Genomic DNA, 44,620 nt, shown 5'->3' on the forward strand with positions numbered 1-44,620 from the left:
GATTATAAATCGCCCCGCCGTCGTAGTCTGCCGAATTTCCTGAGAGAGAGCAGTTATTTAGTGTTGGTGAGGAGTAGTAGTAGTTATAAATCGCCCCTCCGTAGTCTGCCGAATTTCCCGAGAGAAAGCAGTTGTTAAGTGTGGGTGAGGAGGCTGAGTTATAAATCGCCCCGCCGTCGTAGTCTACCGAATTTCCCGAGAGAGAGCAGTTGTTGAGTGTTGGTGAGGAACTAGAGTTAAGAATCGCCCCACCTAAGCGTGCCGAATTATTACCCGAGAGAGAGCAGTTGTTGAGTGTTGGTGAGGAGTATAAGTTATAAATCGCCCCGCCGGAGTATGCCGAATTATCCGAGAGAGAGCAGTTGTTGAGCGTGGGTGAGGAGTAGTATTCGTTACTAATCGCCCCGCCGGAGCCGTCTGCCGAATTACCCGAGAGAGAGCAGTTGTTGAGTGTTGGTGAGGAAGAGTCGTTACTAATCGCCCCGCCGGAGCCGTCTGCCGAATTACCCGAGAGAGAACAGTTGTTGAGTGTTGGTGAGGAGCTAGAGTTAAAAATCGCCCCGCCTAAGCTTGCCGAATTATCCGAGAGAGAGCAGTTATTGAGTGTTGTTGATGAGGAGAAGTCGTTATAAATCGCCCCGCCGTCGTCGTCTGCCGAATTACCCGAGAGAGAGCAGTTGTTGAGTGTTGGTGAGGAGGAGTCGTTGTCGTTATAAATCGCCCCGCCGTAGTCTGCTGAATTACCCGAGAGAGAGCAGTTGTTGAGTGTGGGAGAGGAGGAGTCGTTATAAATCGCCCCGCCGTAGTCTGCTGAATTACCCGAGAGAGAGCAGTTGTTGAGTGTTGGTGAGGAAGAGTCGTTATAAATCGCCCCGCCGTCGTATGTCCAATTGTCCGAGAGAGAGCAGTCGTTGAGCGTGGGTGAGGAGGAGAGGTTATAAATCGCCCCGCCTAAGCTTGCCGAATTATCCGAGAGAGAGCAGTTGTTGAGTGTTGGTGAGGAAGAGTCGTTATAAATCGCCCCGCCTAAGCCTGTCGAATAATTTCCCGAGAGAGAGCAATTGTTGAGCGTGGGTGATCCTTCTTCATTGTAGAGTCCGGCACCGACAATATGAAGGAAACTGCCGTTTGCATTGCCCGCTGTGATGGTGAATCCATCTATCATCGCAGTGGCCGTGGTGCCTGATCCTGTGACGACGTGGTAGGCGTTTTCCGAATTATTTTCGAAGTATGTGCCATCATCTCCATCGAGATCTCCAGATAGTATGGTGGGGTGGGCGGCGGGATCACGTTCCGTGAGGTCGTTCTCTGTGCCTGTGAAACCGCCATAGAGTGCGACTTCATTTCTGAGTTGAAAGGTGGATGTGCGGTCGCCTGCCGTTTGCGCGGTCCCTTGATCTGGATAATAAGTGCCTTGGGCGACCCAGATTTGGCTGCCCGAGCTCGCGACGGCGAGGGCGTCTTGCAGGTCTGTATACGCATCTGTCCATGAGGCGCCGTCGCCGCTGCCATCGGCATCTACATCTACGTAGATGCGGATGGGTTCTGCAATAAAAGCGAAGCTGAAGGCATCTTCTTCCCCGGTGCCCTGTAGGTCGAGTCCGGTCAGGTCTCGGGACTGGATGACCCATTGATCATTCTCTGAGTCCCACTGGGAGGAGAGGATGTTATCGACATTAAAATCGTCTCCCCCCTCTGGGCTGAAGATGAGGGTGCCAGTGTTTGGGCTGTGGTCAGGGATGGCGAGTGTCCACGTGCCGCCGTCCTGTTCGATGGTGAAGTTTCCGACCGTATTGGCGGCACCTGTGCTCGCGGGGCCGTTAATACGCCCAAAGGCGATGATTTTGGAGGATGTGGTGTTGAATGGTAGATACACAAATGCGACGGAATCGCGTTCATAAACGGCGCCATTTACAAAGTTGTCATGGCTGTAAATGGTAAAGGAGCCGTCGTTGTTGGCTCGGGAGAGCGCGTAATTGTCTTCGTTTTCAGCTGAACAGACTAAGAGGATGCCTTCGGAGGATTGGGCCACAGTGTGATCGAGGGTGTAGCTGCCGTCGGCATGATCGATGAATTCGGTGCCGAGGTTAATGCCACTGCTGCCAGTGAAACTGTCGATCGCGCCACCATTGGAACTATTGTTGGCGACGCCACCGATCCAGTCAGAATAAGGGAACCATGCGAACGAAGCATTGATGTTAAATTCCTGACTTGCGGCATCCACGCTCTGATGGATTGGGATGAAATATTGTGTGCTGTCGTTGTTGATCGCGATGCCAGAAGTGGCGTATTTGATGCCGTCGCCAGGGTCGCGGCCATTTTCTGCGACTGAAGAGATGAGCACACCATCGGCTACATCATTGTTGGTGGTGGAGAAGTCTAGCTCGTAATCGCCACGGTTGCTGTTGGAGGTGTCAATGCTGACGCCAGAGCTGGAGCCTGTGCTGAGGCTGAGTGTGACCGACGTTGTCTCGTTGGCAGTATCATTCTCGATGACTTCGATGGTGCCGTGTTGAATGTCGTCGGCGCTTAGCGAGGTATGGAATCCTAAACTAAGAATGAGGAGAGATATGAAGTAGAATGATTTCATAGAGAAAGGGTGCGAGGTGCTTTTAACGTATGGAAAGTAAGGGGAACATACATAGTTACAGTAGTAATGGCAGGTTAAATTAGGAGTGCTAATTGATTTCATTTAAAAGCATTTAAAAGGACAGACAATATCCAAAGGTAAGCGCACATGCCCAGAGGCATGGTAGGCAGAGAAGAGGATTCGGAGAAAAGGAGTTAGAACATGAAGTCCAAAGAGATGGCCGACTCTCTACTGCTAACATTGCTCGATGTGAGTCTAGGTACTTTGTGGATGGAGCTGTGCTTGGGAGCCAAGCATGGGTAAATGGAGTGATCGATAATCTGAAAGGTTCCTATCTCAGCGAGCAGCGTAAAATGGGTGGGAGCAAACCCAGAGATAATCTGCGAACGAGCGGGCTCTGGTCGCTGCGTCAGCTGCAAGAGCGAGGGTAAAAGGCCCGCGACACAAGGATAGCCACTGTTTTAACTAACACAGGTCTGCCTAGTCATCGATCGATGCTTTCCCTCACTCTTCCACATGCAGCTTAGGCTCTATCCGCACAAACTTCTCAGCCCCCAGCCCCTTTTCCGCATAGAGCAAACACGGGAGCGTATCAGCGATCTCTACAGTACCAGAGGCCTCCGCTCGCAGAACTAGGCTCCCATCTGCACGCTTTTTGACCTCCTGCACGAAGGATGAGGTCAATTGCCCGTCCTCACTAAAGAGATACACCCCTTCGAGAGGTTTCACATTATCTCCAATTGGCAGGAGCACAATCTCGTACCAGTCCCCCTCTCTCACAGCGGAGACTTCCCACGAGCTCAGAGGAGCGACTTCCCACTCTTGTAATTGCGCAAAGTGTGCAGATCGCTTCGCTACCTCGCCAAGAGGCACCTCGAGATGAAATCGCTTATTCTGCGGAAAGCAATTGGTCGCACAGGCCATCCACGCTAGATCTACCTCAATCACAAAGGAATCACCCTCCACCTTTTCAGGAACCTGCAGCGAAAAGGAATGGACTACATCGCGCTTAAAGCCGTGCGCTGGATGCCCATTCATCGATACTCGCTCTGGTAAATCCCAGTCCACCTCTGGCGCAATTTCTAGCTTGGGCTGGAGAAATTTCATCTGCATGGGATAACCCACGATCCCCGGCTGTTTCCAATACGTGTGATAGCCCTCGCCATGCTTCACGAGAAAACCCACACGCACCAATTGCCCAGGCACCACGGCGGCATAATCACAGGCCAATTGAATACGGACACTCTCATTGGACAGCTCAGAAGCTGACGCACTCTCGCCACAACATGCCTCCCCAGCACACACAGCATCGCCGAGGCAGGTGAATGTAAGGATAAGCGTAATCAGTCGCGTAAAATGATGCATCATGTGGATACGGAACAGAAAACCCTCATCTATCTCTCTGTCAATAAGATGTAGTTTCTTCATGCGAGTCCAGAGCAGTAAACAAGTTGATCAGTGGCTGACCACCAATAAAAAAACCCGCACTCTGATTCCAGAGTAACGGGTCTTCCAAAAGATTGAGATCTTACTTAAGCTTTACCAATACCGAATGCATTGAAACCGATCTTCTCGAGCTCAGCGAGATCTAGGATGTTACGGCCATCAAAGATATGCGCTGGCTTCACCATGCTCTCGTAGAGCGCCGTGTAGTCGAGAGTCTTAAATTCATCCCACTCAGTGAGTACAAGCACAGCGTGCGCACCAGCAACTGCCTCAGCAGCTGACCCACAAACTTCCACTTTCTCACTTGTCAGACCTTTAATCTCCTCTGCGTCCACCTGTGGGTCGTAGACCGCGATGTCAGCACCTTCTTCGATAAAGTCGCGACAGATATAGATCGCAGCAGACTCGCGCGTATCGTTGGTATCCTTTTTAAAGGCAAAACCTAACACAGCAATACGCTTCCCTTTAAGCGTGTTATAGAGGCTGTGGATGATTTTCCGGGTGAAGCGTTTACGTTGGTATTCGTTGATCTTGATCACTTGGTGCCAGTACTCAGCCACGTCCGCGAGGCCAAAATGCTCACAAAGGTACACGAGATTGAGAATGTCTTTCTGGAAGCATGAACCACCAAAACCGACGGAAGATTTGAGAAACTTAGGGCCGATACGGCTATCCTTACCGATCGCATTCGCCACTTCATCCACATCTGCACCAGATGCTTCACAGACAGCTGAAATCGCATTGATCGAAGAAACGCGCTGAGCGAGGAAGGCATTGGCTACGAGCTTAGAAAGCTCTGAAGACCAAACATTGGTAGTAATGATGTTCTCGCGCGGAACCCAACGGTTATAAATATCCACCACAGTCTGCACCGCTTTTTTACCGGTCTCAGTAGAGTCTCCACCGATAAGAACACGGTCTGGATTATCGAGATCAGTAATGGCAGTACCTTCTGCGAGGAACTCAGGATTCGAAAGAATTTCAAAAAGGTGTCCCTTATCGTAGCCAGTGAAGACGCTCTTGATCACCTCAGCCGTACGCACAGGAACGGTGGACTTCTCGATCACGATCTTAGGACCTTCACAAACCTCTGCAATCATTCGTGCACAGCCTTCTACATAACCTAGTTCTGCAGCTTGACCTGCGCCAATTCCGTAGCTCTTAGTAGGTGTACCTACGGAAATGAAGATCACATCCGCGTCCTTGATATATTTCTTAACTTCAGAAGAAAAGAAGAGGTTTTTGCCGCGGCGTTCCTCAACAATCTCCTGTAGCCCTGGCTCATAGATCGGAAGACTTGGAGAATTCCATGCAGCTATACGTTCTTCGTTCAAATCAACGACAGCCACTTCGATATCGTGGCACTTATTGGCAATCATAGCCATAGTAGGCCCACCAACGTATCCAGCTCCAATACAACAAATTTTCATATTCTTCAGGTATCTAGGGAATTTAAGAGCCACCTTTATAGGCAGCAATGACTGTGGGGAATAACCCTTTATCCACAAGGTGTCGATACTTTCTATCTCCTTCTGCTAGACAACTGCTCAACAAATTGTCACAAATGCTACCACTATCATGACTCCGATTACCTTCACCCCCATCTACCAACAACGCGTATGGGGTGGCAGAAAGCTCGAAACCATCTATAATCGCCAGCTACCTGATACAGATACGCCTTACGGCGAGGCTTGGGAGATCTCTGATCGACCGGAGGCTCAATCGCTTGTCACCTCAAATAATTTTAAAGGCAAAAGCCTCCACGAGCTTTGGGAGAATCACCGGACTGAACTATTCGGCAATTACACCTCTGAACGCTTCCCCCTATTGGTGAAAATTCTCGATGCTCAAACCGACCTCTCCATTCAAGTTCACCCCCCTCAGCACCTTGCAGCAGTACTAAAAGGCAAACCAAAAACGGAAATGTGGTACATCGCCCACGCCGAACCGGGAGCTGCTATCTATTTTGGTTTTAAAAAAGGCACTACTAAAGAGGCATTCCAAACAGCCCTCAACAATGGAGACCCCGACAAGCTCATTCACACCATTTACCCAAAATCAGGTGACTCCATCCATATCCCCTCTGGCCGCCTGCACGCCATCGGGGCGGGAATCGTCATCTACGAGATTCAGCAAAACTCCGACACCACCTATCGCGTGTTCGACTGGAACCGTGTCGGTCTCGATGGAAATCCTCGCGACCTCCATATTGAGGAGTCAATGAAATGCATCGATTTCGACGACATTGAACCAGAAATGGACAAACCTGAGGGCTCCACACTAGCCGAATGCTCCTACTACAAAGTTGATTACTTTGAGCTGAATGCAGCCGAATCATTCTGCAACCCAGAACCCGACAAGTTTTCAATCATCACCGTGATCGAAGGCAGTCTAACGGATCACGAAAACACAATCTACTGCACTGGCGACTTCCTTATTCTCCCAGTCGGAGCTAAGCCACTCACAGTCAATTGCTCCACTAAAGTGCTGCAAACCACAGTGCCTAGCTAAAGGGGGACTCATTCAGTAATGCGAATCTAGACGCATCAGCTATCTGAATACAGCTAAGCCTTAAACAGCCCCCTTAGAACTACATTCCCAAAACAACAAAGGCCTCCAGAGTTACTGGAGGCCTTTTGATAAATGGTGCTCGAGGGGGGAATCGAACCCCCACGGCCTTAACGGCCACTAGATCCTTAGTCTAGCGCGTCTACCAATTCCGCCACCCGAGCAAGGTGTTATTTGGTGCGGCGCTTTTCTACGCCAAAAACTCTTCTTGGCAATGAAAAACTATAGTAAATTTTCGCACTCGATGCAGCCGCTCAAAAATCCACGTTGCAGTCCCCATGACTCAGCCTTATAATTGGTGGTTAGAATTATAATCAACAATTCAACCTAAACCTGATTTATTAGTAAGTAACAACCCACCCCAAATTATGACCGGAGAAAATCAAGACACCACAAAAGAAGAAAGCCACTTTCACTCATTTTCTGATGCTGTTCACCAAGCCAAAGATGATGCTAAAGAAAAAGCACGTGAAGCAGCGCCAAAGCTAAAAGAAGCCATCGCCAGCGCAGCTTTCGACACTGCATATAACGTCGCCTATGGCACAGTATTCGCAGGAGCTTTCGCTCACGAGCTACTTCCCCAGACACTCAAAAATGGTCTCCGTAAAGGAGCCAACGCGGGAAGAGCTGCTGCGCAGAAAGCCAAAGTAAAAGCGGAAGAAGCTTTCACTCACCCATCTGAGTCAGCAGCCATCACTCCGACGGTGATCGAGCTACCTCAAGCACCATCCCCCACATAACAGCCCATTGCTCGGCTCACCTAATAAACTTTATTAGCCAGAGGGAGCAACAATGCCGAAGGTATAAAACTCGTGTGTATCCCTTTAGGTACGAGGTAATGCTCTCTTGGAAACAAGAGGGCATTTTTCATGAGTCAGATCGCCCACTAGTTCTGTTCCGGAGCCAACAATGCCGAAACGGTAAGATCCACGAAACTGCTTAATACGCCATTGTACTGAATCTTCCCGTCACGATCGATGACGTAAGCCATAGGAGTTTCCGTTACTCGATAAACCTGAAAGAGCTTACCATAGGGATCGGCAAATGTGCTGCCGGTCACCTCACCCATTTTCTCCAAATCACGAACAGAGCTCAAAAGATCACCACTGACACCAATAATTTCTACCGGTTCACCAGCATAAGTAGTGGCTAGTTTTTTCATCACGCGTGCCACATCTTGATACTTTTCCCAACTTTTCCAAAATACTAAAACCGTAACTTTTCCTTTGCTATCACTGAGCTTCAGCGGCATCCCTTTAGTATCTGACCCAACCAAATTAGGAGCCATTGCACCTTTAGAAAGCTTGGTCATACGGTAAATTTCCTCTTTGGCTAAGTCAGCTAGCGTCACATCTCCTACTTTTGAATCAGCGGCATCAATAATCGCCTTACGTAACAGTTCAAAGCGTCGCTTATTCACTTCAGGGCTATCTCCTAACTGAGCGAGCATGCCTGATAGAGCAAACGCGGCCTGGCCCCGTGTCTCTGCCGTTTTGCCTCCACGTAAAACCTTATTAAGGAATTCTTCTTTTTTATTTTTTAAGCTGTGTGTAGCCGTTACTCCCATATGAGTCTGTTGGTCAGATGAACCTGCAGACACTAGGGTAATACAAAACTCACCTAGCTGCGGTGAAGTTGTGTGGTATTTTTCCACCACCTCAATTAACGTAATGACTGTCGCGCTATTCATAGGGCGATACCGAAGTTGCCACACCACATAGGGCATCACCCAAGGTTCCGCTAAACTAGACTCCAGCTCATTGAACATCTGGTTGGTGTATATTGCATTATTCGGACGCTTCGCGTATACTGCCTTTTTTTCAGAAATAGTTTGAGCCAGCAGTAGCTCCTGCTGCCACTCCAACTCCGCTAGGCGCTGTTCTTTGACAATCCGCTCCGCTCCCTGCGGAGATCCCGCCAAGCTGGCCACTACGCCTGCCATCATCACGCATAATCCTAGAGTAAATCGCTTCATGGCGGCGAAAATAACAGCCAATCTCTCAATGACAAGTTCTCGAATTTCTCAATCTATCCGATAAAAAAAGAGCATCCTAGTGAATGCCCTTTTTGAAATTAATAATTGAAGACCAATTGAAGCCAAGAATCGAGTTTAGATAATCTTCAGCGCCTTATCAGCGCGCGCTCGTTCGGAAGCGTAGCGATCTGCATCATTGGCAAGCACATCACCATAGGAGCTGACCATCTCTTTCACTGTTGAAGCTCCAGTTTTCATCTCATCGCCGAAACATCTTTCTAATACTTCTAGGATAATCGCGACAGAAGTAGAAGCCCCTGGAGAAGCGCCCAACAGCGCAGCTATAGACCCATCTTCTGCAGACACCACCTCAGTTCCGAACTGAAGCTTTCCACCCACTTCTGGGTCTTTCTTAATAATCTGTACCCGCTGACCCGCTGTCACGAGTTTCCAATCACCCTCTTCCGCATCTGGGAAGAACTCGCGCAGCACATCCACACGGTCGGTGTGTGTATTCACGACTTCTTGATAAAGATACTCAGTGAGGCTCATATTATCACGGCCTACCGCAAGCATGGGACCTAGGTTATCCGGCTTTACCGAAGCGATCAGGTCAAAGATAGAACCCCGCTTGAGGAACTTTGGTGAAAATCCTGCAAAAGGACCGAATAGTAAACTTTTCTTCCCGTCAATCACACGTGTGTCAAGGTGCGGTACGGACATTGGCGGAGCTCCTACAGCTGCTTTACCGTAGACTTTCGCAGCATGCTTCTCAATGATCTCTTCATCCTGACAAACAAGGAACTGACCGCTCACAGGAAAACCTCCAAAGCCCTTGCCCTCACGAATGCCAGATTTTTGGAGTAATTTCAGTGAACCACCACCTGCTCCAATGAAAACAAACTTCGCATGAATCTTTTCAGATCCCAGCTCGCCATCTCTACGCACACGCACTTTCCAGCCACCACTCGGCACACGATCTATGTCACGCACGGAAGTTTCTGTCGCCAAGCTAACGCCATCGAGCGATTTCAGATGAGTGATTAAAATTTGAGTGAGTGAGCCAAAATCGATGTCAGTACCACCCTCTACTCGAGTAGTCGCAATTTTTTCAGCAGCCTCGCGGCCTTGGGAGAGCAATGGAGCCCACTCGCCAATCTCATCGACATTCTCTGAATAGTCCATGTCAGCAAAGAAGTGATGCCCTTTCATCGCTTCAAAGCGACTACTGAGAAAATCAACACCATCTTCTCCACGGACAAAACTCATGTGCGGCACCTTACGAATAAAATCCTCTGGGGATTCGATCACTCCTTGCTCAACAAGATAGGCCCAGAACTGCTTCGACTGTTCGAAGTGTTCGTTGATTGCAACTGCTTTATCAATCGTTACAGAGCCATCTGCATGCTGTGGGGTGTAGTTCAGCTCGCAAAGGGCGGCATGCCCAGTACCAGCATTATTCCATGCATGGGAACTCTCGAGGGCAACACTAGGCAAGGACTCAATAATCTGAATCGTTAGCTCTGGCTTCAGCCGCTTGAGCATCACCCCCAATGTCGCGCTCATGATTCCGCCACCGATGAGTACTACATCGGGATTATTATTTAGCTCATTGCTGCTTACTTGATTCTTGCTCATAATACTCCGAAAGAGATAGAAATGGTTGCGCAAGCGACTATTCCACAAGCGGCTTGTTGTCAAACCCATCCAGTTTCGAAATCTCTATAGAACATTTCTTCCGCTCAGTGGTTGCATCAGTATTATTCATTCTATGACCATCCCCCCTTTACCCTCCATGCATTATCTACCAAGCATCAGCATTTGCGGAGTCGTCGATTTCAAAAAAATCGATCGTAGCCCGTTCACTCATATTATCTCAATCTGGCACCCAAACCCGAGCTTAACTGCATTCCAGAAACAAATGCATGTTGGATTCCCAGATGCCGACATTCATTTTGCCACCTTCGATGACACCGAAGTACAAGAAAACGGCAAAGCTCCAGTCCATGATGATGTTCTCAGCTGCCTCGAATTCGCTCGGAATATTCCAAAAGACTCTCAGCTTCTGATCCACTGTATGGCCGGGATTTCACGATCCACAGCCACGGCTATGTCAATCATCAGCGACTTCTATGGGGCAGGCAGTGAACTAGAAGCAGCCATGAACGTCCAAAGAATCCGGCCTATCGCGAATCCTAACCGACTAATTCTAGGGATCTCCGATGATATCCTCGAGCGCGATGGTGCACTGAGCTCAGCTGCGGATAAAATATTTGGCAAATCACTTGGTGAAATAAATAAAGGCTGGAGCACCTAACAAAACTGCTAAAAAGGGCGGCATTTCATCAAGAAACCTCTATCGCTTCACCAGCGATAACGAGAGCTGCAATAACACCTCTACGGCTCGATCAAAACATTCACGTCAAAGCGCTGAGTGGGCTTCATTCCTGTTTCCCATGGGCGAATGTACACAGCTTCCAACGTCATCTCGCCTACAGATTCGGCGATAAGAACATATTCTCTCTCTCCGCCAGCTCCCACCTGTGAAGCATCAGCTATATAGACATCTGATTTCACATGAAGCAGCTCCCCTGCATCTAACTCCCATTTATAGCCCGTACTCCTATTCTCAGGCAGGCTTACGCGGAACTCTTCCCCCAACTCTAATTGAATCTCCTTGCCGTCATCGTTGAGCGTCATTTCCTGTGGCTCACTCGTAGGCAACTCCTGGACATCGATACTTTCTGATGGCTTACAACAGAGCTGAACTACCGGAGACAATAACAATACGACTTTAAGTGAGAGTTTCACATCTCCACCTAAGACCACAACCCATAAGACGCATATTTAAAATGACTTACAAAATACAATAATCATCAATTAGCCACTTTTTCATTGTCTCTCATAGATCTCCCCTTATGCTGATCAATGGTCCCATTGTGAATTCTGTTAGATTTATGTGAGGACGAAATAACCCTTACTTTAAAGACTCCATGAATGAAATGTATTGGATCACTCCAGTCGCTGGAATTGTTGGCCTAGGCATCGCCGCGGCTATTTTAGCCTCGATCATCAAACGCCCAGGAGGCGAAGGAAAGGTCGCTGAAATTGCTGAGAAGATTCATAAAGGAGCCATGGCCTTCATGAAGCGGGAGTTCCTACTCATTGCAGTCTTCGCAGTCGTGATCGCGGCTCTCATATTCTTTTGCCAAAAACAAGAATACGCAAAGTACCAAGCCGCAGCATTCATCTTTGGCTGCCTCGCCTCTTCATTCTCAGGATTTATAGGGATGTACACGGCGACTAAAGCCAATGTTAGAACTACCATCGCAGCAAAAGAAGAAGGTGCGGCATCTGCTCTAGGAATAGCGTTTTTTGGAGGGTCTGTGATGGGACTCACTGTCGCCTCCATGGGCTTGTTAGGACTAGGAACACTCTTCTGGATGTTCATTTCTGGTGACCACAAACCACACGTCGCTGAGATTATGGAAGGCTTCGCCATGGGAGCCTCGCTCGTTGCTCTCTTCTATCGTGTCGGTGGTGGAATTTTCACCAAAGCCGCTGATGTAGGAGCAGACCTCGTAGGGAAATTAGAAGCAGGTATTCCCGAGGATGACCCACGTAACCCGGGAGTCATTGCAGACAATGTCGGCGACAATGTCGGTGATGTCGCAGGAATGGGCTCAGACATATTCGAGTCCTATTGTGGAGCTCAAATCGCCACTATAGCCATCGCAGGCGCAGCGGGAGCTCGTGCAGTTCAAACTGGCGGAGATGCTTTGTTAGATAAAATAGGAGTCCCTACAGCACATGCTGAATCCCTCATGTTCCTTCCACTAGCTCTAACCACCGTTGGCCTCTTATGCTCAGTTTTAGGGATATTGTTAGTGCGTTTAATGGCCGCAAAAGAACCCGCGGCAGCACTTCGAATTGGGACAATAGGATCAGCCGCGCTCTACATCATCGCCTCCTTTATAGTCTGTGCTATCTTTGGGTTTAATTCGAACCCAGCCTTTGCCGTGTTTGCAGGTGCTGTTGGAGGTATTGTCATCGGTCTCGTCACGGAACATTATACGGGCGGAAAGCCTGTGAGAGATCTAGCTCGCCAAGGAGAAACCGGTGTGGCCACTGTAATGATTTCCGGCCTAGCTCTTGGAATGCGCTCTGTAGCCATCCCTCTACTCACGCTCGCAGGAATCATCGCGGTCTCTTACCACTTTGTTGGACTCTACGGCGTAGGTCTCGCAGCGGTTGGAATGTTAGGAACCGTGGGAATCACCATGGCTATTGACGCCTACGGCCCAGTCGCCGATAATGCTGGCGGCATAGCTGAAATGGCTCAGATGGGACCTGAAACACGTAAAATCACCGATGGACTCGATGCCGTAGGCAATACTACAGCGGCTATTGGCAAAGGTTTTGCCATCGGTGCAGCTGGTCTAGCAGCCCTCGCGCTCATCACTGCTTTTATCGAAAAAGCAGACATCTCCAGTTTCGACCTCATCGACCAGTCGGTGCTCGCCACCTTCTTTGTGGGACTCTTTATAGGAGGCGTTGTCCCCTTTCTTAATGGTGCTATCACCATGACAGCAGTGGGCGAAGCGGCCTTTGAAATGATCACCGAGATACGTCGTCAGTTCAAAGAGATCCCTGGATTATTAGAAGGAACAGCTGAGCCTGAAACTGACAAATGCATAGACATCGCTACCCGAGCCGCAACTAGAAAAATGCTCCTCCCAGCACTTTTAGCCGTTGGAACACCGATCGTTGTTGGCTTCGGATTCAATGCCATCAATGGCTCAGGAGCTATCGCCCTCACCGGCACTCTGGTGGGAGCTCTACTTGGCTGCATCCTTATGGCTCTAATGATGTCCAATGCTGGTGGCGCGTGGGACAATGCAAAGAAATATGTAGAAGATGGAAACTTGGGAGGGAAAGGCTCTGATGTTCATAGTGCCTGTGTCGTAGGCGACACCGTAGGCGACCCATTTAAGGACACTTCAGGCCCATCCATGAATATTATCATTAACGTCATGGCTATCGTTTCTCTGGTGATTGCTGGTTTACTCTAAGAGACTAGATCTCACCTACAGTCTGGCCTTGTGACAGCAAGATTCACTTGATACATAAATGCCTATGTCCTGCAAATTCCTGTTCAGCATCATCGCCCTAGCTTGTATCTTCCCTCTCACTAGCTGTGTGACCAAACGCACCACACGCAAAGGAAGTGCAGTAGTCGATGAGAAATACATCATTCACAGACCCGTGAAAAAATTCATCGAGACTGCAGAGTTTGAATAAGCTCTCGTGCTCATGCATCGCTAAATACGCATAGCCGACGACCGGCTACACCAAGGAGTTCACCTCAATGAACTCCAATGTAATACTCAGGTTCTCGATATTATTTTACCGAAGACCAGCACTAGGCTTTGCCTAGCCAATCGGCCACACGATTTAGTTCAGCGACCTCGCTCTCGGTGAAATCATGCGGCTTAGTTTTGCCGATGCCTAATGTTCCTTTCAGAGTCTCGCCGTCTAAGATCGGCACAGCCACAGAACCAGCTACATCAGTCTTCTTAGCATCTGGTTTCGCCACCCCCGTGGTGTCTGTCTGCAAGTTACAGATCTGAACAGCTTCACGTTGCTTAGCTGCTGCTCCAGCAATGCCTTTCCCAACAGGAATCACAGAAACTTTACCCAACAAAAATGGAGGGATTCCCTGCTGAGCCACAAGCTCTAACATTTTACTTTCATCATTCAGAATATGGATCGTTCCGGTGCCACATCCAAAGGCATCTAGCACTGTTGTCAAAATTGTATTAGCACTAGCCTCTGAACTCAAATCTGCAGGCTTCGAAACCAAATTTGTTATTTTCTCAGTCATCTTGAGGCGCAACATACACCAAAATCGATTCCCTGTCCGTGCAAATCATGCCTAAAAATCTCTACTCCACATGGCTCACAGCCGAACCTAACAACTTTCAACTCCTCAAGCTCTGAGAGCTATGTTATAGATAAACTTGTGTGTATTTTTCGCCTAATATTCAGCATCCTTCTCAGCTCTCTTTGTGCAGCAGAGGAACGGTCTACCCCACCTCTACAATTATCCCACAGCTACGAAAATGATGACATCGACATCACTGAATACTGGGTGAGTGAAAAACTAGATGGAGTCCGTGGATATTGGGATGGGCAAAATCTGCTCACTCGTAGTGGTCGGAAAATAGTTTCTCCCGCATGGTTCACAGCTCGTTTCCCAAAAGAAATCACCATGGACGGTGAACTGTGGATTGAGCGTGGTGCATTTGACCAAGTCAGCGGGATTGCCCGAACTCAAAAGCCAAATGATACGCAATGGGAAAAAGTGCATTATTGTGTCTTTGACCTGCCAAACCATGGAGGGCCATTTAACCAACGTGTCCAAGCAATAAGAAAAATCGAGGCTCAATCCAACATCCCTTGGCTTCGTGCGGTAAAACAATTTCGCGTCAGCTCGATAGAGCAACTCCATCAACAACTACTAGCTACAGTCAATGCTGGCGGCGAAGGGCTCATGCTTCATAAAGGCTCAGCGACATACCAGGCTGAGCGCACTAGAGACCTGTTAAAGCTAAAACCTCACGAGGACGCCGAAGCCACCGTCATTGGTCACATAGAAGGAAAAGGAAAGTTTAGCGGTATGTTAGGAGCACTGGTTGTACAACTCCCCGGTGGGCGCCAACTCAAATTAGGATCTGGATTTTCCGACGCGCAACGCAAGCAACCACCTAAAATAGGGACTACTATCACCTATCAATTCACAGGACTCACCGCCACAGGTTTACCAAGGTTTGCTCGCTTCCTAAGAGAGCGCCCAGCTCAATAAAATGATAAACAGATCAACGCGTGTACTTCTTCGGCTTCCACTTCTTCTTTTTATGCTGAAGTGGCTTCGAGCGAGGACCGTGCTTCGGAGTTTTGTTCCGAGTCTGTTTCTCACGTATTGCTCGATCGTCATAGGCAAACCCCTCTGCTCGCTCACGTGGAATCTCTGTACCTAACAGCTCTTCGATCGCAGTTAGCGAAGCCGTATTATGCTGATTCTCAAAACTGTATAACACCCCGTCATCTATAGTTTTGATAAGCTCAAGTCGCTCTTGGTAATCAGCCAAAATCTCTGGGATATCCACTTGGATAATCGCCTTAATTCCCGCGATGTCTATATTTCTAGCAAAAGCATCAGTCACCACTAATACACGTATGGCACCAGCTTTAAGATCACTCAATGCGCGCTCGATCAGCTCGGGCTTTTTCTTACCATGCACTGAGTCCACCGTGACTCCTGAATTCGCTAGCTCACTTGCGAGAGCATGCACACCCTCACGAGTTCGCAGCACCACAAGTACTTGATCAAGTTCCTCTTGCTCATTTAATAAATGAAACAATAGCTCGTTTTTTTGGTGATCAAAAACTTCGTAAATTGCGTGTCTGGCCATAATAAGATGTGCTGAATATCCCTCAGATGTACGAGTCTACACAGAATGTCGAGCTTTAGAACGACAATATCGGCACCTATTCGTAGTTGCACTACCTGTCACTAGATCTTTAGTATGCGTCTAGCTATGGCATCCAGTACTGACAAAAAGCGCATTCTCGTAGTAGATATTGGCGGCACTAACATCAAACTCATCGCGACAGGTATTGAAAAACGTATCAAGATCCCTTCTGATCCAAACCTTTCAGCGAAACGCCTCGTCCGACAAGTGATCGATGCTGCAAAAGATTGGGACTACGAGGCCATCTCTCTCGGAGCTCCATGTGCGTGTAATCACAACCGCCCCATCAAAGAACCCCACAACTTAGGTTCAGGCTGGGTAGATTTCGATTTTGAAGCAGCCTTTGGCATGCCTACCAAAGTGATCAACGACGCCACCATGCAAGCCATCGGCAGCTACGAAGGCGGCACCATGCTTTTCCTTGGGTTTGGAACAGGACTCGGAACTACTCTTATCATAGATGGTAAAGCCGTTCCCTTAGAGGCTGGCCACCTGCCCTACCGCAATGAGAAAAGCTTTGAAGAGTATGTTGGCAAAGCTGGATTTGCACATCTCGGCCAAAAAAAATGGAACAAACATGCACTCAAAACTGTTGAGATCCTCAGTAATGCATTCAATGCTGACAACATCGTTCTCGGCGGTGGCAATGCGGAGCTGATTGAGAACCCACCAAAAAATAGCCGACAAGTCTGCAATAGAGCAGCCTTCGAGGGAGGTTTCCGCCTCTGGCAAGCCGAGTGGTAAAGCTCCCATTTTTTTATAACAACGCTCACATACGACAGCTCATGAAATCCCCAATCTTAACCTTACTCACCCTCGTGGCACTCAGCCACGTTAGTCTAGCTGGATTCACAGTTCCCAAATCGGTACTCACCATGAAGGAATTATCCGAAGCTAAAGAAAACGCAGTTCAAGAAGAGGAGCCACTCATCTTCGTGTACACCGACCCAGGCACCACGTGAGGACCTTGTATTGCGGCTAGTTTAGCTGCATTCAAAGATCTGAAATCCACAGGCACAGTCGTTTTCGCCAACTCTAACACAGACTGGAAAAGCCTACCCAAAGGGGCTCATACCGCTCGTGAAGACGCAGGGAAATACATCCCAATGGTCTTTGTTACCAGCGCAGACGGCGAAGAAGCAATCGATGCCATTTCCTACGAAGAACTTAAAAGTGATTCTAGAAAAGCTGCACGCGAGCTGAAAAAATTGCTTGCAGAACGGGAAGACGCAGCAGAAGAAGCACAACAAGAAGAGAAACGTAAACTCGATACCGCAGTTCTAGCCGAAGAGCAGGCGTGGACAAACAAAGAGGGTAAAACTATCACCGCAGCTATCAAATCTGCCGATCAAACATCCGTTATCTTCCTTATTAACAAAAAGAAAATCACTTACCCATTTTCTGAACTTTCTGCTGATAGCCAAAACGAAATTAAGAAGCTTCTCAAGTAAGCTGTAAAAACTAAGGCTCCTCCCACACCTCTCAGCAGTCATGACTCTGAACGACATCAATCAGAAATGGCTCAAACACTTCTCTATCCCCTGGTGGGCTAAGAACCCACACGTTCAGACGGTTTTACCCACTCTACTTAAAACGCCTAAACTCCCGTTCCGACGCGAGAGGCTTGAGCTAGAAGATGGCGATTTCATCGACCTCGATTGGTCTAATATCGACGGCGGCGAGCAGGTCCTGGTCATCCTCCACGGGCTAGAAGGCAGTTCAGATTCCGCCTATGCCAAACGCCTCATCCTTCATTGCCAGAATCTAGGAATTCCAGCAGTCGTTCATCATCACCGTAGTTGCTCAGGTGAGAACAACCGCCTCGCTCGGAGCTACCACAGTGGTGAAACAGATGACTTTCAGCATACTTTTACCCATATAAAACACCTCTACCCAAACAGTGAAATCCTTGCCGTTGGATACAGTTTAGGAGGGAATGCTTTAGCCAAATACTTAGGAGAACAGAGGGAGAAATCGTTAGTAGATCGCGCAGTGATCATCTCCGCCCCACTTCAGCTTTCATCCTGTGCAAAACGCCTAGAAGGAGGTTTCTCCACCATCTATCAGCGCCATCTCATCAAGCAACTCCAGCGGAAAACCGCGGAGAAGATAGCCAGCCCGCAACTCCGAGATTCCATGCCACTTGATCCATCTCAAGTGAGTAAACTTAAGACATTCTACGATTTCGACGATAAAGTAACCGCTCCCCTTCACGGCTTCGAAGACGTCCACGATTACTACGCGAAATGCAGCGGTCTACAATTTCTACAAGATGTCGAAATCCCGACACTCATAATCCATGCAGCAGATGACCCCTTTATGACTGACGCTGTCATCCCCGCTGCGGAACAGCTCTCAGAGAGCATCACCTACGAACTCTACCCACACGGCGGCCACGTAGGCTTCATCACTGGCGGTACACCTTGGAACCCAAAATACTTCCTAGAGCGCCGCATTGCCGACTTTCTAGATCTCTAAGATACTGGATACCAATAATCAGCGTTCTTACTACATTCGATACGAACTCACATCATCATCCGTGAACATTTTACGGTCTTCACCCGCGGAACGTACTTCCATCTTCGTGCTCGATTCAGCGTGGAAGAAATATGGACTCCCCCACTTATCAGTCAACTCTCCCTCCTCATTAATACGAACATTCTTCTCAGAAATAAATGCGATTTTCTTTTTATTTTTACCTAACAAAGCATTCGTAATTTCATAATTGAAACCCGTTGGGAAACACCCTGCATTCGCCACGCTCCGAAAACTTCCTAACAAAGCGAGCACATGATCAATTTCTATCTCTGGAGCGAGCTCGACACTACCGAGCTCGCTAGCCTCAGGCAGTAATTGTTCAGGGTCATTAGGGTCGTTTCTCAGAATAGCAGTAGACTGGTCAAAACCAAAAAGCGCGCTCGCCGAACTGCCTTTTTCTGTCGACTTCAGTGCTCTCGGCGTACGCGTCGACACTCTCTGAATACCACTCTGCGATACGGACGATGCTGCTACTCGTGACGACAATGCTCCTTGATTTTTTGCTTCGTCGCCAAGCTCATCACGTTGAATAAGCAGCAGGCAGCTGATGCAAATCAAGCCGCCTGCTGCTAATGCCAAAATCCACTTCATAGAATAGTTTTGTTACTCTCTTTAGTCCTATGATGACTAACCAAACATCCCTGCGATAGGTGTTTCCGTGGAACCAGAAGTCCAGAAGTTACGAATGTTTGGAACGACTATCTCCATCTCATTATCATTTTCGACCCCGTACCAATACGCTAAGGAAGCATTTAACTCATCGACAGAAGTCGTCGGCAGTTGCCTTCCTCTTCCTGTGTCAGTTAATGCTCCGAGCGCTAATGTTGGATAATCACCAAAGACTTGTCCGCCTGAAACTGGTCCCCCCATCACAATCTGGTTTCCTCCCCAACCATGGTCAGTTCCCCCACCATTGGTAGTGAGACTTCTACCAAAATCAGACGCCGTGTAAGTCACCACTTTGTCGTGGTAACCAATTTCTTTCAGAGCTTCATTGAAGGCAACCAGCGCATCGCTCACCGCCTGAAGTAAGTTGTTATGAGACTCAAGCCCTTCACCATGTAGGTCAAACCCTCCTTGAGAACAGAAGAACGTCTGCCTATTAGCATTGAGCCCATCCACTCCATGAGCCTTGATATAAATCGCCACTTGGCGCAGTTGCTGGCCAAGGTAGGTATTCGGGAAAGGTGTCGCGATATCTGTACTATCTGCGATCGTTTCCAAAATCTCAGTCTGTTCGATCGACCTTGCTCTCACGTGTTCGTGGTGATTTTGCAGCACCGTACTGTAGGCATTCTCTAGGTCTGAATCCACAGCATCTTTGATCGAACTGTTCGTCTTATAAAGATCTAAGCTGTTCACTCCCCCCTTAATAGAAAATGGAATGGAACTTCCACTATCTTGGAAAATGTTACTTCCACTAGGTGAGAGGTTGACCGCAGCGGTCGCATTATTGTTAGCCGCATCGTTGAGAATTTCTAACATCCGTCCACCCCACCCAGTTACTGAACCAGATCGAGTATCGCTGATAGAAGTCTGCCACTGCCTTTGCTGGTCATTGTGAGAATAGAGACCATAAGGAAGTTTCACGGAACTGTCCTGCATTTGGCTCAAGGTGGTAGGCTCAACTAAGGTTCCCACATTGGCGACAAAACTGAGGTCACCATCATCAAAGAGGTTCTTCACCCCCTCCATCCGACGGTGTACATGGTAATCTTGACCGGATACCGAGTCGACGATGCGGTGCATTTCAGCTTGTGGCAGCGCTAAATTCCCACGTGTCGCTACATAATTATCCCATGATGAGCCCAAGCCTGGAGCCAACATATTGAAGGAATCATTACCTCCATGGAAGAAGATGCAGACCAGCCCTTTGTAGTCGGTAATGGAGCCAGAAGGCCTCGCTGCAAATACTTGGTTTACCATCTTCAGTGAGATGATCGAGGAGAGGGCTCCAATCGAAGTCATTTTGCCACAATCCTGGAGAAACGATCTGCGGCTGACATTTTTGTTAAAGAAACTATTTTTCATAATGCTTAAGAAGCTAAAGTTGTTAGATGTGTGATGATTAAAATGAGAGACCGTAGTACGGTGAGCTATAGATCAGTGTCAGAGCCTGTGCGAATTGCTCCTGCTTGTCTGCAGTGGAGCTCTCCACAGAAGAGACCAGGACGTCTCGAGCCTCTTTACTCATTTGCCCATGACAGAGCTCTCGGTTCACATCGCGGACGAATTGTTCGAGTGGAATGTCCATCTCGATCATTCGCTGTAACCAGGTGAACTCCACGTAAGCAGTTTCCTGATTAGTTCTTAGGTAACTCGTAGCGCGAGCATCTTGCATAAGATCTAAACACTCTTCGAAACCGTGAATCACATGGTCCGAAAGGATCTGAGTCTCCGGCGACACAAATTCGATATCAAACACGTTTTTTGCTTCAGCAATCGGCCCACTTCCTGGTGAATGCTCGGTATCATAATAGTTAAACACAGACTGAGCTCTCATCGGAACTTGTCCGAAGTGAGGCGTCATATCGTTTGCTGCGGGCTTCGTCCTTGGAGGATAAAGTAACATGCCACTTGTTGCTGTGCTTGCTGGCTCTAGATAACGGTAAAGCTGGGTCCACTTTAAGATAGGCTCTTTGATACGACCCGAAAGTGTATCTGAGGAGGCGACGGTGACGTTGTCTGAACTAATATTCGCGCTATTGGCTATCCCATTAAACTCGATCACATCGCGCACTTCAGGGTCGAGTAGGATCGCCTTCAGCACATTTTTCATCTCGCCTACTGAGCCATCCCCACCGTATTGCCCTTCGCCTCTCCAGCTTTGGGCCACCCGCGCAACGTACGCGCTAGAAGGATTTGAAGATGTCAGCCTCTTGATGAGTTCGCGACTAATATATGGTGCGGTACTCGAATGGAAAGCAAGTGCATCGAGAGCACTTTTAATGTCTTCACCTCCACTTAAACCAGCTACCAACGCCTCTCCTGTTAGAAGCTCTTTCGCGCTAACATCATGGTAGTCTTCCACCATAACCATCTCATTCTCGTAAGAACCAGATTGCGTAACAGGAGGGGCTAGGAAGTTAGGCAAAGACCCATCTGCATTCGAGAGACTCAGTCCAGTAAAGACTTTAGCCATCTCACGGATGTCATCGTTATCGTAATTTTCGACTAGATCCCCATTACCATCGAATTGGTAATTACCATTTTGGTCTAATGAGTAGACCCCGCATGAGAAGAGCTGCATCACTTCACGGGCGTAGTTCTCATCCGGGAAAATATCTAGTTCCTCGTCGCCTTTACTATTGTGCGCATAGGTTAACCAAACGCCCATGAATGGGTCGTAAGTGATCGTCTGTAAAATATCCCGATGTGATTCAAAGGCATTGTTGAGCAATTTATCGTAATAACTCGTGTAGGACCTCCAAATATCTTTGCGTTCACTATTCCCCCAGTACACGGATGAAGTTACAAAAATTTGACTCAATGCAAATGTCGCACGGTGGCGCAGTTGCTCCTCAGATGAAGTGGCTTGATCCCACCATGCGTATTCAAAATTATGAATATTGATACTATCCACAGGATTGAGCTCGAAGAAGCTTTGGTGATAGAAAGCGCGATCTAAGATATTGGCTCCACGTGGCAGCGCAAATTGAGTATCGATCCATTCCTCACAGGCTTCCATGTGCCCAATCTCAGAAATACGCTTCGCTAAAGTATGTATCTCCTGACGCGAACCACCCATCGATGCTTGAGAAAGGAAATGAGACGCTTGGCACACTTCCAGATAACTTTGGGCTGGGGAAATTTCTAAATAATCCACTCGCCCAAATTCACCATTACTTCGGGTACCAGTAAGTTCGACCACTGATCCATTCTGTAGATAGATCCAGTCGCTCTTATGGCTAGTCAGTGCCTCAATTGTAGGGCCAGCACTGCCGAGATCTTTATTCGCGATCCAACTATCAACACTAACATCATCGACTAACAGTGCGTACTCAGACTCTCCGTCGCTCTCGTCAAAGTAATGCGTGTTAATGGAATAGTAGCCACTTGCCCCCGTGAAACTGAGTGTTGCCGATCCTTCTGTGCCTGTTCTGATCATTGAGCCACCACTCGCCAATGCGGCGGCGCTGACACTATACCCGTTGAGCTGGAGACTTTCCGCTTCTACTATTTCCGAAATAGTAATCGAGTCCACACGTCCATACTCCGCAGCATCTCTAGTAACGGTGAGACTAAGTGTGTCACCATTTTGCAAGGCCACCCTTGGAATCTGCGCAGTCACCACATTCCCCAATGTGACTCCCCCACCTTCTAACATCTGATCAGCCGACCAGGCAGCGATCTCCGTCCCATTCAGCGCAAGTGAATATTCACAAACACCGTCCGTCTCATCAAAATAAGTCACTCCAATATTTGCAAGAATATCTGCGCCACTATATACAGTCGACGCCGTCCCGCTAGCTCCCTGGATCTGAATGAACTGTTGAGCAGATGAGAATCCACTCGCTCTAACAGTATAGCTGCTGAGATTCATCGATTCAGCTTCAATGGTGGTTGGGCTCGCGTCAGCCACACTCAGAGTGGCCCCTATCGCTAGTAATTTTATGCAAGGAGCTGTAGTAAAATACCCCCCCTTATTTTGATGTCTTTTCATTGTATAACTTGGATTTTATTCAATTTCATGAATTTCATGAAAAATTAGAATCCGTCAGGAGAGATTACAGATTCACATAACTCATACATTATAAATACGATACGAGTCAATACACCCGCAGCGTCAACCGTCACCACAAAATGCGACACTTTGAAAGGAGCTACTAAAACCACGAGTAGTCCATATTTGAGCCATGAAAACAAAGCTGCTCTTCATCAAAAAAATCGATCAATACTTGTTGCTCGACGCATTCTGGTGAAGCCTTCACGTATGAAGCCATACGAGAACCTAGCTAAATCCACTTTGCCAGATGGCACGGTGTTCTCTCTCCACAAGCACGACGGGAATTTCTACCTCAAGTACAATGGCTACGAGCTGATGAGTACCTCGCAGACATTCTCAGAGCGCCATCTTGCAGACATTGGACTAGCTCATCTACTCGAAGGTAAATCTACTCGGCCGACCCGCCCACGCGTCATGATCGGAGGCCTAGGCCTAGGCTTCACTCTGAAGCGCACCCTCGAGCTCATTGGCAAGCCAGCTACAGTAGACGTAGCCGAGCTGATGCAGCCAATTATCGAGTGGAACCGGACCTTCCTCGTCGATTTCAATGGCCCTCTGTTAGAAGACCCACGTACTAAAGTCATTGAGGGCGACTTTTTCACGACCATCAGCAACATGCCCAAGAATAGCTACGATGCACTTCTAATCGACATCGATAATACCCCAGACGATCTCATTACTTCCGGCAATGACAAGATGTACTCACCAGATTTCCTCCAGAAGATTAAGCAAACCCTCAGCCCAGACGGCCGTGTCACTTACTGGCTATCTGAACCAGCTCCCAAGTTCAAAAAATTGCTAGGGAAAGCTGGCTTCAAAGTAGAAGAACATGCGTCCAAACCACGCGAACACGCGAAGCGCGCCAGGCATTGCATTCTCATCGGTCGCAAGCAGTGAACCATCGACACTTGATCTAAAAAAACTATCTAACTAAGCACAAATGAAAAAACTACTGATTCCAACTGTAGCCGTGATGGCGGCTTGTTTCTGTACACTTGTCAATGCAGCTACAGACTCAAAGGTCACATGGACTGGCGAAAGATTCTTAGACGTCACCTATAAGGAAGTTAACGGACGTCAGATCAAAATGGACATCTACATGCCTCCAGAGGGCACAGCTGAAAAGGCACCCTTACTCTACTATGTGCATGGTGGTGGTTGGACAACTGGCAGTAAGTCAAAAGGAGGCTTACCGCTGATGCAGCCAGTCTTCAAACAAGTAGCAGAAAAAGGCTTTGTCTGCGCATCCATCGACTACCGCCACTTTAAAGGCAAGAACGGCATACTAATCCGAGACTGTGTAACGGATGCGATCGACGGTTTACGCTTCTTGAAAAAAAATGCAGATAAATACGGCATCGACCCGAACAAAGTAGTTGTTTGGGGCGATTCCGCAGGTGGCCAACTCGCTATGATGTTAGCCTTAACAGACTCATCCACCTTCGATGGCGATCCATCCCTAAAAGGCTACGACATCAAGCCGCTTGCTGGCATGTCCTGGTACGGACCTACTGATTTCACGGACGTAGAACTCTTCAAAACTGATCTCTCAGACAAAGCCCCAGACCGCTTCGGTTTCAGAATCACAGGTAAAGAAGGTGGCTTTGCTAAATTCCCTAAGGAATACAAGGAAATGAGCCCTTACTATTGGATTTCAAAAAATAGCCCGCCGCTGCTCCTACTCCAAGGTGACACGGACGCGACCATCCCCTATGCACATGCGCCTCATCTTAAGAAGAAAGCTGACAGCGTAGGAGCTGATGTCGAAATGGTCATCGTCAAACATGCTGGCCACAACTGGCGTAAAGCTGGCGGACAGCCAGATCCTGGCATCCCAGAGATTCAGCGCATAACCGCTGAATATGCTATTCAGCAAGTCGAAGCCCTAAAGAAGTAGGCCTTCGACTGTAAACCAGAAAGCCTAGGACAATGTCCTAGGCTCTAGCAAAAAGTACTAAATGCGACCTTCCTCGATGTCATAGATATCGAACCAATAGTACACCACTCGTCCTTCTGGTAGATTTTCTGGGATATAGGATTCTAGGAAAACCTGTAGTTCAATTGGCATTTCGCTCACACGTTTACAACGTAGATCATTGTTCCATTGAACAATCTGCTCTGTAGTCAGTGAGCTTGTGAGCTCTTGGATCCAAGCAGCAATTGCGGCATCGTCAGCCCCACTCGCAGCCTTTTCCTTAAACGCTTCCGCGCTGATGCCAGCGAAATCGAAAAACACATTATCGAGCGGGCAATCGAAATGGTACTCACCAGCTGTACCGTTGAGGACTGCGCGGCATTTATCGAGTGTGCGACCAGCGATGACAAAGCCACCTAATGTTGTGCGTGGACTGCGTGGGAATTCTTTAGAGAGGTCGAGTGATTGAATAGACATAATGATGTAATTTGGAGTTATTTCTATGAGAGAGAAGACCAACACTTATTCCATCTTTCATCAGAAAACCTGCACACTTAGATTCAGTTTGTGAAGGTATCAAAAAGCCCCGCCAGTTTCCTGACGGGGCTTACATTTAAAATAAATGAACCGACTATTAGTTCAGCGTTTTGATGTAGGAGATCAGATCCACCATCATCTGGTCTTGCCACTGATCGAATTCAGACGGCATGAAGGACCTCCCATTAACTGGACCGTCAGACTTAATGTCAGCTTTCGGGATAAACGTCTTCTGATTACCACGTTGTGCGATAGTCATACCGAAGTCATTATCCTGATAGAGGTAGCCTTCAACTACAGTGCCATCCTTGCGGGTCACACGGTGTAGATTATAACCACCTTCCACAGCTACATCCGGCTTCACAACAGCGGTGATCAGAGCATGTAGCTCACGGCTTGCTGAACCATCGAGCGCCGGCGCGATATCGTAGCCTTGGTCACCGACTGCGTGACATGTCAGACATGAGCCAAACAATGCCTGGCCAACAGCTGGATTCCCCTTAAGCGTCTGCGCTGCTTTCATGAATTGATCCACTTTTGCGTCGAGCTGTGCCACACGTGCGGCTTCCACCTTCTTGGCTGCAGCGAATACCACCTTCGCGTTTTTGTCCTTCTTCATGTAGCCTTGCACGCGCTGAGCTGAATATAAGTCAAAATCAGTATTAGTAATCAACTTATTCGCGTACAGACTCATCAAGTTCTTAGAGCCAACTGCGGACTGCGAGAGTATTCTAACCACAGATGCCTTATCTACATTTGGCTCAGCCTTGAGTGTGTCTACGAGAATCTTATCCCCCTCTTTCGGGTTTACTCGAATCAATGCGTCAATTGCCTTGAGGCGTATTGGGAATGACAAGCCCGTCTTCAGAGCTAGCTCTGCGTAAAGCTTCGCATTTGCTTTAGCGTCGAGCGCGAGCACAGGCAACGCGGCATCAATGAGTGAACTATCTGAAGTCTTAGCTACGATACTTTTCACTTCTTTCGAAATCACCTTGGACTTCACCATCGCAGCTACATTCATTGTCAGCACTTGACCTTCTACGGACTGAGACTCGATCCCAGCCTTAAGAGCTGGAGTCAAAACTCCCGCTAGGTTCTTAGCATCGATCCGGCTCTGGTTATCAACGGTCAACTTTAGCAAATTCGCAAAATTTTTCGGATTGTTGAAATCAGGTGCTACTACCTTAAGAATATTCTTATCCTTCAGAAGAGCGACAACAGAAACGAAAGTCTCATCATCCATCTTTGTGTCTCCACGCATTTTCCAGAACTTAGCAAAGACATCACCTGAGCCCTGTGCTCCCATTGCCTGGGATGCCCATAATAGGCTGCCGACAGAATAGTCCATCGCCTTGTCGGAATTGAGAAAAGTTGAGAGTGTCTCTGGATATGTTTCGAGGGCCTTGCGAGCAAGATAACGCTCAAAGCTGCGCTCGTACGCACCTCCAAGTGCATTCCCTGGAATGTCTGCCTTAATGGTTGAAACAAGCAACTCGACGATAGCTAGTTCATCGATCTGCACTTCTTCAAGCGTTCTAAGCACCTGTGAACGAACCAAAGTATGATCATCTTCCACAAGAGGCTGAAGCAGGTTCACGACAGTTGAGGCTTCAAGATCAAAGCTGGCGAGAGCGCGAATAGCCTCTCTACGCACATTGTGATCTTCGTCCTGTAAGAGTTGAGCAACAAATGCTTCATCAAACTCAGCAAGTGACTCAAATGCCCAGATCGCGTGAATACGTGAACCGATTGTGTTGTTAGTGTCAGAAGCAATCTTCTTGATTTCAGGAAGCGCACTCTTGACCTGACGGTCTGCAATCTGATGCCATGCTGCACGCTTTTCCCAACGAGTTGGACCAAGGAGGTGCTGAGCTAAGTCTACATCCTCCGCCTCGATCAAGTTCGGCACATTAAGTGGTTTCTGACTTTCATGACGAATTCTCCAGATACGTCCATGTGTTTTATCACGAGTAGGGTCTGTTCGCGGAAGCTCATTGTGAGAGACAATCTTGTTGTACCAATCAGCAATGTAGAGGCAGCCATCTGGGCCAAACTCGATATTCACTGGGCGGAACCATTCGTCATCCGACTTAAGAAGATCTTCAAGGTGTGTCCCGACGATGTTACCTTCTGCATCACGATCCACACGTACAGTATTGATCGTATTGGTGATCGGGTTCGCTAGAAACGCTACATTCTGCCACTCTTCAGGGAAGGTGTTTGTGTCGTCATCGCTAAATGCGAGACCAGATATACCAGTTCCCCCCACACGGAATGGGTGCACCACTGGAACCATTGGTTGGTAGCTACGAAGCTTGTCATTACCGATTCCTAAGAACCCGGTACCAGGCTCCATTGGCACTACTGAGTGACTTTTATCATTTGCCTCTGTGCCGTACCACTGACCATCAGCACGGAGCTGAAAGCCCCAAATGTTATTCAACCCGCTGCTTACGAGCTCAAGGTTCTCACCATCTAGCGAGAAACGTGCAATTTTACTATAGTTGATCTGCTCCTTATTACCTGAAGCTGCTGCTGTCACTTCGCCCATGTTCATCGCTCCATGGGAAAAATGCACCCAGCCACCAGGGCCTCGTACTAGGGTATGCGACATAGTGTGAGTATCGATAAAGCTGAAGCCACTGAGAACAGTCTTCGGCTTGTCATAGATACCATCATTGTTGTCGTCCTCGATATAAAGCATCTCCGAACCGTGCGCCACAAACACACCGTTCTTATAAGGCAGAATACTCTGCGGCATGGTCAGACCTTCTGCCACAATCGGGATTTCACCTTCGACCTGTTTTGTCGGATCATCGATTAGTAAAATTCTATCCGTCCCCCTCTGCTCTAGCTTATAGAGAGCCTTCAATTTTAAGTATTCAGGTTGTTGCCAGAGCTTATCATCTGGTTTCCCCATCTTCGCGCGGATCGTACGGTTCGCTGTGTTTCCAAATGGATCCATCGGATACATCTCAGCAGTCTGGGTCCAGAGCCTCCCAGCATCGTCAAAAGTTAGGTCGATCGGATTGATCACACCATTTTCCTCAGATGCCACGAGCTCAATCACGAAACCTTCTGGTAAGGTGAATGATGCCAATTCCTTCTCTACAGAAAATGGGTCTTTACGTTCTGAGTGCGTAATTTTGATGTAATCTTTGTCTCGGGCGTATGCCATCAGATTCGTTGGCGCAGTCAAAGCAACGCCAGCTACGATGGTTGAGGTAATCTTAATAATATGCATGGTATCCTAGGTAATGGATGTCAGAAATTTAAATGTGTGCCGTTCGCTCTGTGAGAAAAGCCGAAGCGTATGCAGATTACGCACACATTCCAAAAAACTTTTCAAATTCTTAGCATTTAGATAAGCCTGCTTCAAAGAAATAGTTAAAACACTCAAAAACATTGATTTCATATAGAACAGACCTTGTTGAATTAAGCTCAACTTTAAGCTCTGTCAAATCGAAGAGCTAGACGAAACCCCACAACATAATATGCGAAAACCACATCACCCTTTATTGCTAGAGCACATTACTGAAACGGAATTCAGTCTTCGAACCTCTCCTAGCACTACCTGATTTCACTAAATGCTTCAAAACTCTTGGCAGCCTAAAGAACCCTCATCAGTTACTACAACCTTCACTATCAATCACGGCTTCGAACTCACCGATGCGATAGTACAAACCATCAAAGTAGGCTCTAGCTCCATGATAGTAGCCAGAATTAATCGCCTCCACGTCCACTGTACTGGAATCATAAGCTTTGCTAAAGTTAACCCAAGTCACGTCCTCTTTCTCTTCCACCAGACCCTTATCCGTGAATCTAGCAGCAATCGTATTAGTCACAGCACTTCCGGTCAATGTACCCATGTGATAGGTCGGCCCTCGAACAACGCTGATTTCAAAGTAGATCGTACCATTTTCATTCGTAAGAATACCTAGAGTCCCGCCATGACCATCACTGTAAAGGCCGTCCCACGTGCCCTCCTTAGGTTTCACGCTCGCTCGCACATTCAGATACTCGGATCTACTCGCTGTGAGATACTCTAGCATTTCCCAATAACCTGCCGTTCCTTTCTCTGCCTCCAAACGCTTCTCAGTATCCACCTTGTGCTTAAGCCACTCCTGTTGAGATTTCTTGATCTCCTCAAACACATATTCCGGCAAAACCTTTTTTGCCTTCTGGTAGTTGGCATTCAGTTCCTTATCAGCCTGCACATAAAGCGCTTTGGCCTCTCCAGCTTCATCTGCAACAAGCGATAAACTGGACCATATTAACACGAGAATAGCGAAGACACTGGATTTCATAATGAGTAGGTAATTGAGACATCCCTCTAACATCTAAAAAAATGCACATCAATCACTTATCTACAGAGCGACCTATTTCACTTTAAGCGCATAGCAAAGCTGTTTGACATGCAACCAGACAGCCCCATAAAGAACGCGCTGACAAGCACCCACTCACTTACTATGGCAAAACCTAAAGGATACACCTCCATCGAATTCGACGTCTACGCAGCTCTCGATTGGGACCGCGACAAAATCATTCTCGCTCTCGATGTCATCCGCAAAAAATTCTGCGAACCACAAGATCTCGCTCGCCACGGTTTGAGCGCCCATATCATGCCCCGTGAGCTTCCGCAGAAGCCAGCTGAACTCTACCCTGTGCTGGGCTTGGTTATCCCTAATACTAAATACTTCGGGCACTTCGACCCACATTCTATCATTACCTTCTTTGATGAATGGAGACGAAACCACGAAATCCCAGAATTACTGGAAGAAACCTCAGGCGTAGGCATTCCTAGCTGGGAGCAACTACTCAAGCAAGAGACCTTCCCGGTCGACCCCCGCACCCTCTATTAGTGAAGCTGATAGATTATTCTAGAGCACACAGGCTTGACAGCTGGAATCATTTCTTATTGATTCCCAGCCACATGCATTCCGCAGCTAAATCACTCGTCATGATCGCACTCCGCTGGCTCCTACCAGCGCGGGTCGTAAATGAGTGTGCTAAGTTCTGAATGCATTTCCTAACTAACTCTAACCGACCCGCCTTGGATTCACCGATGCGGGTCTTTTTTTGTGACTGAGTCATCGGGTATCTGGGTGGGCAAATGGAGATAATCCTATGTCTAGACCACCAAACATACCAACGTCGTTCGCCATACCATCATTGGTGATCCTCGGTTCCTTTTTATTCTGCTCAAAAGGAATCATAGTAAAGCTCATGTACGCTGAGGGCCTCGCTCCTAGTGGCGTGATGGCTTTGCGCATGCTTGCAGCAACACCTGTTTTTTTGGTGATGGTGGCTCTTCATTGGAAAAAACTCGCGACAATTCGTCGTAAAGACTGGGGATTGATGGGTCTCCTCGCCTTCATTGGCTACTATCTTTGCTCACTCGTAAACATGATTGGGCTACAGTATGTCAGCGTCGGCTTAGAGAGAGTCATCCTCTTTAGCTATCCGACCATTGTCATCGCGGGATCAATCTTGTTCCAGGGAGCACGGCCCAGCATTAGAACCTATATCGCCAGCGGCCTCACCTGGGGCGGACTAAGTTTAATCATTCATAATGAAATCAGCTTTGCGGGAAATGCCAACGATGTCCTTTACGGCAGTGCCATGGTCTTGCTCAGCGCGGTCATCTACGCAAGCTACATCATGATTGCTAAACCCGTTATCCAGCGCGTTGGAGTCCAGCTCTACACAGGTCTCACCATGACATTCTGTGCAGGAATCATCATAAGTCATTTCAGTATAGAAAATGGTGACTTCAGCAGCTTATTCGCTTCCCAAGAAATCATTTCTTATGGAGTGGCTATAGGCATCGTTGGCACCGTAATCCCATTGCTATTACTTTCCTACGCTTTGTCTAAGACAAGCTCGTCTTCCTACGCTGTCATGTCATCGATTGGACCAGTACTTACGATAGGACTTTCACTAGTCTATGTGGGTAAATTGCCAGACATTATGCAGTTCTGTGGACTCGCTCTCGCTGTAGCTGGAGGCATCTTCGCCTCCTTCCAAAAAAATAAGACCCCTAACAAAGAAACAAATACGCTGAAGCCATCGAGAGCATAAGTAATAAATTCACCTGCACGAAAATACGGAGAAAAATATTTCGCATCTTTTCTATTTCTAACGCACAATGGTTAGGAAAACCCTAAGTAATGCCGAAGAAAGAAAAAAAGAAAGACTACGCTGGAGTCCTCCCAAAAAAGGGCTGGGTCAAACGTAATATCCACTTTTTCGGTAAACGTATTTTCGTGCAGGTTTTTAAAAAACGTCTCGGCGAAGCCAAGCACGCTGTGCTCGACCCTCCCGCTGAGGGCATTGCCCGCATCACATGGATTGGCCATGCCTCCTTCCTTTTACAATTCGCCGACCACTCGGTACTTATCGACCCAAACTGGGCACACTGGCACGGATTCGTTAAACGCCAACGGAATCCTGGTCTCGGAATCAATTTCCTGCCCCACATCGATCTCGTACTCGTCAGCCATGCTCACTTCGACCACCTTCATAAAAAGTCGCTCAAAATCGTCGACTCACGCGAGGGAATCGTCGTCCCCAAAGGCAGCCGCAAACTCGTCGAAAAACTCGGATTTCATAAGGTCTTCGAAATGGCCCTCTGGGACAATCTTACATTCGATGACCTAACAATCACTCATACTCCAGCCCACCACTGGGGCGCTCGTTACCTTCACGACACTCACCGCGACTACGGTGGCTACATCGTAAAATCTGGAGATCTCACTGTCTTCCATTGTGGTGATAGTGCCTACTTCGAGGGCTTTAAAGAAATCGGGGAGCGCCATCACATCGATATAGCTCTCATGCCTATTGGAGCGTATAACGCACCCAGTGGACGCGATGTACATATGAATCCAGAGGAAGCGATCAAAGCCTTCCTCGAACTCGGTGCCGAGTACCTCATCCCTATGCACTATCGTACATTCCCTCTAGGTAATGAACCCTACGATGAACCAGAGCATCGCCTAGTCGCCGAAGCTAAGCGTCTTGGCATAGAAGACCGAGTCATCGTATTAGATGAAGGCGTCGGTATTGAGCTAGAAGGTAGCTATAGCTCTGCTGGGGAAAATATTTAACGCAAGTCGAGCTCACCTCACCTACACAAATTACTTGGTGCATCCTTCTATCGGGCAAACCTAATCAACCATTTCGTCGAGTAGGCCACCTTTATTTAGATATTGCCTCACTATTAGGAGACTCTAGAACAATTGAGTTTTGCTTGGTGACCAATATTTCTGTATCAGAAGCCCCTTCCTCCATTAATTTTTCAAATAAGGGTTTCTCAATACTAACGAATGAGTCGTTCTCTTCTAAAGGTTCACTCTCAGACGCTATAGGATTTTCGACCTCAACAGGATCTATGAGGATCGACTCTGAGAACTCTGATGTATATTCATCTGATTCAAGAAGGTGAAATGGATGTATCTCGTCAGAAAATTCAACTTCCTTGAAGACGTTATGCCTAGAGACAATGTCACCGATTGAAGGTTCATCGCTCATAGCATAGACGCCTATGCTAATCGATAATAGAAGGATAGCAGCCACTCCTATGTAACCTTTACCAATACTTGGGGCTTTGTTCACACCACCAGACACTTCTGGGGATAACACCATTTGACACACTGGTACTGTAGCGTCCGAAGGCAACATCGATGTAGAGAGCATACTCCGCATAGTACTCAGAGGAACTCCCATTAGAATCGCAATAGCCTGCTCCAAACAAATACAAGGTTTCATCATCGTTTCATAAGCCCAACAAATAACTAACCTATCCTCTCCTCCATCATCATCCTTATAAAGCATATAGCGATCTAGTGAATGTCTCGGATCTGGGACGCGTAAATTAAGTAAAATAGGTGTCACCTTATCATCAATAACACCATCTTGCAACTTGCGCCGCAGACGAATCCAGCCCTCTATCAGCCGCATCAACTCAGCTTTCGGTATTCCACTCATTTCCTTCACTGGTTTTGCCAGCTCCATCACATTAGTCTGCGTGGTCGAAAGCGCTTCATAACGTTTTACCCCACGCTTTAGCTTTACGATATTCGGAAACATCACCCCAAAGGACTCTGCTAGCACCGTTTGGACTGAACAGTCGTCGTAATCTAACAGCTTTATCGGAGATTTAAGACCGGGGGTCTGGACTAGAGACCACGCCTTCACGTCAATTATTAAACAATCGTTCACACACATAAGAGATTGAGGTTAGGAACCTTACTAAACGATTGAATAAATAACGTCAAAGCTATTCGACATCTACCCCCTTATGGGGGGGTGCCATTTCTAACTAGAACTACCACAACAATAATCCGAATAATCTACAGAGATTAAATAAAAAAACCGCACGAACCAAAAGGCTCGAGCGGCTGTACGTATAGGAGATTTAACTACTATGAAACTAGTTGCGCTTGAGCCAGATCTCGACGCGACGGTTCTGCGAGCGACCATCTTCTGAGCCGTTGTCAGCTACTGGCATAGCTTCACCGAAACCGGCTGAAATAATATTAGTCACGCCCTTGGCCTCGAGAAGTTCACGTACCGAATCAGCACGCTCCTTAGAAAGGCGAAGATTAGCAGACTGGCCGCCAACACTATCAGCAAAGCCGATTAGTACGACTGAAACACTCTCATTCCCTGAGTTTGCTAAAGAGCTAGAGAGGCGGTCGAGGTTGTTAATGGAGTTAATATCTGGCTCGTTAGAGCCTTGAACAAATCGGATATTGGCCTGTGTGTCCTTACGGTCTCCCACCACAATATGGTCCTTATATTCTTGAGGGACACTTGGATCAGCTAGCAGTTGCTTTTTGAGACTCTCAGCGTTGTTCTGGTCCTTCTTCGTGGAAAGCCCCTGACCTACGAGGCCAACTCGGTCCACTACTGCTTGCCCTTCGTTAGACATGACAAACTTCACGAAATCACGTGCCACTTGGCTCGAATCGATTGGAAGATAGAAGTAGAGAAGACGAGCGAGTGGATAATCCTGGGTCTTTACAGTAAGACGCGTCGGCTGAAATGGACGTGCTTCTTCACCAGATTGAACCGCGAGACCTTTGACTGAAGAATCTACGTAAGCGAGACCAGTAAAACCAATACCGCCTTTGTTAGATGCCACGCTGCGAACCAATAGTGACGAATCCTCGAAACGTTCCACATTTTTTTCAGTGAGGCTAAGCTTAAATGGCTTAAGAACGCGGGACTTAAAAGTATCCCAGGTACCAGATTGCTCATCACGCGCATAGACGTAGACCTCTTGGTCTGGACCGCCCAGCTGCTTCCAGTTAGTGATCTTTCCTGAGAATAGCTGAGCCACTTGCTCCACGGTCAGAGACTTAATTGGATTTGACCGATTGAGAACTACAGCCACGCCATCAAGTGCGATTGGGAACTCTGATGCTGCAGTACGCATATCACCAAAACCCGCTTCTGTTAGCTTCACCTGCTCTTTGTCTTTCATCGGACGTGACGCCATGCCGATGTCACAAAACTTACCATAGAGTCCCACTTTCTTGTTCGCATCAGTCTCATCGAATGCCGTAGAAGAACCGTGTGCTTTAATTTCAACAACTCCGAGCTCTTTCTTACCTGGGCGTCTGTAGGTGATTTGCGACTCGACACCCTCACGCTCAACAGCAATTTCGGAGTAGCCACGTTTCCCTAAGAAAGCCATCACTAGCTCAGGTGCTAGCGATGCACCAACGGTGTTAGAACCATGAATACGGAGAGTGGTCACAAGCTCAGGCTCTGACACATCCACTCCCATGCGCACAGCGAACTGCCTAGCAACTTCAGCTTTACTCTGATTCTGCATGGAAGCGATAATGGTGAACATACGATCGCGATCTTTGTTCTCTTCATCGATCATGCGCTTCGCTTCAGCTGGAGCATCAGACGTTGCTCGGAGCATACCTGAAGCAGTCTCCTTAGCATGCGATGTTGACTGAAGATAGCTAACGAGAGCCGTACGACTCTCCCTACTTTGTTGGAGGCTAGCGAATTCTTCCTTTTGTGCATCAGCGTGCACGAAAGAAACAACCATAGCCATCATTAACCCGACGATCCAGGTAATCTTGCGATGTGTTTTCATTGTGTGTTAGTCGTATTGAGAGATTTTCAGTTATTGGATCATATCACCTAACAGATCTACTCTATCTCTAGCCTGCGTATCCTCGAACATGTTTTCTAAGGAGACTGATTCATCTTTTTCCGAGGTGTTTGGAGACCCTTCAGCTGTGCTCTTAAGATCTACGTTTGGCGCTACACTTGGAGCATGAATGAGAGCAGCCTCTAGACTCGGGACTGGAGTAGTCCCTTCTTTATCTACCAGTACTTCGCTCACTATTTCCTCCACCCCGATAGGAGCCAGTTCTTCAGCCACCTGCTCTTGAAACACTAACGAATCGCTGGCCAAGTCCTTTTGTCCCAGCTCAACTTCATCATTGAACTCAGGCTCCCCAGAAATACCAATGGATTGCTGATTATTTAATGAAAGTGCTTTCGAAATACCATAAATGCCTAGGGAAAGCATCACCACGCTGATAGCAACAATGCCGAACATCACTCTGTAGTTTCCTGCACTACCAATGCTGTTGTTCACCTTATTCTCGTCTTCGTCAGCTACAGCAGAAACAACCATCTGTCCGACAGCCACTGTGGATGTTGTTGGAGACATCGATGTAGATAAAATACTTCGCATGTGACCCAGCGGGACATCCATCAAAATAGAAATTGCCCGTTCTAAAGAAACAGCGGGATTATCTTTAGTCTCGAAGCCCCAACGTATGATGAGTCGCTGTTCGTCGCCTTCTTTATACAACATATATCTATCCAAAGACTGACGCGGGTTTGGCACCCGAAAGTTCAAAAGAATAGAGCTCACCTCTTTAGGGATTTCACCCTCCTGCAACTTACGGCGGAGACGAATCCAACCTTCCATTAAACGCATCATCTCCGCTTTCGGAATGTCATTCATGTTTTTAACTGCTACAGCCTTCAACAGGACATCCTCCTGATGAACGTTCATTGCCGTATAGCGCTTCACCCCACTATTCACTTCAACAATGTTCGGAAACATCACACGAAAAGACTCAGAAAGTATATTCTGCACCTCTGGACTATCATAAGGCACTTGATGCCTAGGTGCCCTCAAACCAGGACTTTGCACTGGTCTCCACTGCTCTGTATCGATAATAGATAAATCCCTCTTACTCATAGCCCGTGACAACTAACAGGCGACAGTCGGGGAACTAGGGAATTAACGTGACAGATGCGCCACGAACCCTTATTTAATAAGGATTCGGAAACATTACAACCTCGTACAGTCAGACACTTACGAACACGTAATCGTGTTCTACTTTGGAGTATCGCGCCCCAGTTTTTTATCAACTGATTCAAGCAGTCTGTATGAACAACGCTTGCGCTGATACTTGCGAAAAAGGACATCGCGAAGTTGCTCCCAGAGCGCCTCACTTACTTCATCAATATCTTCCCAATCAGGGCGGTTAGTACGTGAACCTTTCAGAGCCGAAGCAAAACGCCATTCCTTAGCAAAGAATACCGCTTTATAGATGCGTGTACCTTCTTCGGTATCCTCTCTCCACTCGTGACGTTCTTTACTTGGCATATGCAGAGTGTCCCAAAATTTGCGACAATTTCAATCTCTATTGCTCTTCGTTAGAGTCGCGTACAAAGCAGAGCCTATTACCAGAGTTCCTCCAATAAATAAGCCCCACCCAGCCGACTCACCCTCAATAAAGTACAAAGACTGGAGAACTCCAGAAATAGGGACAATAAAACGGCAGCTCGCCAATAAATGCACCGGGTAGAGTGTCGAAATATGATTCCACAAGGCAAAAGCCGTCGCCGACACCAATGCTAACCAGGCAGTCATCAGCAGTACATAGCCATCAAACAAAAGCATCATCTTCTCAATCGCCGGCACCCCCATCAGACATAAGCAAACACCACCCAGAAATAGAGAAAACCCAGTTGCCGCACGCGCTCCCATCGTTGGTTTTATTTTTGAAAACACCACCACTCCCACAGCTCCAAAGAAGGTTGAAATAATGATACAGAGAGCTCCTAACAAAGGGCTCCCGGCTCCTGCCCCTGGAGCATAGACTGCAATACTCACTCCAATCGCGCCGACTAACAGCCCGTACCACTGCCGCCACCTTGGCCAGGCGGCGCCCAGCATCACTGGAGCTAAGAGCATCCACCAAAAACTCCCAGTAGAAACCATCAGCGCCGCCAAACTCCCACTCGCTAGCGAAAGCCCAAGATAAAAGAATATATACTGGAGCAGTGTTTGTCCCAACGACAGTAACACGATGTACTTTTTCGGTGTAGCAATCCACTCAGCGATCGGATTCCTAGCTAACAAAAGTAAAGCGCCACCAGCCACGACAAAGCGCACACCAGCAAAGAGCCATCGGTCATAGAGGTCTATCTCCACCCCTTGCTCAGCCCAGTGCTGATAAACTAGTTTGATGCATGGAAACGCACTACCCCACAACAATGCACAGAGAAGCACTGGTAGAAAAACAAAGTAGAGTGGTCGCGGCATGAGCCATCAAACTCCCACCTATACTCGTCAATAGCAAGTCAGCAAGAGTTACTCACCCTTGTCCACTGGGTTTCCTGAGTCCTCCCAAGCCATCATTCCCCCGTTCATATGATAGACCTTCTTAAAGCCCAGCTTTTCGAACACCTTTACAGCCTTTCGCCCTCGTGCTCCGCTAAGGCAGTGCACGATGTAGACCTTGGACTTATCCATCTTTCCTAACTTTTCTTTAAAATCTTTCGCCGTAACATCTATGACAATAGCTCCTTTGATATGTCCCTCAGCGTACTCCTCAGGCGTCCTAGCATCTATCACTATCGGTACCTCCTTTGAGTCCAGTAATTCTTCAACCTGCTGCGGAGTGACATCAATCACCTCTGTGTCTGCAAGCACTGATGTTGAGAGTGTGACACACAATACACTGAATAAACTTAGGTATTTCATAGCGCCGACTACTGTAACTATATTCCTCGTTTCTTCTCAAGCTCAGACTTCACATTCTGATATCTATCAGTACACTGATATCTGTGAAACGCATCATTCCAATCGCGCTACTCTGCCTTGCTCTACCAAACTGCAGCAAAAAAGAAACGACCAAACCTCTTGATGAGAGAACTGCTCGAGAACTGCCCGAAGGGCAATCTACAGGCGATTTCTCAACAGAAGAAGTCACCATACGTGAAGGAAATGATGCTATAACAAATGCCATAGAGCTCGAGAAGTCCCTCGAAACCAGTAATGCGGGGGATTACCTAGAGCGACTTAGCGGACTCTTCGAATCAGCTCAAAAAGAGAATGACCTCAGTGCTATCAAAGCAGTTGTTGGTACAAACACCCTGGACGAAGAACAACTGGAGCAACTCCAGAATTTGCTGAAAAATCACGTAATCGACCCCGCTGCACCTTTCGAACAAATTGGTGAAATCACTGCCAACAAACACGCACGCTGGGCAATCAACCTTAAGGACTCTGACCCCATTGTAGTCGATGTTAAACGCGACCCGACCGGCAATTGGAAAGTTGATAAAATCGTCCTTCCGAAAACTCAAGACCTTGCTGGGAAATTCAAGCCCGAGCTGGCAAACAAAGAAACAGACGCTCTCAACTACACGCACGCATTCCTAAAAGGCCTACTCGACTTAGATTTTAAAAAAGCCAAATCGATGGTCGACACCTCTAACATTTCAGATGCGAAACTTGCCGGGCTTTGTATCATTTTTGAAGAAGCTGAGTATAAACTCGACCCTAACAAACCACTCCGCGCCCTCTTCATGCGCGACACCGCGGCGGGATTCTATGTTAATGTTATTTCTAACAGCGGAGAGAAAGCTGCTCAGTTCTCAATCATAGCTCAACGTGAAAATGCAGACGGAGCGTGGAAAATTTATGAAATCAACCTCGACTCCCTACTCGGAGACTATGCGAACCGTGTCACTGATGGAAACGTCTACTTCACACCACTTCTTAAAAACCCTGAGGGCGGCGACACTCTCGTTATCTACTTTGAGTTTGATTCAGAAGGACTCACCGAGCGCACAGAGAAACAGCTTGGTATAGTCGCTAGCATTCTTTCTGTAGACCCTAACAGAACAATCACCATCTCTGGCCACACTGACTCTAAAGGTAGTGACCAATACAACAACTCCCTCTCTAACCAGCGAGCGAGCGCAGTAAAAAGCTATTTCCAAGCCAATGGTGTGGCCCCCTCACAAGTAATCACAGAGGCACATGGCGACCACCGACCACGCCTACCAAACACCAAGTCAGACGGCTCAGATAATCCAGATGGGCGTCGCGCAAACCGCCGCACAGAAATCTACCTCGACTTCTAACTCTCGCTCACCAGCCCGAGTATCCACCATCCAATCTCAACAAAACCTTACTTAGAATGCCACGCGTTCTCTCACGTTTAGTCCCAGCCCTCATCATGGGACTCTTTCTCTATGTAGGCTACTTCGTGCTCACTACGCACAGCGTACCAGACACTCCCGTGCAGGGATTTAGGAATTGGCAGGAAGCGGATGCCCCCTACGGCTATCCAGTGGGATCCAGTGACACTCCACAAAAGTTTCACCCGCTGATGCACCTTCACTCCCCCTTCGAATCTGCTCTCATCCCGACAGCTCCGCGCATGGACCACGCTATGGGATCAGAACACGGGGCACTCACATACAATGCACAGAAATTCATGGAAATGAATCAAACGCGCGGAGGCATGCACATGGGTGATGACGTCAATGGCATCGGCGGCCAAAACTCAGACTACGGAGACCCAGTCTATACCGTGGCCAATGGGCTAGTTGTCTACGCTGGAACACCCTCACCCGGCTGGGGAAAAACCGTCATCCTTGCCCATCGCATGCCAGACGGCCGCATTCTTCACAGTATGTACGCCCACCTCCACGAAATTTCCGCTGCGCTCAATGGCTACGTTGGTCGAGGCTCTCAGGTCGGCACTGTCGGCAGTGCAGGCGGACGCTACCTAGCACACCTCCACCTCGAAATGCGCCATACCGATGGCATATCGAACCAAGCTGGATACTCGATGCACCCATTCGACCGGCTTGATCCAGAAGACACCATTCTCGCCAATCGAAATGCAGCTCCAGAACAGCTCAACCCTTCCGTGTTAGAAATACTCCAGGACTCTAATAAAAAGCATTTCCCAGAAATGGATGCAGAGTCAGCCCTAAGACTCCAAGAGTTCTTTCAGAGGTCTAAATAGCATTGCCCAACCGTTATAATTGGCCGCATAAATGAGTGACTCTTTTAGGGCTCTTTTCCCATTTCTAAATGCCCCCTAGCAAGTCCTACAACGTAAACGTCATGAGACTAGAGTGAATTTTCAAAACGAGGCTAAAAGAAGCTCTCTAATAATTCAATTTCTCCAAAGACTTCGGTAGAAACACACCGTCCTTGCGGATGAGTTTCCCATCAAAGAAAATCTCACCACCACCCCTCTCCTTGCGCTGGATTGAAACCATATCCCAGTGGACTTGTGAGCGGTTCGTATTATCCGCCTCTTCGTAAGCCTGACCTGGAGTAAAATGGAAGGAACCCGCGATCTTTTCATCAAAGAGAATATCACGCATCGGCTCCATGATCTTAGGATTAAAGCCAAGAGCAAATTCACCGACATAGCGAGATCCCTCATCCGTATCTAAAATTTTATTCAGCTCCTTGGTCCTCGAACCAGCATCGGCTTTCACAATCTTACCCTCCTTAAATTCGAGTCTGATATTATCAAACGCGATCCCCTGATAGATTGTCGGAGCATTGTGAGAAATCACACCATTCACACTATTTTTCACAGGCGCTGTGAAAACCTCGCCATCAGGAATGTTATAGTGGCCACAGCATTCAAGCGCGGGAATATCTTTAATAGAAAATGTGAGGTCAGTCCCATCACTAACAATATGCACTTGGTCTGTCTTCTCCATTAGGCGTTTCAGCGCGCGCGCTGGCGAGAGAAGTGCCTTATAGTCTAGTAAGCACACATCGAAATAAAACTGCTCAAATGCTTCAGTACTCATCCCAGCTTGTTGCGCCATTGCTGGGTTAGGCCAGCGCAAGACACACCACCTCGTCTTTTTTACACGGTGATCCATCACAGGGCTCATCTGCTTCATAGCCGTCGCCATATTCTTCGCAGGGACATCGCTCAGCTCAGTGATATTATGAGAACCACGTAAAGCAATGTACGCATCCATGTCCTGCATCTCCTTTAGCTGGTGCTCTGCAATCGCTTCATATTGCGCTTCCGTAGCCCCCATCAGCATTTCCCTATTCAGCTTCGCGTGGTTTACTCTCAAAAATGGAATTGCCCCCTTCTTGCGAGCCTCGCGGATCAAAGCGATGCCGATTTCATCCGGCACTTCCGCTACATCTATCAAGACCTTTTCACCACGCTTCAGCTGCGTAGAATACTTTACTAACTGCTGGGCTAAACGGTCAATTCTTGGGTCTTGCATAAGCTTACTTTCCGCACTGATAGGCTCTTGTCAATCTCCCCACCACTAATCCTCTAAAATCATCTGCACATACCCCATCTCAAACCACACCACTTTGCCCTTGATATTGATTGGCCCGTTAGAGGCCGTGCCGCGGATGTAAACCCGCTCCCCTATCTTCACAACTGATGGGCTCGTAAGTATCCAATGATCCTGCGTGTTCTTCTGATTTTTGATTAACTCATGAGACATTTCCCCGCGTAGAATCACAGTAATTCTACGGCCACCAAACACCTTCTTATCCACCTCCACTGCTGGATCCTTGATAATCACTTGCGGAGTAGATTGAGCATGGAGAGCTCCCAAACACGCCGACAAACACAACATAGTACGAACAATCACCTTCATTTCTAAAAACCTAACAATTCCAGAATAGACTCAAAGCACAAAGATTTATTAAGGACAGAGGTAAAGCTCCACCTGATCCGCACCACTTTTCACTTCACACTGCCCACTTCCACCCGCATAGATCAGACATGCCAACTGAGCTTGAAGCCGCCGCACTAGAACTCATTGAAGAACTTTCTCCCCTCACCTTTTCTGAGCCAGTCACCCATACCTACAATCCACTAGAATATGCTTGGGCCTCTCATAGCGAATACCTCAGACGTTACGCGCAGGGAAATAAACGTGTGCTCTTTCTTGGCATGAACCCTGGGCCGTGGGGCATGTCTCAGACAGGTGTCCCCTTTGGCGAAATCCCAGCCGTGCGCGACTGGATGGGCATCGAAACCAAGGTCGAAAAGCCTATGAACGAACACCCGAAGCGCCAAGTCGAAGGCTTTGCCTGCCAGCGATCGGAAGTCAGCGGTCGCCGACTCTGGGGCCTCTTTTCCGATCACTACCCGAAAGCCGATGACTTCTTTGTCGACCATTTTGTCGCCAATTTCTGCCCCCTCGTATGGATGGGTGAAACTGGCCGCAATATTACGCCCGACAAACTCCCAAAAGCGGAGTCTGCTCCAGTCGATATTGCCTGCCGCAAGCACTTAGCTAAAATGATCACTCAGCTCGAACCCGAGTTCCTCATCGGTGTCGGCGCCTTCGCCGAGAAGCAGCTCAAAGCCACTGTCAAAGAACACTTACCGAACAACACCGCAACCATCGGAAAAATTCTTCACCCATCCCCAGCCTCACCACTCGCCAACAAAGGCTGGCCCCATGTGCCTACCCAACAACTCATCGACCTCGGTATATGGACTGACTAAGTCATGTATCATAATACTTAAAACTTAACACGTGCCCAAGGCACAATCATAATGGACCTCTCAGACTACCGCAAAGAATACCTCAAGAACGCACTCACACGCTCCAGTGCCGAAAGTAACCCTTTTGAACAATTCACCAAATGGTTCCAACAAGCTGTCGACGCTAGCTACCCTGAGCCGAACGCCATGTCGCTCGCTACCGCTAGCGCCTCCGCAGCCCCGTCCTTACGCACTGTTCTACTCAAATATTTTGATACATCAGGCTTCGTCTTTTTCACCAACTACCAAAGCCGCAAAGCTCAAGAGATCGCCGAAAACCCACAGGTCTCCTTACTTTTTCCATGGATCACCTTAGAACGCCAAGTCATCGTCCTCGGTCGTATCGAAAAAATCTCCGAGAAGGAATCACTTGAATACTTCCGCAGTCGCCCGCACGACAGCCAGCTCGGAGCCTGGGTTTCTAACCAAAGCTCAGTCATCCCTGGCCGAGAATGGCTTGCGACGCAGCTTGACGAACTCAACCAGAAATACGCGGAAGGCGAAGTCCCACTACCACAATTCTGGGGCGGCTACCGCGTCATCCCCCACCACATCGAGTTCTGGCAAGGCGGCCCAGCACGCCTCCACGATCGCATCCTCTACACCCGTGATTCAAACGATGCTGAATGGTCCATCGACCGGCTCTCACCTTAAAACGGATAAAGGCTCTTATACCAAACTGAGTTCCAAAAGAGGCAAATGTGATTTTAATGAAGCTTGGGGAATAGCGCGTTGCGAAAGAAGTGAAGGCTGGGCGCTATCCTGTTGAATCTACGTTATTCCTCAGTCACGGTGCTCGCACCGCTCCTTCTTCACGCCTTGATTGACCAGGAAACCACTCCAGAATTAGTCTCTTTTGAATCGGGTTCTGTCGGGCTTGTTGAGTGTGATATAAATACTTCATGCCAGCGAAGTTCGTCAATGTAGACCGTCGCAGT

Annotated in this window: 40 protein-coding genes, 1 tRNA gene and 1 pseudogene; 19 read left to right on the forward strand and 23 right to left on the reverse strand. The window is 47.9% G+C overall.

Annotated features, from left to right (window positions below; all coding sequences use genetic code 11):
• The 3 genes and pseudogenes from ACSHX2_RS13725 to ACSHX2_RS13735 form a co-directional block, all read right to left on the reverse strand.
• A pseudogene (locus tag ACSHX2_RS13725) lies at positions 1 to 2,590 on the reverse strand (hypothetical protein); the annotation flags it as partial.
• Between the two features lie 504 nt (positions 2,591 to 3,094).
• On the reverse strand, positions 3,095 to 4,018 hold the full coding sequence (locus ACSHX2_RS13730; protein ID WP_435693523.1) for a protein-disulfide reductase DsbD domain-containing protein: 924 nt from the start codon (positions 4,016 to 4,018) through the stop codon (positions 3,095 to 3,097).
• 104 nt (positions 4,019 to 4,122) lie between these two features.
• Entirely contained in the window at positions 4,123 to 5,466 is a 1,344-nt protein-coding gene (locus ACSHX2_RS13735) for a nucleotide sugar dehydrogenase (RefSeq protein WP_435693524.1), read from the reverse strand.
• A 148-nt stretch (positions 5,467 to 5,614) separates the two neighbouring features.
• Between ACSHX2_RS13735 and ACSHX2_RS13740 the strand changes: the two genes are divergently transcribed.
• Positions 5,615 to 6,547: a type I phosphomannose isomerase catalytic subunit gene (locus tag ACSHX2_RS13740; RefSeq protein ID WP_435693525.1), complete on the forward strand. Its 933-nt coding sequence runs from the start codon at positions 5,615 to 5,617 to the stop codon at positions 6,545 to 6,547.
• Positions 6,548 to 6,680: 133 nt separating this feature from the next.
• Here ACSHX2_RS13740 and ACSHX2_RS13745 read toward each other — a convergent pair.
• A tRNA-Leu gene (locus tag ACSHX2_RS13745) sits at positions 6,681 to 6,768 on the reverse strand.
• Between the two features lie 204 nt (positions 6,769 to 6,972).
• On the opposite strand from ACSHX2_RS13745, the gene ACSHX2_RS13750 reads away from it, so the two are divergent.
• Positions 6,973 to 7,344, forward strand: coding sequence for a hypothetical protein (locus ACSHX2_RS13750; RefSeq protein ID WP_435693526.1), 372 nt, complete (start codon positions 6,973 to 6,975; stop codon positions 7,342 to 7,344).
• Between the two features lie 146 nt (positions 7,345 to 7,490).
• Here the strand turns inward: ACSHX2_RS13750 and ACSHX2_RS13755 are convergent, their stop codons facing one another.
• On the reverse strand, positions 7,491 to 8,549 hold the full coding sequence (locus ACSHX2_RS13755) for a peroxiredoxin family protein (protein ID WP_435693527.1): 1,059 nt from the start codon (positions 8,547 to 8,549) through the stop codon (positions 7,491 to 7,493).
• Between the two features lie 165 nt (positions 8,550 to 8,714).
• Positions 8,715 to 10,217 (reverse strand): malate dehydrogenase (quinone), encoded by a 1,503-nt coding sequence (gene mqo, locus ACSHX2_RS13760; protein ID WP_435693528.1) that lies wholly within the window; start codon positions 10,215 to 10,217, stop codon positions 8,715 to 8,717.
• Between the two features lie 157 nt (positions 10,218 to 10,374).
• Here mqo and ACSHX2_RS13765 point away from each other — a divergent pair, with 157 nt between their 5' ends.
• Positions 10,375 to 10,896, forward strand: a complete 522-nt coding sequence (locus ACSHX2_RS13765; RefSeq protein ID WP_435693529.1) for a hypothetical protein — start codon at positions 10,375 to 10,377, stop codon at positions 10,894 to 10,896.
• Positions 10,897 to 10,976: 80 nt separating this feature from the next.
• Here ACSHX2_RS13765 and ACSHX2_RS13770 read toward each other — a convergent pair whose 3' ends face one another.
• Positions 10,977 to 11,390 carry a protease inhibitor I42 family protein gene (locus ACSHX2_RS13770; protein ID WP_435693530.1) on the reverse strand — a complete coding sequence of 138 codons (414 nt, stop codon included), beginning with the start codon at positions 11,388 to 11,390 and terminating at the stop codon, positions 10,977 to 10,979.
• Positions 11,391 to 11,572: 182 nt separating this feature from the next.
• Here ACSHX2_RS13770 and ACSHX2_RS13775 point away from each other — a divergent pair, with 182 nt between their 5' ends.
• The gene (locus ACSHX2_RS13775) at positions 11,573 to 13,651 is read left to right on the forward strand and encodes a sodium-translocating pyrophosphatase (protein WP_435693531.1); all 2,079 of its coding nucleotides are present in this window, start codon (positions 11,573 to 11,575) and stop codon (positions 13,649 to 13,651) included.
• A gap of 64 nt (positions 13,652 to 13,715) precedes the next feature.
• Positions 13,716 to 13,880, forward strand: a complete 165-nt coding sequence (locus ACSHX2_RS13780; RefSeq protein WP_435693532.1) for a hypothetical protein — start codon at positions 13,716 to 13,718, stop codon at positions 13,878 to 13,880.
• Positions 13,881 to 14,001: 121 nt separating this feature from the next.
• Here the strand turns inward: ACSHX2_RS13780 and ACSHX2_RS13785 are convergent, their stop codons facing one another.
• Entirely contained in the window at positions 14,002 to 14,478 is a 477-nt protein-coding gene (locus ACSHX2_RS13785) for a GAF domain-containing protein (RefSeq protein ID WP_435693533.1), read from the reverse strand.
• A 123-nt stretch (positions 14,479 to 14,601) separates the two neighbouring features.
• Here ACSHX2_RS13785 and ACSHX2_RS13790 point away from each other — a divergent pair, with 123 nt between their 5' ends.
• Positions 14,602 to 15,444, forward strand: coding sequence for a DNA ligase (locus ACSHX2_RS13790; RefSeq protein ID WP_435693534.1), 843 nt, complete (start codon positions 14,602 to 14,604; stop codon positions 15,442 to 15,444).
• 13 nt (positions 15,445 to 15,457) lie between these two features.
• Here the strand turns inward: ACSHX2_RS13790 and ACSHX2_RS13795 are convergent, their stop codons facing one another.
• Positions 15,458 to 16,054: a helicase-related protein gene (locus ACSHX2_RS13795; RefSeq protein WP_435693535.1), complete on the reverse strand. Its 597-nt coding sequence runs from the start codon at positions 16,052 to 16,054 to the stop codon at positions 15,458 to 15,460.
• A gap of 126 nt (positions 16,055 to 16,180) precedes the next feature.
• Here ACSHX2_RS13795 and ACSHX2_RS13800 point away from each other — a divergent pair, with 126 nt between their 5' ends.
• The 4 genes from ACSHX2_RS13800 (at position 16,181) to ACSHX2_RS13815 (ending at position 18,592) form a co-directional block, all read left to right on the forward strand.
• Complete coding sequence (locus ACSHX2_RS13800; protein ID WP_435693536.1) at positions 16,181 to 16,858, forward strand: ROK family protein; 678 nt, start codon at positions 16,181 to 16,183, stop codon at positions 16,856 to 16,858.
• 41 nt (positions 16,859 to 16,899) lie between these two features.
• Entirely contained in the window at positions 16,900 to 17,076 is a 177-nt protein-coding gene (locus ACSHX2_RS13805; RefSeq protein ID WP_435693537.1) for a hypothetical protein, read from the forward strand.
• Between the two features lie 144 nt (positions 17,077 to 17,220).
• Complete coding sequence (locus ACSHX2_RS13810) at positions 17,221 to 17,565, forward strand: hypothetical protein (RefSeq protein ID WP_435693538.1); 345 nt, start codon at positions 17,221 to 17,223, stop codon at positions 17,563 to 17,565.
• Positions 17,566 to 17,605: 40 nt separating this feature from the next.
• Positions 17,606 to 18,592 (forward strand): hydrolase, encoded by a 987-nt coding sequence (locus ACSHX2_RS13815; RefSeq protein ID WP_435693539.1) that lies wholly within the window; start codon positions 17,606 to 17,608, stop codon positions 18,590 to 18,592.
• 30 nt (positions 18,593 to 18,622) lie between these two features.
• Here ACSHX2_RS13815 and ACSHX2_RS13820 read toward each other — a convergent pair whose 3' ends face one another.
• The 3 genes from ACSHX2_RS13820 to ACSHX2_RS13830 are packed head-to-tail and all read right to left on the reverse strand — an operon-like array spanning position 18,623 to position 23,315.
• A complete protein-coding gene (locus tag ACSHX2_RS13820; RefSeq protein ID WP_435693540.1) occupies positions 18,623 to 19,243 on the reverse strand; it encodes a hypothetical protein in 621 nt (206 codons plus the stop codon).
• Between the two features lie 36 nt (positions 19,244 to 19,279).
• Positions 19,280 to 20,683 carry a DUF1501 domain-containing protein gene (locus tag ACSHX2_RS13825; protein WP_435693541.1) on the reverse strand — a complete coding sequence of 468 codons (1,404 nt, stop codon included), beginning with the start codon at positions 20,681 to 20,683 and terminating at the stop codon, positions 19,280 to 19,282.
• A 37-nt stretch (positions 20,684 to 20,720) separates the two neighbouring features.
• A complete protein-coding gene (locus ACSHX2_RS13830) occupies positions 20,721 to 23,315 on the reverse strand; it encodes a DUF1800 family protein (RefSeq protein ID WP_435693542.1) in 2,595 nt (864 codons plus the stop codon).
• Between the two features lie 270 nt (positions 23,316 to 23,585).
• Between ACSHX2_RS13830 and ACSHX2_RS13835 the strand changes: the two genes are divergently transcribed.
• Together ACSHX2_RS13835 and ACSHX2_RS13840 are read left to right on the forward strand one after the other, a co-directional pair.
• Entirely contained in the window at positions 23,586 to 24,275 is a 690-nt protein-coding gene (locus tag ACSHX2_RS13835; RefSeq protein WP_435693543.1) for a spermine synthase, read from the forward strand.
• A gap of 43 nt (positions 24,276 to 24,318) precedes the next feature.
• Positions 24,319 to 25,275: a prolyl oligopeptidase family serine peptidase gene (locus ACSHX2_RS13840; protein ID WP_435693544.1), complete on the forward strand. Its 957-nt coding sequence runs from the start codon at positions 24,319 to 24,321 to the stop codon at positions 25,273 to 25,275.
• A 57-nt stretch (positions 25,276 to 25,332) separates the two neighbouring features.
• Here ACSHX2_RS13840 and ACSHX2_RS13845 read toward each other — a convergent pair whose 3' ends face one another.
• From ACSHX2_RS13845 to ACSHX2_RS13855, 3 genes are all read right to left on the reverse strand, one after another.
• A complete protein-coding gene (locus ACSHX2_RS13845; protein ID WP_435693545.1) occupies positions 25,333 to 25,770 on the reverse strand; it encodes a DUF5069 domain-containing protein in 438 nt (145 codons plus the stop codon).
• A gap of 157 nt (positions 25,771 to 25,927) precedes the next feature.
• Positions 25,928 to 29,074: a DUF7133 domain-containing protein gene (locus tag ACSHX2_RS13850; protein ID WP_435693546.1), complete on the reverse strand. Its 3,147-nt coding sequence runs from the start codon at positions 29,072 to 29,074 to the stop codon at positions 25,928 to 25,930.
• A gap of 379 nt (positions 29,075 to 29,453) precedes the next feature.
• Complete coding sequence (locus ACSHX2_RS13855; protein ID WP_435693547.1) at positions 29,454 to 30,137, reverse strand: hypothetical protein; 684 nt, start codon at positions 30,135 to 30,137, stop codon at positions 29,454 to 29,456.
• Positions 30,138 to 30,299: 162 nt separating this feature from the next.
• Between ACSHX2_RS13855 and ACSHX2_RS13860 the strand changes: the two genes are divergently transcribed.
• The 3 genes from ACSHX2_RS13860 (at position 30,300) to ACSHX2_RS13870 (ending at position 32,939) form a co-directional block, all read left to right on the forward strand.
• Positions 30,300 to 30,692 carry a hypothetical protein gene (locus ACSHX2_RS13860; protein ID WP_435693548.1) on the forward strand — a complete coding sequence of 131 codons (393 nt, stop codon included), beginning with the start codon at positions 30,300 to 30,302 and terminating at the stop codon, positions 30,690 to 30,692.
• 265 nt (positions 30,693 to 30,957) lie between these two features.
• Complete coding sequence (locus ACSHX2_RS13865) at positions 30,958 to 31,911, forward strand: DMT family transporter (protein ID WP_435693549.1); 954 nt, start codon at positions 30,958 to 30,960, stop codon at positions 31,909 to 31,911.
• Between the two features lie 89 nt (positions 31,912 to 32,000).
• Positions 32,001 to 32,939, forward strand: coding sequence for an MBL fold metallo-hydrolase (locus ACSHX2_RS13870; RefSeq protein ID WP_435693550.1), 939 nt, complete (start codon positions 32,001 to 32,003; stop codon positions 32,937 to 32,939).
• A gap of 91 nt (positions 32,940 to 33,030) precedes the next feature.
• Here ACSHX2_RS13870 and ACSHX2_RS13875 read toward each other — a convergent pair whose 3' ends face one another.
• The 6 genes from ACSHX2_RS13875 to ACSHX2_RS13900 form a co-directional block, all read right to left on the reverse strand.
• The gene (locus ACSHX2_RS13875; protein WP_435693551.1) at positions 33,031 to 34,053 is read right to left on the reverse strand and encodes a hypothetical protein; all 1,023 of its coding nucleotides are present in this window, start codon (positions 34,051 to 34,053) and stop codon (positions 33,031 to 33,033) included.
• Between the two features lie 211 nt (positions 34,054 to 34,264).
• On the reverse strand, positions 34,265 to 35,950 hold the full coding sequence (locus ACSHX2_RS13880; RefSeq protein WP_435693552.1) for a substrate-binding domain-containing protein: 1,686 nt from the start codon (positions 35,948 to 35,950) through the stop codon (positions 34,265 to 34,267).
• Positions 35,951 to 35,980: 30 nt separating this feature from the next.
• A complete protein-coding gene (locus ACSHX2_RS13885) occupies positions 35,981 to 37,075 on the reverse strand; it encodes a hypothetical protein (RefSeq protein WP_435693553.1) in 1,095 nt (364 codons plus the stop codon).
• Between the two features lie 138 nt (positions 37,076 to 37,213).
• Positions 37,214 to 37,486: a hypothetical protein gene (locus ACSHX2_RS13890; RefSeq protein ID WP_435693554.1), complete on the reverse strand. Its 273-nt coding sequence runs from the start codon at positions 37,484 to 37,486 to the stop codon at positions 37,214 to 37,216.
• A 30-nt stretch (positions 37,487 to 37,516) separates the two neighbouring features.
• Positions 37,517 to 38,428: a DMT family transporter gene (locus tag ACSHX2_RS13895; protein ID WP_435693555.1), complete on the reverse strand. Its 912-nt coding sequence runs from the start codon at positions 38,426 to 38,428 to the stop codon at positions 37,517 to 37,519.
• Between the two features lie 48 nt (positions 38,429 to 38,476).
• Positions 38,477 to 38,842: a rhodanese-like domain-containing protein gene (locus ACSHX2_RS13900; protein ID WP_435693556.1), complete on the reverse strand. Its 366-nt coding sequence runs from the start codon at positions 38,840 to 38,842 to the stop codon at positions 38,477 to 38,479.
• Positions 38,843 to 38,952: 110 nt separating this feature from the next.
• On the opposite strand from ACSHX2_RS13900, the gene ACSHX2_RS13905 reads away from it, so the two are divergent.
• Positions 38,953 to 40,257: an OmpA family protein gene (locus ACSHX2_RS13905; RefSeq protein ID WP_435693557.1), complete on the forward strand. Its 1,305-nt coding sequence runs from the start codon at positions 38,953 to 38,955 to the stop codon at positions 40,255 to 40,257.
• A 56-nt stretch (positions 40,258 to 40,313) separates the two neighbouring features.
• Positions 40,314 to 41,150: a M23 family metallopeptidase gene (locus tag ACSHX2_RS13910; protein WP_435693558.1), complete on the forward strand. Its 837-nt coding sequence runs from the start codon at positions 40,314 to 40,316 to the stop codon at positions 41,148 to 41,150.
• Positions 41,151 to 41,295: 145 nt separating this feature from the next.
• On the opposite strand, the gene ACSHX2_RS13915 is transcribed toward ACSHX2_RS13910, so the two are convergent.
• Both ACSHX2_RS13915 and ACSHX2_RS13920 read right to left on the reverse strand, forming a co-directional pair.
• Positions 41,296 to 42,396 carry an aminopeptidase gene (locus tag ACSHX2_RS13915; RefSeq protein WP_435693559.1) on the reverse strand — a complete coding sequence of 367 codons (1,101 nt, stop codon included), beginning with the start codon at positions 42,394 to 42,396 and terminating at the stop codon, positions 41,296 to 41,298.
• 45 nt (positions 42,397 to 42,441) lie between these two features.
• Entirely contained in the window at positions 42,442 to 42,783 is a 342-nt protein-coding gene (locus tag ACSHX2_RS13920; protein WP_435693560.1) for a hypothetical protein, read from the reverse strand.
• A gap of 128 nt (positions 42,784 to 42,911) precedes the next feature.
• Here ACSHX2_RS13920 and ACSHX2_RS13925 point away from each other — a divergent pair, with 128 nt between their 5' ends.
• Positions 42,912 to 43,643 carry a uracil-DNA glycosylase family protein gene (locus ACSHX2_RS13925; RefSeq protein WP_435693561.1) on the forward strand — a complete coding sequence of 244 codons (732 nt, stop codon included), beginning with the start codon at positions 42,912 to 42,914 and terminating at the stop codon, positions 43,641 to 43,643.
• 51 nt (positions 43,644 to 43,694) lie between these two features.
• Entirely contained in the window at positions 43,695 to 44,336 is a 642-nt protein-coding gene (gene pdxH, locus ACSHX2_RS13930) for a pyridoxamine 5'-phosphate oxidase (protein WP_435693562.1), read from the forward strand.
• Positions 44,337 to 44,620 lie beyond the last annotated feature (284 nt).

Source organism: Rubritalea sp. (genome assembly GCF_051252225.1).
In the GTDB taxonomy this organism is placed as follows: Bacteria; Verrucomicrobiota; Verrucomicrobiia; order Verrucomicrobiales; family Akkermansiaceae; genus Rubritalea.

Coding starts and splice junctions, on each gene's coding strand:
- ACSHX2_RS13845 (WP_435693545.1), bottom strand. CDS start 25,770: ATGTCTATTCAATCACTCGACCTCTCTAAAGAATTCCCACGCAGTCCA.
- ACSHX2_RS13780 (WP_435693532.1), top strand. CDS start 13,716: ATGTCCTGCAAATTCCTGTTCAGCATCATCGCCCTAGCTTGTATCTTC.
- ACSHX2_RS13750 (WP_435693526.1), top strand. CDS start 6,973: ATGACCGGAGAAAATCAAGACACCACAAAAGAAGAAAGCCACTTTCAC.
- ACSHX2_RS13815 (WP_435693539.1), top strand. CDS start 17,606: ATGACTCTGAACGACATCAATCAGAAATGGCTCAAACACTTCTCTATC.
- ACSHX2_RS13850 (WP_435693546.1), bottom strand. CDS start 29,074: ATGCATATTATTAAGATTACCTCAACCATCGTAGCTGGCGTTGCTTTG.
- ACSHX2_RS13795 (WP_435693535.1), bottom strand. CDS start 16,054: ATGGCCAGACACGCAATTTACGAAGTTTTTGATCACCAAAAAAACGAG.
- ACSHX2_RS13740 (WP_435693525.1), top strand. CDS start 5,615: ATGACTCCGATTACCTTCACCCCCATCTACCAACAACGCGTATGGGGT.
- ACSHX2_RS13915 (WP_435693559.1), bottom strand. CDS start 42,396: ATGCAAGACCCAAGAATTGACCGTTTAGCCCAGCAGTTAGTAAAGTAT.
- ACSHX2_RS13755 (WP_435693527.1), bottom strand. CDS start 8,549: ATGATGGCAGGCGTAGTGGCCAGCTTGGCGGGATCTCCGCAGGGAGCG.
- ACSHX2_RS13785 (WP_435693533.1), bottom strand. CDS start 14,478: ATGTTGCGCCTCAAGATGACTGAGAAAATAACAAATTTGGTTTCGAAG.
- pdxH (WP_435693562.1), top strand. CDS start 43,695: ATGGACCTCTCAGACTACCGCAAAGAATACCTCAAGAACGCACTCACA.
- ACSHX2_RS13895 (WP_435693555.1), bottom strand. CDS start 38,428: ATGCCGCGACCACTCTACTTTGTTTTTCTACCAGTGCTTCTCTGTGCA.
- ACSHX2_RS13870 (WP_435693550.1), top strand. CDS start 32,001: ATGCCGAAGAAAGAAAAAAAGAAAGACTACGCTGGAGTCCTCCCAAAA.
- ACSHX2_RS13730 (WP_435693523.1), bottom strand. CDS start 4,018: ATGAAGAAACTACATCTTATTGACAGAGAGATAGATGAGGGTTTTCTG.
- ACSHX2_RS13890 (WP_435693554.1), bottom strand. CDS start 37,486: ATGCCAAGTAAAGAACGTCACGAGTGGAGAGAGGATACCGAAGAAGGT.
- ACSHX2_RS13865 (WP_435693549.1), top strand. CDS start 30,958: ATGTCTAGACCACCAAACATACCAACGTCGTTCGCCATACCATCATTG.
- mqo (WP_435693528.1), bottom strand. CDS start 10,217: ATGAGCAAGAATCAAGTAAGCAGCAATGAGCTAAATAATAATCCCGAT.
- ACSHX2_RS13805 (WP_435693537.1), top strand. CDS start 16,900: ATGAAATCCCCAATCTTAACCTTACTCACCCTCGTGGCACTCAGCCAC.
- ACSHX2_RS13885 (WP_435693553.1), bottom strand. CDS start 37,075: ATGAGTAAGAGGGATTTATCTATTATCGATACAGAGCAGTGGAGACCA.
- ACSHX2_RS13860 (WP_435693548.1), top strand. CDS start 30,300: ATGGCAAAACCTAAAGGATACACCTCCATCGAATTCGACGTCTACGCA.
- ACSHX2_RS13880 (WP_435693552.1), bottom strand. CDS start 35,950: ATGAAAACACATCGCAAGATTACCTGGATCGTCGGGTTAATGATGGCT.
- ACSHX2_RS13775 (WP_435693531.1), top strand. CDS start 11,573: ATGAATGAAATGTATTGGATCACTCCAGTCGCTGGAATTGTTGGCCTA.
- ACSHX2_RS13925 (WP_435693561.1), top strand. CDS start 42,912: ATGCCAACTGAGCTTGAAGCCGCCGCACTAGAACTCATTGAAGAACTT.
- ACSHX2_RS13825 (WP_435693541.1), bottom strand. CDS start 20,683: ATGAAAAATAGTTTCTTTAACAAAAATGTCAGCCGCAGATCGTTTCTC.
- ACSHX2_RS13840 (WP_435693544.1), top strand. CDS start 24,319: ATGAAAAAACTACTGATTCCAACTGTAGCCGTGATGGCGGCTTGTTTC.
- ACSHX2_RS13830 (WP_435693542.1), bottom strand. CDS start 23,315: ATGAAAAGACATCAAAATAAGGGGGGGTATTTTACTACAGCTCCTTGC.
- ACSHX2_RS13765 (WP_435693529.1), top strand. CDS start 10,375: ATGCATTATCTACCAAGCATCAGCATTTGCGGAGTCGTCGATTTCAAA.
- ACSHX2_RS13920 (WP_435693560.1), bottom strand. CDS start 42,783: ATGAAGGTGATTGTTCGTACTATGTTGTGTTTGTCGGCGTGTTTGGGA.
- ACSHX2_RS13735 (WP_435693524.1), bottom strand. CDS start 5,466: ATGAAAATTTGTTGTATTGGAGCTGGATACGTTGGTGGGCCTACTATG.
- ACSHX2_RS13800 (WP_435693536.1), top strand. CDS start 16,181: ATGGCATCCAGTACTGACAAAAAGCGCATTCTCGTAGTAGATATTGGC.
- ACSHX2_RS13855 (WP_435693547.1), bottom strand. CDS start 30,137: ATGAAATCCAGTGTCTTCGCTATTCTCGTGTTAATATGGTCCAGTTTA.
- ACSHX2_RS13810 (WP_435693538.1), top strand. CDS start 17,221: ATGGTCTTTGTTACCAGCGCAGACGGCGAAGAAGCAATCGATGCCATT.
- ACSHX2_RS13835 (WP_435693543.1), top strand. CDS start 23,586: ATGAAGCCATACGAGAACCTAGCTAAATCCACTTTGCCAGATGGCACG.
- ACSHX2_RS13910 (WP_435693558.1), top strand. CDS start 40,314: ATGCCACGCGTTCTCTCACGTTTAGTCCCAGCCCTCATCATGGGACTC.
- ACSHX2_RS13820 (WP_435693540.1), bottom strand. CDS start 19,243: ATGAAGTGGATTTTGGCATTAGCAGCAGGCGGCTTGATTTGCATCAGC.